A 55,217-nucleotide genomic window follows, 5' to 3' on the forward strand; every position below is an offset into this window, starting at 1 on the left:
CAACGACGTCACCAACCCGGCGGCCAAGACCGACCCGGCGAGCCCGATCTACGGCATGCCGATCCTCGACGTGGAGAAGGCCAAGACGGTGTTCTTCATCAAGCGGTCGATGGCGTCCGGCTATGCCGGCGTGGAGAACGAGCTGTTCTTCCGCCCCAACACCATGATGCTCTTCGGCGACGCCAAGAAGGTCACCGAGGAGGTCGTGAAGTCGATGGAGCACGCGTAAGAGCGGCGCGCCGCCTCGGACCCCCACCCAACCCTCCCCCACTGACGCGGGGGAGGGCTTATCTCCTCCCCCCGCGTCAGTGGGGGGAGGTCGGGAGGGGGGACCGGCGCGACCCTTCAGGAGACCCCCGACCATGCCGGCCTATCTCATCGCCGAAGCCGACGTCACCGATCCGGTGGCGTACGAATCGTACAAGGCCCTGTCGACCCGGGCGCTGCAGGCGCACGGCGCCGTGTTCCGGGTGCGCGGCGGCACCGTGGAGACCCTGGAGGGGGAGTGGCGTCCCCGCCGCGTCATCGTCGCCGAGTTCCCGTCCATGGAGGCGGCGCGGGCGTTCTACGACAGCCCGGAATACCGCGAGGCACGGGCGGCGCGGGCCGGTGCCGCGCGCCTCAACATCGTCATCGTCGAAGGGCTCTGACCCTCAGTCCGTTCCCTCGATCTCGCGCACCAGCGCGTCGCCGCGGTGGTGCAGCCAAGCGAACGCCGGCGCCATGGCCGTGCCGAGGCCGCAGCCGGCGGCGATGGTCGCGACGAGGACCGGCACGGCGACCGCCGTCTCCGTGGTCGTGGCGCTGGCGCCGGTGGCGATGATCGCCGCGCTGCCCGCCAGCACGGCGGCGCCGCCGGCGACCGCCCCGCCCACCATGCACAGGAAGCTCGAATACTCCTCCTTCGACATGGTCGGGATGGGGGACTCCTCGACCCGGCTCGGCGGCTGGTTCCAGTTGAAGAAGGCGTCGGCCCGCGCCGGACCGCAGGCGACGGCGGCGACCAGGACGAGGAGGGCGGCGCGGCGGGCGGACATCGGCGGACCCTGAGGGGACGGCGGGGAGGCGGACATCATAGCAGCATCCCCGCGGCGCCGCTCACGCCTTCTTGACGCCGAAGCAATGCTCCGGCCCGGGGAAGGCGCGCGAGCGCACCTCGGCGGCGTAGGCGGCGGCCGCCTCGGACACCGACCGGCCGAGCTGGGCGTACTTCTTGACGAACTTCGGCGTGAAGTCGCTGAACAGGCCGAGCAGGTCGTCGGTGACCAGCACCTGGCCGTCGCAGGCGGGCGAGCCGCCGATGCCGATGGTCGGCACCGCCACCTCCTCGGTGATGGCGCGCGCCAGCGGCTCCATGGTGCCCTCGACGACCATGGCGAAGGCGCCGGCCTCGGCGACGGCGCGGGCGTCGGCGCGCACGCGCTCCGCCACCGCCGGGTCGCGGCCGACCGCCTTGAAGCCGCCCAGCGTGTTCACCGACTGCGGCATCAGCCCGACATGGCCCAGCACCGGCACGCCGCGCACCGTGAGGTAGGCGACGGTCTCGGCCATCTCGGCACCGCCCTCGACCTTGACCGCCTGGGCGCCGGTCTCCGCCAGCACGCGGGCGGCGGAGCGGAACGCCTGCTGCGGCGATTCCTGGTAGGAGCCGAAGGGCAGGTCGACCACCACGCAGGCCCGGCGCGAGCCGCGCACCACGGCGGCGCCGTGGGCGATCATCATGTCCAGGGTCACCGGCAGGGTCGAGTCGAAGCCGTACACCACCATCCCCAGCGAGTCGCCGACCAGCATCAGGTCGACGTGGGGATCGAGGAGCTGCGCCATCGGCGCGGTGTAGGCCGTCAGCGAGACGATGGGCTCGCCGCCCTTGCGGGCGCGCAGCTCGGGCACGCCGATTCGGCGCACCTCCTTGGTGATGCTCACGTCTCAACCTCCCCGGAAACCACGTCGTTCTTGTGTTCTTGCGGCACAAACGCCAAAACCGCCCGCACGCGATGCGCGGGGGCGGTTGCTGACGTCTCGGTGCGAGGTCCCGGCGCGGAACCGCGCCGGGCGACTAGTAGCCCTCGCGCTCCATGCGCTTGCGCAGCAGCTTGCGGGTGCGGCGCACCGCCTCCGCCTTCTCGCGCGCGCGCTTCTCCGAGGGCTTCTCGTAGTTGCGACGCAGCTTCATTTCCCGGAAAATGCCCTCGCGCTGCATCTTCTTCTTCAGCGCGCGGAGGGCCTGATCGACGTTGTTGTCACGGACCAGAACTTGCACGGTTGACCGTCATCCCTTCTAGAGCCCTGAAGAGGGCCGCGTTTGGACAAAACGATGTCAAGGGATGCGCCGCCGGGCGCACCCCTTGGAGAGGACAGCGATATAGCACGCGGCACCCGCCTTGTGAAGCCTGCCCGTTGCCGCGACGACGCTTTCTCCCAGATAATGGGCCATGGCCTTGCTCAAGATCGCCCGCATGGGGCACCCGGTGCTGCGCACCCCGGCCGAGCCGGTGCGCGACCCGACCGATCCCGAGGTGCGGCGCCTTGCCGCCGACATGATCGAGACGATGCACGACGCCCCCGGCGTCGGCCTGGCGGCCCCGCAGGTCCATGTCGGGCTGCGCCTGGTGGTGTTCCGCGTGCCGGCCGACCGGTCCGGCGGCACGACGGTGGCGGACACGGTGCTGGTCAATCCGGTGATCGAGCCGCTGGGCGACGAGATGGCGCTGGGCTGGGAGGGATGCCTGTCGATCCCCGGGCTGCGCGGCGTGGTGCCGCGCCACACCCGCATCCGCATCAGCGGCCTGGACCTGGAGGGCAACCCCGTCGAGCAGGAGGCCGAGGGCTTCCACGCCCGGGTGCTGCAGCACGAGGTGGATCATCTCGACGGCATCCTCTACATCGACCGGATGCCCGACCTGCGCCTGCTGGCGTTCAACGAGGAATCGGAACACATCGCGGCCGCGCTGTCGGCCTGAACGGGAGGGAGCACCCATGGAGACCGCCGCGGAGATGGACCGGATCAGGGACGAGATCCTCGAGGCGACCTTGCCCAACGTCGTCTTCGACAGCTGGAGCGAGCTGGCGCTGCGCGACGGCGCCCGCATGGCCGGCCACGACGTCGGCATGGCGCACCGCGCCTTCCCCGGCGGCGTGCGCGACCTGGTCGAGCATTTCGCCGCCTGGACCGACCGCCGCATGCTGGAGGAGATGCGCCGCCACCCGCTGGCGGAGATGCGCACCGGCGACAAGATCCGCTTGGCGGTGCGCACCCATTTCGTCGTGCTCGAGCCGCACAAGGAGGCCGAGCGCCGTCTGCTGGCCTGGCTGGCGCTGCCGCAGAACGTGGCGCTCGGGGTGCGGCTGCTCTACCGCACGGTCGACGCCATGTGGTTCGCCGCCGGTGACCAAGCCACCGACTTCAACCACTACACCAAGCGGGCGACCCTGGCCGCCGTGCTCAGCGCCACCACCTTCTACTGGCTCGACGACTCCTCGGAGGGGCACCTGGACAGCTGGGACTTCCTCGACCGCCGGCTGGCCGACGCCATGGGCCTGGGCCGCGCGGCGTCGCGCCTGCGCAGCGCCGGCGGCCTGCTGTGGCGCCTGCCCAGCCCGTTGCGCTTCGCCCGTCAGATGCGCCAGCGCACCACGGCGGCCCAGGCCTCCAACGCCACCGTGCACATGGCGGAGAACATCTGACGCGGCTCGGGACGGTCGTCGGGTGGGGCCCCACCCGACAACCGCCCGTCTCACCACCGGATCGCCGGCAGCGAGGCGACCTTCAGCGGGCCGACGAACAGGGCGCGGTCCTGGATCGTCACCGGCGCCGCGACCACCGGCTCGCCGGTGTCGGCCGCCGGGCGCGACAGCATGCCGAGGATCAACTGGGCCATCCGCACCTGCGAGTCGCCGATCACGTCGCGCACCGCCGCCAGCACCTCCTGGGCGCCGCGCACCTCGGCGGTCATCGCCGCCTGGGGCTGCAGGTCGCGGTCGAGCGCCAGCGTGCCGTTGGCCGCCACCTTCAGCGGCCCCCAGTCGAGCGCCAGCCGGTCGAGCTCCACCGTGCCGCCGGCCCGGCTCCACGCCGTCAGGCTGGCCGGCTCGGGGCGCGGCAGCGGCCCCTGGACGCGCAGATCGGCCTGGGCGCGCTCGATCACCGGCCCCAGCGGATGGTCGGCGAGGGTCGGCGGCCGCAGCGCGTCGACCGCCACCGTGGCCGACAGGCCGGTTTCCGCGTGGCCGGCGGGCGGCACGGCGGGCTGCGCCAGGACGAGGTCGAGGCCGCCGATGCTGGCGGCGCGGCCGGCCCCCGCGGTGGCGGCCGTCAGCCCCTCGAAGCGCAGGCGGACTTCCAGCGGCTGGCCGGCGGGGCCGAGGAAGAGGGTGCCGCGCCCGCCGTCGGGCGCGGTGACGTCGACCGGCGGACCGCCGGTGCCGTCGAGGCGCAGCCGCTGGGCTCCCGGCAGGGTCAGGGCGATGCGCCGGTAGTCCCAGGGCGGCGCCTCGGCGACCAGGGCGTCGCCGTGCCACGTCAGCCCGCTGCCCGTCATCGACGGCGCCCGGGCGACGGCGCGGACGGCGAGGGGAAACCCCTCCACCGAGAGCCCCTCGTAGGCGACCGTCAGGCCGTGGGCGCGCTGCATCTGGGCCCAGGCGGCGACGCCGTCCTCGACGCTGCGGGCGATGAGCCACCACCAGCCGGCGTAGCCGGCGGCGGCGAGCAGGAGCAGGGCGAGGGCGCCGAACCCCAGGGAGCGTCCGAGACGCATGGGCGTGTGTTTCCGATTGTTGTCGGCCGGTTATAGCCCTCCATATAGGGAGCGTGCTACGATTCGCCGCGTCGGCCCGCAGGGTCGGCGCCTGCGAGACCGTCCGAGTCGCCGCTGCCCAGGACCATGCTGCTCTCTCCGCGTTCCGACGACCTTGCCCTTCCGCCCGATCCGGCCTGTCCGCCGGCCCCCGACTGGACCCTCGACATCGCCGTGGCACCGGGCCGCGACCTCTGGGTGTTCGGTTACGGGTCGCTGATGTGGAACCCGGGCTTCCCCTACGAGGAGCAGAAACTCGCGGTGCTGCGCGGCTACCACCGCCGCTTCTGCCTCGCCTCCCACCGCTACCGCGGCACGCCGGAGCGGCCGGGGCTGGTGCTCGGGCTCGACCGCGGCGGCTGCTGCCGCGGCATGGCGTTCCGCGTCGCGGCGGAGCGGGTGCCGGCCGTCCTCGACTATCTCTGGGACCGCGAGATGTTCACCCGCGCCTACCAGCCGAAGCTGCTGCCGGTGCGGCTCGGCTGCGGCGGCACGGCGACCGCCTGCACCTTCGTCGTCGACCGCGGCCATCAGCAGTACCGCGGCGGCCTGGCGGTCGAGACGGCGGCGGCGATCATCGCCGGGAGCGCCGGCGAGCGCGGCGCCAACATCGACTATCTCGCCAACACCGTCGAACACCTGGAGCGGCTGGGCATCCACGACGCCCGGCTGACGGCGGTGCTGGCGGCGGCGCGCCGCCAGACCGGCTGAAGCGCGGGCGGTGCTGTTCCGGCGGCGGCGGCGCCCCATATGGTGGCCATGCTGCGCCTTCTCCTCCTCCTCCTGCCGGTCCTGCTCGCCGCGCCCGTGCGGGCGGCGGACCTGCACCACGAGCTCGACGTCACCCTCGACCCGGCGGCCGGGCGGCTCGCCGTGCGCGACCGCATCGTTGCCCCGCCGGGCCGGCAGCTCTTCCTCCTCGCGGCCGATCTGCGCGTCAGCGAGGCGACCGCCGGCGGCGAGCCGGTGCCGTTCGAGCGCAGCGGCGAGGCGCTGGCGCTGGAGGTGCCCGACGACGGCCGGCCGGTGACCGTGCGCTACGAGGGCACGCTGCCCGGCTTCGCCGCCGAACGCGCCGGGGCGCTGCGGGCCGGCGAGGAGGGGGCCTTCCTGTCCGGCGGCTGGCTGCCCACGCTGCCCGGCCTGACGCCGACCTGGCGTCTGTCCGTCCGGGTGCCGGCGCCCTACGTCGCCGTGGCGACCGGCCGCCTGGTCGAGGAGGAGCGGGAGGGCGGCGCCTACCGCGCCGTGTTCGCCGAGGACCGCACGGTGGAGGAGCCGTCGCTGTTCGCCGGGCCCTGGCTGGTGGAGGAACGGATGCACGGGCCCTTGCGCCTGCGCACCTACTTCCATCCGGAGCAGGCGGAGCTGTCCGCCGCCTTCCTCGACCAGACCGCCGCCACCATCGACCGCTACGCCGAGCGGATCGGGCCCTATCCCTTCGCCGGCTTCGCCGTGCTGTCGGCGCCGATGCCGGTCGGCTACGGCTTTCCCGGCCTGACCTACATCGGCCGGCGCGTGCTGCCGCTGCCCTTCGTGCGCGGCCAGTCCCTCGACCACGAGATCCTGCACAACTGGTGGGGCAACGGCGTGCGCGTCGCCGGCGACGGCAACTGGGCGGAGGGGCTGACCACCTACATGGCCGACCACGCCGCCGCCGCGGCGAACGGCGCCGACGCCACGCTGCGGCTGGAATGGCTGCGCGACTACGCCGCCCTGCCGGAGGCGCGCGACGCGCCGCTCACGGCGTTCCGCGCCAAGGTGCACGACGCGTCGCAGGTGGTCGGCTACGGCAAGGCCGCCTTCCTCTTCCACATGCTGCGCCACGAGATCGGCGACGACGCCTTCACGACCGGTCTGCGCCGCTTCTGGGACGAGAACAGGTACACCGCCGCCGGCTGGGCGGACCTGCGCCGCGCCTTCGAGGCGGCGGCCGGCCGCGGCCTCGGCGGCTTCTTCGAGCAGTGGCTGGAGCGCACCGGAGCGCCCGCGCTGCAGCTGGTCGACGCCCAGGCCGGCGACGGCACCGTCACGGTGACGTTGCGCCAGCACACGCCGGTGTACGCCCTGTCGGTGCCGGTCCTCGTCGAGACCGACGCCGGGCCGGAACGCCACGCCGTGCGCCTCGACGGGCGGGAGACGACCGCCGTGTTGCCGGTGACCGGCACCCCGCGGGCGGTCGTCGTCGATCCCGCGGCGGACCTGTTCCGCCGCCTCGCCCCCGGCGAGACGCCGCCGATCCTGCGCGACGTCACCCTGGACCCGACCACGAACGTCGTCGTCGCCGCCTCGGGCGAGGCCGCGGAGGCGGCGCGGGCGCTCGCCGGCCTGCTGATGGACGGGCAGCCCCGCTTCGTGGCGCCCGGCCGGGTCGACCCGGCGCGGCCGCTGGCGGTGATCGGCACCACCGCCGAGGTGGAGCCGCTGCTGCAGGCGTTCCGGCTCGGTCCGGTTCCGGACGCGGTGGCCGGGCGCGGCACCGCGCGGGTGTGGTCGCTGCGCACGCCCGAAGGGCGCGAGGCGCTGGTGGTGGCGGGCGCCGACGCCGCGGCCCTGCGGGCCTTGCAGCGCCCGCTGCCCCACTACGGACGGCAGAGCTGGCTGGTGTTCGACGGCGCCAAGGCCGCCGGCCGCGGCGTCTGGCCGCCCGGCGCCAGCGCCTTGCGTCATACCTTCGACTGACGCGCAAGGGGTAGATCCAACGCCACCGCGGCTTTTCCGGGAGATGCGACGTGTCCGTGCGTTGATCCGTCGATGGCCCACTGTTGGGAGGAGGATCATGTCACGCATGTCGAACGCGGCGCTCGGCTGCGCTCTCGGTCTGGTGCTTCTGGCGGGCCCGGCCCTGGCCGCGCCCGGCGACGTCCACAGCGTCACCGCGGAACGGGTGAACCTGCGCTCCGGCCCGTCGGAGGACGCCTCGATCCGCTCCACCGTCGTCAGCGGCGACGAGGTGATCGAGCTGCGGCGGGAGGGCAACTGGACCGGGGTGCGCGTGGTCAAGACCGGCGAGGAGGGGTGGGTCTTCTCCGACCTGCTGCGCCAGCGCCAGGCGAGCACGCTCGGCGGCGGCGGCGGCTCCGGCGACAGCGGCACGGTGGCCCGCTCCGACGCCGGCTTCAACCGCCTGTCCCCCGGATTCGACCGCCTGGTCGCCCGCATCGGCGACGAGTTCGGCTACGGCTTCGCCGACAAGGTCGAGCAGAGCGGCAACGGCGGCCTGCGCGTCGTGCCGACCGAGGAGTGGATCTACAACACCAGCCGCGAAGCCAAGCTCTACGCCGCGCTGGCGGTCTACGCCATGTGGAAGAACTACAACAACGGCCGCCCGGTGGACATCGCCCTGGGGCCGGCCGGCGGCAACGCCATCACCATCGGCGACACGCCCGACGGCCCGGAACTGGGCATGCCGCTGGTGGGGGCGTCGCGGTAGGCGGGGAACCGGCGCGCGCCAACACGAAAAGGGCGCCCGCTGGCGGGCGCCCCTTCTCGCTCGGACCCGTGGTCGACCTTACTTCTTCAGGCCGAAGCTGGCGAAGCGCTTGTTGAACTTGGCGATCTGGCCGCCGGTGTCGAGCAGCTTCTGGACGCCGGTCCACGCCGGGTGCGACTTCGGATCGATGTCGAGGCGCAGCGTATCGCCGGCCTTGCCCATCGTCGAGCGGGTCGTGAACGTGGTGCCGTCGGTCATGACGACATTGATCTCGTGGTAGTCGGGGTGGATGTCTTTCTTCATGGCCGCGGTCCCTGAAAAGCGAGCGGGGTTTATAGCGAAGAGATCCCACGGACGCAACCGCTTCCTTGGCAATCGCGGTCTGCGCCTTGAGCGAGGAACGGGGCAGCGCTATATGGCCGGTGTTGGCCCGTTTCCGCCCGCCCGCCGTCCAAGGATTTCCGGTGCCCCGCGACGCCACCCCGACCGATCCCGCCGCCGCCCCGCCGAGCCGCAGCCTGAGGCCGCTGCGCCGGCTCCTCCCGTTCCTGCTTCCCTACCGCTGGCGGATCGCCGGCGCCGCGCTCGCCCTGACGGTGGCGGCGGCGACGGTGCTGGGCCTCGGGCAGGGCATGCGGGTGCTGGTCGACCAGGGCTTCGCCGAGGGCGACGCCGCACTCCTCGACCGGGCGCTCCTGGTCCTGCTCGGGGTGATCGCGCTGCTGGCCGGGTCGACCTACGGGCGCTTCTATCTCGTGTCGTGGATCGGCGAGCGGGTGGTCGCCGACCTGCGGCGCGCCGTCTACGACCACGTGCTCCGGCTCTCGCCCGGCTTCTTCGAGACGACGCGGACCGGCGAGATCCTGTCGCGCCTGACCACCGACACCTCGGTGCTGCAGGTGGTCGTCGGCTCGTCCGTCTCCATCGCCCTGCGCAACCTGCTGCTGTTCGTCGGCGGTACGGCGATGCTGCTGGTCACTTCGCCCAAGCTGACCGGGCTCGTCTTCCTGGTGGTGCCGCTGGTGGTCGCCCCCATCATCATCTTCGGCCGCCGGGTGCGGCGCCTGTCGCGGGCCAGCCAGGACCGCATCGCCGACGTCGGCGCCTTCGTCGACGAGACCCTGACCGGCGTGCGCACCGTCCAGGCCTACACCCACGAGGCCATCGAGCGGTCCCGCTTCGCCGAGCGCGTCGAGGGGGCGTTCGACGTGGCGATCCAGCGCGTGCGGATGCGCGCCGTCATGACCGTCATCGTCATCGTCCTGGTGTTCGGCGCCGTCGGCACGATCCTGTGGATCGGCGGCCACGACGTGCTGGCCGGGCGGATCACCCCCGGCGAGCTGTCCGCCTTCGTCATCTACGCCGTGGTCGTCGCCGGATCGGTCGGCGCCATCAGCGAGGTCATCGGCGACCTGCAGCGCGCGGCCGGCGCCACCGAACGCATGTTCGACCTGCTGGCGACCGAGCCCGACATCCGGCCGCCGGCCGAGCCGCAGCCGCTGCCGAGCCCGCCGCAGGGCGCGGTCGCCTTCGAGGAGGTCCGCTTCCACTACCCCTCGCGCCCCGACGAGGCGGCGCTGGAGGGCTTCTCGCTCGACGTGAAGCCCGGCGAGACGGTGGCGCTGGTCGGCCCCTCGGGGGCGGGCAAGACGACCGTCTTCCAACTGCTGCTGCGCTTCTACGACCCGCAGGCGGGGACCGTCCGGGTGGACGGCGTCGACGTGCGCGCCGCCGACCCGCAGGAGGTGCGCCGGCGCATCGGCCTGGTGGCCCAGGACCCGGTGATCTTCTCCGCCGACGCCTGGGAGAACATCCGCTACGGCCGCCCCGACGCCACGGACGAGGAGGTCCGCGCCGCCGCCGACGCCGCCCACGCGCTGGAGTTCCTGGAGGCGCTGCCGGACGGCCTGTCGACCTATCTCGGCGAGAAGGGCGTGCGGCTGTCGGGCGGCCAGCGCCAGCGCATCGCCATCGCCCGGGCCATCCTGCGCAACCCGCCGATCCTGCTGCTCGACGAGGCGACCTCGGCGCTCGACGCCGCCAGCGAGCGCATGGTGCAGGACGCGCTGGAAAAGCTGATGCGCCAGCGCACCACCCTGATCATCGCCCACCGCCTGGCGACGGTGCTGAACGCCGACCGCATCGCCGTGATGGAGCGCGGCCGGGTGGTCGCCAGCGGCCGCCACGCCGACCTGATCCGCGAGGGCGGCCTCTACGCCCGCCTGGCGGCGCTCCAGTTCGACCGCGCCGCGGAGTAGATGAACGCCTGTCCCCTGTGCGGCCGGCCGATGGTGCCGGGGCCGAGCGTCAACGAGCACCACACCGTCCCGCGCCGCTACGGCGGCCGCGCGACGGTGACCATGCACCGCGTCTGCCACGACAAGATCCATGCCGTGCTGGACGAGGCGGAGCTGCGCGACCACTACCACACCATGGAGCGCCTGCGCTGCCATCCGGAGATCGCCACCTTCCTGCGCTGGGTCGCCCGCAAGCCGCCGGAGTTCGTCGACGGGCATCATGGCGGGCGCGGGAAGCGGCGGCGGTGACGGAGGTCCCTCCTTGGCCCTCCCCTGCGCAGCGGGGGAGGGAAGGGACCGGCGGCGAAGCCGTGGGACGGGTGGCGGCCGGCCGCGTGCCTTCCGCTTCGCGTCCCGGGATCACTCGGGGACGAAGGAGCGGTTGATGACGCGTTCGGGGTCGAGCTTGTCCGACGCATAGCCCTGGGATTCGGCGATCATCTCCCAGGCCGCGCGCACCAGTTCGGGCGTCAGCTTGCCGTAGCCGTCGCGGGCCGTGATCTCGTTGTCGATCAGCGGCCGCATGGCGGCGATCTCGGCGGTGTTGATGTCGACCTTGGTGTCGGGCGCGGCCACCACCATGTCCTTGCCGGCCTGCTCGGGGTTGGCGATGAAGTACTTCATCGACTTCAGGAAGGCGCGGGTGAACTTGCTCACCACCTCGGGCTTCTCGGCGATGACCTTGTCGGAGGCGATCAGCGACCAGTTGTAGCCGGACAGCCCGAAGTCGGACCAGGGCAGGATCTTGATCTCCTTGCCCGCCTCCTTGAGCAGCTTGCCGTTGATCGGCCGGGTGGTCACCCAGCCGATGATCGCGTCGACCTTGCCGGTGGCGAGCATCGGGCCGAGGGCGTTGAAGTCCATCTTCTGCAGCTTGACGTCGTCGGCCGAGATGCCGTTGCGCTTGGCGATCACCGGCCAGGCGGCGTTCGAGCCCGAATAGGTGCCGGTGGCGAGCGTCTTGCCCTTGAGGTCGGCGATCGAGTTGATGCCGCTGCCCTCGTAGGTGATGATGGCGTCGGGCGCCTTGGTGTAGACCGACATGACGACCTTCGCCGGCACCTCGGAGCCGACGGCGGCGTTGAGGATCGAGCCCATGCTGGACGCCGTGAACTGGGCGTGTCCGGCGGCGACCCGGGCGAGGGCGTCGGCTCCGCCGCGGCCCAGCTCGATGGCGACGTCCAGCCCCTCCTCGGCGAAGAACCCCTTCTCCTTGCCGACATGGACGAACCCGATGTAGGCCGCGGGGAACCAGTCGAGGACGAAGGTCACCTTCTCCGCCGCCTGGGCCGCGGCCGCGCTCAGAGACATCGCCCCCGCCAGCAGCAGGGCCTTGCATCGCAGAATCTTCATCATGGCCTCCGAGGTTTGTCAGCATGGCGCCGGTCACGCCGCCGCTGCAGATCGCTCGAAGGCTAAGGGCGGACGGGGCACCCGCTAACAAGGATCCCCCGGTCCATTGGTTTGGTTTTTTTGATGCAGCGTGCAGACGCCGGCCCGTCCGCGGCCGCCGGCCGGCGTCGGAAAAACTGAATCAATCGCTCGGGAATCGTGATTGGTCGGTCCCGGCGGGCGCCGATACGATGAAGATCCCTCACGGCGGATGGCATTGGACGCGCGGATGCAGCAGCACAGCCACATCGAGCTCGTATCGCCGACCGGAACGACGGGGCAGCGGGTCGCCGACCCGGTCATCGAGATCGCGGCGCTGCGCAAGGACTTCACCACCACCGCCGGCAAGCGGACGACCGCCCTGGAGGGCGTCACCCTGACCGTCGGCCGCCACGAGTTCGTCGCCCTGATCGGGCCGTCGGGCTGCGGCAAGTCCACCCTCCTGCGCCTCGTCGCCGGGCTCATCCCGGCCAGCGACGGCCGCCTGTCGATCTTCGGCGTCCCGGTGACCCGCCCGCGCGAGGACATCGGCATCGTCTTCCAGAAACCGACCCTGCTGCCCTGGCTGACGGTTCTCGACAACGTCACCTTCCCGGTCAAGCACCGGCACGGCCGCGTCGACGACGCCAGCCGGCGCCGCGCCGCGGCCCTGCTGGAGACGGTCGGCCTCGCCGACTTCGCCCGCCACCTGCCCGGCGAGCTGTCCGGCGGCATGCAGCAGCGCGCGGCGATCGCCCGGTCGCTGCTGCACGATCCGGACATCCTGCTCATGGACGAGCCGTTCTCGGCGCTCGATTCCCTGACCCGCGACGAGATGTCCCTGGAACTCCTGAAGATCCTCGGTCAGCGGCCGAAGACGGTGGTGTTCGTCACCCACTCCATTCCCGAGGCGCTGCTGCTGGCCGACCGCATCGTCGTGATGTCGGCCCGGCCGGGCCGCGTCCAGCGGGTCATCGACGTGCCGTTCGGCCGGCCCCGCGGCCTCGAAACCCTGGAGACCCCGGCCTTCAACGAGCTCGCCAACCGCATCCGCCGCATGGTCTTCGCCCGCCCCGGGGAAGCGTGAGTCATGATGTCCAGCCTCGCCCACCGGCTCGCCCCCGTCGTCACGCTGATCGGCGCCGTCCTCGCCTGGGAGGCGGTCTGCCGGCTCCTGGCAATCCCCCATTTCATCCTGCCGCCGCCCAGCGCCATCGTCGAGGCGGGCGTCGCCATCAGCCTGGCCGACTGGGGGCTCAACATCGGCGCGACCCTGACCATCGTGCTGGCCGGGTTCTTCATCTCGCTGGCGATCAGCCTGCCGCTCGCCATCCTGCTGGTCGACTCGCCCCTGCTGTCGCGCTCCGTCGTCCCGCTGCTGGTGATCGTCCAGTCGACGCCGGTCGCCGCGGTGGCGCCGATCATCATCGTCGCGCTGGGCGCGGGGAACCTGTCGCGGCTGGTGATCACGGTGCTGATCACCTTCTTCCCGCTGGTCGTCGCCACCGCCGCCGGCCTGCGGGCGACGCCGCCGGAACTGCTGGAGCTGTCCAATTCCCTGAACGCCGGCAAGCGGCGGCAGTATCTGCAGATCCGCCTGCCCTATGCCGTTCCCTTCATCTTCAGCGCCATGCGGGTCTCGGTCACCCTGGCCATGGTGGGCGCCGTGATCGCCGAGTTCGTCGCCTCCGAGCACGGCCTCGGCTACCTGCTGATCAACGCCACCGCGCTGTTCAAGGTCTCCCAGGCGTTCGCCGCCCTGATCATGCTGGTGGCGATCTCGCTCGCCCTCTACTACGCGGTGACCCTGATCGAGCGGGTCCTGTTCCCGTGGAGCGTGTCCAAGCCGGGCGGCTGACCCCCCCCCCCCCCGTGCCCCGCCGCGCCACGCCCCTTCCCGAGGAGCCCCCATGCCCGTCATCCCCGCCCGTCTCACCGGCATCGACCACGTGGTCCTACGGGTCGCCGACGTGGACCGGACCGTCGCCTTCTACACCGACGTCCTCGGCCTGACCCTGGAGCGCATCTACGAGCGGATCGGCCTGCACCAGCTGCGCTGCGGGCGCAACCTCATCGACATCGTGCCGATGGGCGGGGACGGCCTGGCCGCACCGGAAGCGCGCGGGATCGACCACCTCTGCCTCAACCTCGACGGCGACCTGGACGCGGTGATCGCCGCTCTCAGGGAGGCCGGGATCGAGCCCAGCCTGGGGCCCATGGAGGTCTATGGCGCGCGCGGCTTTGGCACGTCGGTCTACATCCGCGATCCCGACGGCTACGAGATCGAGCTAAAGGCGGGCTACGCCCGCCGGCCCGTCCGCTTTCCCTGACCGGAGGTCGCCGCGATGACCGTTGCAAGGTCCCCCGCAAGGACCGGCGCCCCGTCCGCCGGTCCGGCCCACCGCGAAGGGTTCGTGGAGGGGCCGGTGCGCCTGCGCTGCGTGGAGTGGGGCGACGCCGCGGCGCCGGCCGTGGTGATGCTGCACGGGCTGCGCGCCTACGCCCACTGGTTCGACACCTGCGCCGCCGTCCTGGCGGCCGAACGGCGGGTCGTCGCCCTCGACCAGCGCGGCCGCGGCGGCTCCGGCTGGGCCGCCGACGGGCGCTACACCACCGACGCCTACGTGGAGGATCTGGAGCGCCTGGCCGACGCCCTCGGCCTTGAGCGCTTCGCCCTGGTCGGCCACTCCATGGGCGGCACCAACGCCGTGAACTTCGCGGCGCGCCACCCCGGCCGGGTGGAGCGGCTGGTCATCGTCGACAGCTCGCCCGTGCTCGCCGCGCCCGGCCTGGCGCGCATCCGCCGGGAGCTCGGCGCCACGCCGGCCGGATTCCCCGACCGGGCGGCCGCCCGCGACTTCCTGCGGCGCCTCCACCCCCGCGCCTCGGAGGACGCCATCGACACGCGCGTGGCCTGGATGATCATGGACGACGGGGCGGGCGGGGTGACCTGGCGCCTCGACGGCGCCATCTTCGATCCCCGTCTCACCCCCGACCCGCCGGAGCGGACGTGGGCGGCGTTGCGCCGCATCCCCTGTCCGACGCTGATGGTGCGGGGCGCGCTCTCCGACCTGGTGACGCCGGAGATGGTGGCGGAGATCCTGGCGGCGCTGCCGCGGGGTGCCGCCGTCGAGGTGCCGGGGGCCGGCCACATGGTGGTCGAGGACAACCCCGACGGCTTCAACGCGGCGGTCGTCCCCTTCCTGCTGGGATGACCGGCGCCGTCAGGCCGCCAGTTCGGGGATGACCGGGAAGATGCCGGGGATGACGATGAAGGCCGGCAGGTGGCGCATGCGCTCGATCCAGCGCCAGACCGCGGGGTAGTGCTCCAGGGCGAAGCCGGCGTCCGGGGCGAGGGCCGCGGTTCCGAAGGCGGCGATGTCGGCGATGGTCGGCTGGCCAGCGGCCAGCCAGCCCTCGCCGGCGATCTCCCGCTCGGCCAGGTGGTCGTCGAGGACGGCGAGGGCCTCGCCGGCGAGCGCCCGCGCCCGGCCGTGGTCGGTGGGCACCGTGTCGTCGCTGATCAGGGCGAGGCGCAGGGCGGACAGGGGGGCGAGGTCGTGGTGGGCGAAGGCCAGCCAGCGGGCGACCCGCGCCGCCGCCGCGGCATCCTCCGGCAGCCAGGTGCGGCCGGGGTCGTGGCGCAGCGCCAGGTAGGTGAGGATGGCGGGGATCTCCTCGAACCGCGCGTCGCCGTCGGTCAGCACCGGCAGGCGGCCGGTGGGATTGACCGCGGCCCTGAACTCCGCACCCTCGTTCTCGCGGCCGGGATGGACGTCCACCCGCGCCAGCGTGTACGGCACGCCGAGCATGTTGAGGAACAGCCGCACCTTGTAGCAGTCGTCCGACAGGACGTAGTCGTGGAGGATCATGGCGGCGGGCTCCCTCACGCGGCGCGGTGGACGCAGAAGCTCAGGCCGGAGCGGTCGACCCAGCGGCGGAACGCCACCGAGTTGGCGTCGGAGACCGTCGGCACCTCGGCGGCCGGCCCGACCGGCAGCGTCTTCGGCGTCTGGTGGATCATGATCGCCCGGTCCTGGGCGAAGATCTCGTGGTAGAAGTGCAGGATGTCGGTGTCGCGGTTGCTCTCGTCGTAGAGCAGGGCGAAGGAGTGGACCGTCGACAGCTCCTCCGTCTCCGGCTGGATGAACAGGCCGATCAGGTCCTTGCGGCCCGGCCGCACCAGGCTGTCCTTGTAGATGATGGCGATGAAGGCGCTCGGCACGCGGTAGTCGTAGTAGATCGGCCGCGCCCCGCCGACCGCCGCCGCCGACGCCTTGGGCTGGACGAAGCTGCAGCCGACCGCCCACAGCTCCCTGCCGTCGCGGCGGAACTCCACCTCGTACTTCGGCACCTCGGCGCTGGCGTAGCCGCCGAGCGTGCCGGTGTGGACGAAGGAGAAGTGGGACAGGTCGAAGAAGTTCTCGACGATCCGCGGCGCCGAGATGGGCACCCGGATGCGCCCGCGGTGGAGGAAGCGGCGGCCGTCGGGGGCCTCCAGCTCGGGCACGTCGACGACCGTTCCCGGCTGCGCGCCGAGGGAGGCCCAGACGAAGCCGTAGCGTTCGGCGAGGTGGGGGATCGGCGCCGGAGGGCCGTCTTCCGGGACCTCGTGGCCGACCAGGGCGCCGGCCGCGTCGCAAGCGACGACGATGGGCTGCCCCAGCAGGGTGGTGCGGCGCGGCGTCGCGGCGGTGATGTCGGCGGCGAACCCGACGGCGTACCAGTCGTTCAGGGCGACCGGATCGGTGGTCTTGGGCATGGAGCGGGCCTCTCGCGGGGTGAGCGGATCAGGCGATGGCGGCGTGTTCCGGCTGGCGGGCGCCGCGGTGGCGGGGCGGTGCCCCGCCGAGCCGGCGCCGCGCCGCCACCAGCCGGCGGGACAGGTCCAGCCGCGCCGCGGCGCCGAGGGTTGCGGGCGCCACCAGATGCGCCATGCAGGACGCCCCGTCCATCGGCTGCAGAAGCAGGGCGCCGTCGTCCGGCGCGGCCGACAGCGGAACGATCGGCAGTCCCGCGTCGGTGGTCGCGGCGACCGCCTCGCCCTCCCCGGCCAGGGCGGCGGGCAGCGCCGCCGCCGCCGCCGCCAGGGGCAGGGGGACGTGCATGGCCCGCAGCGGGACCATGGCGTTGGCGCCGGCAAAGGGCCAGGGCGGCGCCGCGGCGCCGGCCGGCTCCAGGCAGCCCCAGACGAGACCGTGGACCTCCACCGCGCCGAAGGCGCGGACCCGGGCAGCGCGCGCCGGCTTGAGGCCGGGGTGGGCCGGGATGTGGGAGCATTGCCCCGCACCGTCGAAGGTCCAGCCATGGTAGGGGCAGAGAAGGGTGTCCCGCTGGACCGCGCCGAAGGACAGGCGCATGCCGCGATGGGGACAGCGGTCGCTCCACACCCTGGCGGCTCCGTCCTCGCCGCGCCAGACCACCAGCCGCTCGCCGAGGAGGACCGTCGGCACGACGGCTCCGGGGTGCAGGGTGGCGCCGGCGGTCAGCGGATACCAGGTGGCGTCCGCGGTTTCGCGCCCGTCCATCGGCATCGGCTCGCTCCCACTGGTTTGCTCGCAACGGGCCGCGTCCGGCGACCGTACCGGCAGCCTAGCCAGCGCCCGGAACGCCTCACAACACGGAAAATACAGCCCTTGGATCAGCATTTCTGAACGAAACCGGGACGGGCCGCCCCGTACAGTCCCGCTGTCCGCCGGCCGGGCGGACGCGCGACGAACGGGACGCGGAGCGTGCGGGCATGATCGAGGTGATCGTCACGAGGCGGGTCGAGGAGGCGGACAACATCTGCGTGCTCGACCTGGAACGGGCGGACGGCGGGTCCCTTCCGCCGTTCGACGCCGGGGCGCACGTCGAGGTGCACCTGCCCGACGGCCGGATCCGCCAGTACTCGCTGTGCAACCATCCCGACGAACGCACCCGCTATCAGATCGGCGTCCTGCGCGCCGAGCCGTCGCGGGGCGGCTCGGCGCACATCCACGACCGCATCCAGGTCGGGGGACGGCTGACCATCGGCGAGCCGCGCAACCTCTTCCCTCTCGACCTCCACGCCGATCACAGCCTGCTGATCGCCGGCGGCATAGGCGCGACGCCGCTGATCTGCATGGCCGAGCGCCTCCACGCCCTCGGCCGTCCCTTCGCGATGCACTGCTGCGCGCGCACCCTGTCCCGGCAGCCCTTCCGCGACCGCATCGCCCGCAGCCCCTTTGCCGACCGGGTCCGCTTCCACCTGGACGACGGCCCGGAGGAGCAACGGCTGGCGTGCTCGGCGGTCATCGGCGCTCCCGCGCCGGGACGGCACCTCTACGTCTGCGGCCCCACCGGCTTCATGGAGCACGTGCTCGCCGCGGCCCGCGAGCTGGGCTGGCCGGACGGCGCCCTGCACCGCGAATACTTCGAGGCGGCGGAGCGCACGGCGGGCGGCGACCGCCCCTTCGAGGTGGAGATCGCCAGCACCGGCGAGGTCTTCCAGATCCCCGCCGACCGCAGCATCGCCGAGGTTCTCGAGGACGCCGGCATGGTCCTTCCCCTGTCCTGCGAGCAGGGCGTCTGCGGCTCCTGCCTGACCCGTGTCCTGGAGGGCGAGCCCGACCACCGCGACCTGATCCTCAGCGCGGCGGAGCACGCGGCCAACGACCGGATGACGCCGTGCGTCTCGCGCTGCCTCGGCAGGCGGCTCGTGCTCGACCTGTGAGGCGCCGGAGCGTCGGGGACGGGCGGGTGGGTCGGATTTCCTGAATTCCCCAGCGGGGTGATCTTTCTTTCCCGTCCGGCGGCCGCCGGTACTCTGGTCGCCGTGACGCCAGCCGTGGGACGACCATGAACGCACTTGCCGATCCAGCGACGACCGGGCCGTCGCCCGCCGCCGCCGGGGTGACGGAGCGGCTCGCCCGCTTCGCCGCGGACCTGGCCTACGAGGCGCTTCCGCCCGCCGTCGCCGAGCAGGCGCGGCGTTCGCTGCTCGACACCGTCGGCGTCGCCCTGGCCGGCGCCGCCGTCGGCGAAGGCTTCCGGGAGGCGGTCTCCTGGGCCCTGGCCGAGGGCGGCCGGCCGCGGGCCCGCCTGTGGGCGACCGGGCAGGCGCTGGGCACGACCCAGGCGGCGTTCTGCAACACCCTCCACGCCCGCGCCCTGGACTACGACGACATCACGGAGTTCCCCCAGGTCCACGTGTCGGTGTGCGTGGTTCCGGCGGCGCTCGCCGCCGCCGAGTCCCTGGGCCGGCCGGTCGACGGGCGCACCCTGCTGGCCGCCGTCGTCGCCGGCAGCGAGGTGCAGGCCCGGCTGACCGCGGCCATCGCCCCCGCCTTCGACGCGACGCGCTTTCCGGTCACGCTGGCCACCCAGATCTTCGGCTACTTCGCCGCGGCCGCGGCGGCGGGGCGGGTGCTCGGGCTGGACGCCGACGGGATGCGCAACGCGTTCGGCCTGGCGATGATGCAGGCGACCGGCACCGAGGAGATGGTGGTCCACGCCACGCGCAGCGCCGGCAAGTGCCTGTACGCCGGGTTCAGCAACCAGGGCGGCGTGCAGGCCGCCCTGATGGCCCGCCACGGCGTGCCGGCGCTGGGCGAGCCGCTGGCCGGGCAGGCCGGGCTGCTCGCCGCCTTCTACGGCGGCCGGGGCGACCGCGACGCTTTGACCGCCGGCCTGGGCGAGCGCTACCGCTGCGTGGAGCGCTGCGTCAAGGGCATGCCCGGCACCCTGGTGGCGCACGCCTTCGTCGAGGCCGCCCTGTCGATCCTGCGCGACCACGCGCTGTCGGCGGGCGACGTGGAGCGGGTCGTCCTGCGGGTCGGCGGCTGGGGCCGCGCCATGTGCGAGCCGGCCGGCGAACGCCGCGCGCCGCCCTCGGCCGCGGCCGCCATGAACAGCATCCCCTTCCTCGTCGCCAAGGCGCTGGTCAACGGCGCGGTCGCCCTCGAGGACATGTCCGCCGCCGGCCGCGGGCAGCCGGCGGCGCTCGCCATGGCGCGGCGGATCGACCACGAGCACGACCCGTCGCTGGACACGCCGCACGGGCTGGAGCCCGGCGTGGTGGAGATCCGGACCGGGGCGGGCGGCCGTTTCCGGGCGCGGGTCGACAAGCCCCGCGGCCATCCCGCGCGGCCCCTCTCCTTCGAGGAGGTGGCCGGCAAGTTCCACCGCAACGCGGCGCTGGCATCCCACGACGAGGCCACCGCCGGGCGGATCGTCGAACTCGTCGGCCGGCTCGACGGCGTGGCCGACGTCCGCACCCTGGTCGACGCCGTCATCCCGCCCGGCGCCGCGCGACAAGAGAGGCAGTCATGACGCCACCCATCGAGGACCTGATCCGGCCGGACGCGGTCCACCGCTCGGTCTACACCGATCCCGCCATCTTCGAGCTGGAGATGGAGCGGATCTTCGGCCGGACCTGGGTTTTCCTCGCCCACGAGAGCGAGATCAAGCAGCCCGGCGACTACAAGACGACGACCATCGGCCGGCATCCGGTCATCGTCACGCGCCTGGAGGACGGCGGCGTGACCGCCCTGATCAACCGCTGCCGCCACCGCGGCCCGGTGGTCTGCCGGCGCGAGACGGGCAACGCCAAGTTCTTCCGCTGCCCCTATCACGCCTGGACCTACAACAACGGTGGCGACCTCGTGGCCGTCCCCATGCCGCAGGGCTACGGGTCGGATTTCCGCAAGGAGGAGCTCGGCCTGCTGAAGGTGCCGCGGGTCGCCAGCTACCAGGGGTTCGTCTTCGGCTCGCTCGCCGCCCAGGGGCCCGATCTGGAGACCCATCTGGGCGGGGTCCGGCGGTTCCTCGACGCCTATGTCGAGGTCTCGCCGACCGGCCGGCTCGACGTCTTCGCCGGCTACCAGAAATGCGCCTACAACGGGAACTGGAAGTACCAGCTCGAGAACGGCGTGGACCCCTACCACGTGGGCGCCCTGCACGCCAGCGCCGCCACGCCCGAGGCCATGCGGATCTACCGCCAGGGCAAGGGCTGCGTCATCGCCATGGACGGCCACGGCGTCACCGATCACACCGACTGGGGGCCGATGCCGGTGGACGCCAGCCTGTCCGGCGGCTTCAACCTGGTGATCTTCCCCAACCTGATCGTCCTGCGCAGCCAGATCCGCACGGTGCGCCCCATCACCGTCGACCGCACCGAGATCGTGACCAGCGTGGTCCGCCTGGAGGGCGTCGACGAGGCGGTGAACCTGCAGCGGATGCGCGACCAGGAGTTCGAGTTCGGGTCCGCCGGCACCTTCTTCGCCGACGACCTCGACATCTTCGAGCGGACGCAGCAGGGCCTGCGCAGCAGCGCCGTGGAATGGCTGGTGTTCGCCCGCGGCCTGGAGCGCGAGGCGGTGCGCGGCGGCTACGTGACGGGCGGCATGTCCGACGAGACCCAGCACCGCGGCATGTACCAGAACTGGAAGCGGTGGATGACCGGCGAGGCCGGTCTCGCCCTGGCCGCGGAGTGAGCGCATGACCGACCTGCACCGGGAGATCGAGGCCTTCCTCTACGCCGAGGCGCGCCTGCTCGACGAGGGGCGCAACGAGGAGTGGCTCGCCCTGTTCACCGACGACGCGCTGTACTGGGTTCCCGCCGGGCGCGGCGAGATCGACCCGACCCGCCACGTGTCCATCATCCACGACGACCGGACGGCGCTGGCGCGGCGGGTAAAGCGCCTCGCCTCGGGGCAGGCCTACGCCCAGGACCCGGCGTCGCGCACCCACCGGCTGGTCTCCAACGTGGCAGTCGAACGCGTCGGCGCGGACGGCGCCGAGGTCGAGGTCACCTGCGTCATGCTGCTGGCCGAACTCGCCCGGCACCGCCAGACCCTCTATCCCGCCCGCTGCGACTTCACCCTGCGGCGGCGCGACGGCGGCTGGGCGATCGCCCGCAAGCGGGTCAACCTGCTGGCCAGCGACGAACCCCTGGAAGCCCTCGGCTTCCTCGTGTAGCGGCGATGGCGGGACGATCGGACGCGGGCGGCTCCCGGGAGGATTCCTGGGTCATCGCCAACGAATTCGCCGGCGTGCGGATCCGGGTGGACCGGACGGGGCACGACCCCCGGCTCGTGGTGGAGGACCTGTCGGGCGAGGCACGCATCCTGCTCGACGCCCTGACCTTGGCCTCCCTGGCCCGGGAGCGGCCGGACCGGCTCGCCTGTCACCTGTTTCCCGGCGACCCGGACGGCGAGGGGAGCGACTGACGGACGGCCGCTGGCGTGGAACTTGCTTGACCCTGGGGCCGGTGTCTCGGTTCCGGGTGCCCGTGGAAGGGGAGTCAAGCAAGCCATGGCATCGTCTCTCGCGAATCTCGATGCAACGTCCAAGTTGACGGACGCTGCGAAGAGCATCATTCCGAGAATAACCCTTCGCCAAATGGTCTATTTTGCTTCGGCGGCCAAGCACGAGAGTGCGATTCGTGCCGCCGAGGAACTGAACGTCTCCCCGCCTGCCATTTCCGGCGCCATCTCCTGCCTGGAAAGTGTCCTCGGCGAACAGCTCTTCATCAGGCGGCACGCCCGCGGCCTCGTGCTGACGAAGGAGGGCCGCCAGCTGCTGCTGGAGGTGCGGGAGATCGTCGACCGTGTCCACGAGATCGAATCCGCCCGCAAGCGCGCCCAGCCCCATCAGAAGCGCCCCATCTTCCTGGGCTGCCTCGGCGACATCGCGCCGGCCATCCTGCCACCCCTGGTGCGCGGCTTCGCCGACCGCCATGCGGACGTCGAGATCAAGTGGTCGACGGGCGAGTACGGTCCGCTGATGCAGCGGCTGAAGGAGGGGAACCTCGACCTCGTCATCGCGCTCGACTTCGAGAGCACGCCCACCCTGCGCAACAGCGTCCTCCACCGGACGCCGGCGCTGTGCGTGCTGCCGGAGGGGCACCGCCTGGCGGGCGGCGCCATCGACCTCGCGGCGCTGGCCGGAGAGCCCTTCATCCTCCTGGACATCCCGCGCACCCGCGACTACTTCCTCTCGGTCTTCGGCACCCGCGGCCTGCAGCCCAGCATCGCCCACCGCGTCGCCTCGGCCGACATGGTGCGCAGCTTGGTGGCGAACGGCTTCGGCTATTCCCTGCTGAACTTCATGACGCCGAGCTCGCACCGCGCCGTCTACTGTCCCATCGTCGGCGAGGACGATCCGTCCAGCCTGGTGGCAATCCACCATTTCAAGCGCCGGATCTCCTCCGCCCTGGAGGACCTGATCGATCTGACCCGGGAGACGGTGGCGCAGAGCCGGATCTGCGGCTGACGCGGCCTCCCGTCAGCCCCTGGCGCGGCCCTTCAGGTAGGTGCCCACCTCGCCGTCGCAGCTTTGGCTGACCCGCTCGTATTCGTCGACGGTGTCGATGCGCGCCTGGCGCTTCTCGCGCTCGCGGGCGAAGTCCCTGAGGATCTTCTTCATCTCCGCTTCGACGGGGCGGCGCAGCGCCGACATCACCTGGTTCTGGCTGCGGCCCCGCTTGGTGCCGACGCGGCCGACGACGCTGTCGAGCCGCCGCTTCACGATCGGCCGGTATTCCTCGACCAAGGCCTCGTCGACCGCCACGTGCCGCATCTCGTGCGTCAGAACCTCGTCGTGGATGCAGCTGCCGCGTGGCAGCTCGCGGGCGACGTAGACGGTCCGCTCCTGGGCGCCGAAGGTGATGTCGACAGTCGACAGGGCGCCGCAGAAGGAGCCGTCGCCCAGACGCTGGAAGCCGACGGCGATTTCCGAGCGTTCGCCGAATTCGACCTGGGTCAGGCCGAGGACGTGGCCGCGCCCGGCTCCGGCCGGGCCGGGCGCGCGCCCGGGCAGCGCCGCGAGCTGGTCGACCGATCGGCCGAAATCATGGGACAGCGGCGCCATCCGCAGATCCACCGTCACTGTCGGGGGCTCGAAGCTCGGGCATCCCGGGCTCTCGGCCGCCGCGGCGGCCGGCGGCCAGAGCGCGGCGGCGGAGACGGCGAGTGCGGCGAGGAGGGCGCGGGGCGGGATCATGGCCCCAATGTCGGGCCGTTCCCGCCCCGGGACAAGCCTCAGCCGGCGCGGCCGGGGAAGAGGAAGCGCGTCTTCAGCGTGCCGTCGATGGCGCGCAGGTCGTTCAGCACGTCCTGCTCGTCGGCCTCGCCGTCGACGTCGATCACGACGTAGCCCAGCTCCGGGTCCGTCTGCAGGTACTGGGCGGCGATGTTGAGGTTGCGCGACGAGAACACGTCGGTGATCTTGCGCAGCACGCCCGGCACGTTGCGGTGGATGTGCAGGAAGCGGGTGGCGCCGTCGTGGGTCGGCAGGGTGACCTGCGGGAAGTTGACCGAACCGACGGTGGAGCCGTTGTCGGAGTACTCGATCAGCTTCTGCGCCACCTCGGTGCCGATGTTCTCCTGCGCCTCGACGGTGGAGCCGCCGATGTGCGGCGTCAGGATCACGTTGAGGCGGCCGCGCAGCGGGCTCTCGAACGCCTCGCCGTCGCCCGACGGCTCCTTGGGGAAGACGTCCAGCGCGGCGCCGAGGATGTGGCCCTCGTCGAGGAAGCCGGTCAGGGCGTCGATGTCGACCACCTTGCCGCGGGCGAGATTGATCAGGTAGCTGCCGCGCTTCATGGCGCGCATCTGCGCCGCGCCGAACATGTTGCGGGTCTGCGGGGTGTCGGGGACGTGCAGGGTCACCACGTCGGACTCCGCCAGCAGCTCGTCCAGCGTGTTGCTGGGCTGGGCGTTGCCGAGCGCCAGCTTGCGGGCGATGTCGTAATAGCGGACCTTCATGCCCATCGCCTCGGCCAGGACCGACACCTGGCTGCCGATGTGCCCGTAGCCGACGATGCCCAGGGTCTTGCCGCGGATCTCGTAGGAATTCTTGGCGCTCTTCATCCAGCCGCCGCGATGGACGTCGGTCGACTTCTCGAAGATGCCGCGCATCAGCATGATCACGTCGCCGATCACCAGCTCCGCCACCGACCGGGTGTTGGAGTAGGGGGCGTTGAACACCGGGATGCCGTGGCGCCGCGCCGCCTTCAGGTCGACCTGGTTGGTGCCGATGCAGAAGCAGCCGACGCAGAACAGGCGCTGCGCGGCGTCCAGCACGCGCGCGGTGAGGTTGGTGCGCGAGCGGATGCCGATCATGTGGACCGAGCCGATGCGGCGCAGCAGCTCCTCCTCGTCGAGCGCGTGGGGCAGGCGCTCCACCGTGGCGTAGCCGCGCACCGCCAGCTCGGCGATGGCGTTGTCGTGCACCCCCTCGAGCAGGAGGATGTTGATCTTGTCCTTGGAAAGCGAAAGCTTGGTCACGGCGGCAATCCTCGTGTCGCGGTCCCACACGAACGAAACGGGCGGTGACCGGGGCACATCGTCGCACCGCCTGACGGGAGCGGCGGGACAGTAGCGGCTGGCGCCCGCCTTGTCACGGGCTTCGGCGCCGTCGCAAGGCCGCTTGGCGCCCGACGCAGGGCGCGCTATCAGTCCGGGGCAGGCAAGGAGGGACGAGGATGCGTGGAACGACGATGGGGCTGCTGGTGCTGGCGGCGACGGTGGCGGCGGGCGCGCCGGCGGACGCCGCGAGCTTCCGCTGTTCCGAGGCGAAGCGGCCGGTGGAGGAGCTGATCTGCTCCATGCCCGAACTGTCGCGGGCCGACGAGCTGATGGGAGAGGCCTACGCCGCCCTGCTCAAGGCCGCCGGCGAGCGCAACCTGGACCCCGCCCTGCTGGAGCGCCTGCGCAAGGGACAGCGCGACTGGCTCGCGCTGCGCAACCGCACCTGCACGGTGCCGGCCGGCACCGCCACCCCGGGCGAGCTGACCGGCGCCGGCGACTGCCTGTTCGCCCTGACCAGCGAACGGACCGAGGACCTGCGCAGCCTGCTCGAAGGGCTGCCGATCAGCGCCATGATCGATCCGCAGCCGGTCCAGGAGAGCAACGACGCCAAGCGCTACGAGCTCGACGTCACCTATCCGGCGCTGGCGTCCGAGGTGGCCGGCGCGGACGGCTTCAACGCCCTGGTGGAGAAGCGCGTGCAGGCGCGCGTCGAGGCCTTCCGGGCCGAGGCGGAGAAGGCCGAGCCGGTGGAGGATTTCCGTTCCACCCTGACGATCGGCTACGACATCGTCTACGCCTCGCCGCAGCTCATCTCGGTCTCCTTCGCGATCGCCGAGTTTCCCGCCGGCGCCGCCCACGGCCTCACCGTGCAGACCAGCCTGCACTACGACCTGGCGGGGCAGCGGGCGCTGGCGGCCGACGACGTGTTCCGCCCCGACAGCGGCTGGCAGGCGGCGGTGGCCGGCCATGCCCTGGCGGAGCTGCGGCGTCAGGGCCGCGAGGACGATTTCGAGCTGTTCGACGGCGCCGCCGACGCGGTGGCCGGCACGGTCGCCGACCTGTCCCACTGGCGGCTGGGCGAGGACATGGCGACCGTCGTCTTCGACCCCTACGCCGTCGCCGCCTACGCCGTCGGTCCGCGCGAGGTCAGCATCGGCTACTCCCTGCTGGCCCCCTTCCTGCGGCCCGACGGGCCGCTGCCGCCCAAGCCCTGACCGGAGGATGCCATGAGCGAGCCCGTGACCATCTACCACAACCCGCGCTGCACCAAGTCGCGGCAGACCTTGGAGCTGCTGCGCTCCAGGGGCATCGAGCCGACGGTGGTGGACTATCTGAAGACCCCGCCGACGGCGGCCGAGCTGGCCCGCATCCTCGCGGCGCTCGGCAAGCGGCCGGCGGAGCTGCTGCGCGCCAAGGAGGCGGCGGAGGCGGCGATCGGCCGCGACCTCGACGACGAGGCGCTGATCGCCGCCATGGTGGCCAACCCCGCGGTCATCGAACGGCCGATCGTCGTCAGGGGCGACAAGGCCCGCGTCGGCCGGCCGCCGGAGAGCGTCCTCGACATCCTCTGACGGACGGACAGGGGAAACGAACCCCCGCTGCGACGGTTGGAGGCGGCAAGCCGGCACGACCCGCCGGCCCCTGCCACCCGCCGTCGGAGGACCCATGCACGGACGTCCCGCAGGCCTGCTGCTGGCCGCCACCGCCCTTGCCGCCGCCCCGGCGCTTGCCCAATCGGAAAAACCCGGATCGGGCAAGTCCGATACGGTCGAGATCGTCGGCCACATCCTGGAGCCGCAGCCGCTCGATCCCACGCCCGACCGCACGGCCGGGCTGACCGTGCCCGACGGCTTCCGGATCGAGCGGTTCGCCGACGGCCTGGCGAACCCCCGCATGCTGGCGGTGGCCGGCGACGGCACGGTCTACGTGACCCGCCGCGAGGTCGGCGACGTGGTGATGCTGAGGGACGAGGACGGCGACGGGCGGGCCGACCGCCGGGAGACGGTGGCGAGCCGGCCCGGCATGCACGGCATCGCCGTCGACGGCGACCGCATGTACCTGGCGACGGTCAAGGACGTCTACGCCGCCGACATCCATGAGGACGGCCGGCTCGGCGAGCTGGAGCACCTGATCGACGACCTGCCGGACGGCGGCCAGCACCCCAACCGCACCCTGGCCGTCGGTCCCGACGGGATGCTCTACGTTTCGGTCGGCAGCACCTGCAACGCCTGCGCCGAGACCAACCCCGAGAACGCGACGATCCTGCGCGTCGAGCCCGACGGCAGCCGGCGCACCATCGTCGCCTCGGGCCTGCGCAACACCATCGGCTTCGGCTGGCAGCCGGAGACCGGGCAGATGTGGGGCATGGACCACGGCATCGACTGGCTCGGCGACGACGAGCAGCCGGAGGAGCTCAACCGCATCGTCGAGGGCGCGAAGTACGGCTGGCCCTACGTCTACGCCGACGGCACGCTCAACCCGGCCGACGAGCCGCCGGGCGGCATCCCGCCCGAACAGTGGGCGGCGCAGAGCGAAGGCCCGGTCCTCACCTACACGGCGCACGCCGCACCCATGCAGATGGCCTTTCACACCGGCGACGGCTTTCCCGCGGCGTACCGCGGCGACGCCTTCGTCGCCATGCGCGGCTCGTGGAACCGCACGCCGCCGTCCGGCTACGAGGTCGTCCGCATCGACTTCGAGAACGGCGAACCCAGGCGCATCGAGCCCTTCGTCGGCGGCTTCCTGGTCGAACAGGGCGACGGCTACGGCCAGCTCGGCCGCCTTGCCGGCGTCGCCGTGGCGCCGGACGGATCCCTGCTGTTCAGCGACGACCGCGGCGGCGTGATCTACCGCGTGCGCTACGACGGTCCGCTGCAGGCGCAGGCCGGGCGCGGCGGGGCGGCGGAGTCCAGCGGCGCGTCGGCGTCCCCGTCCGACGGGTCGGGGTCGTCCGGTCGGGAGGGCCCGGAGGAGATGGCGATCGCCATGCTCGACGCCGGCGCCGGCTCGCTGGAGGTCGAGTCCAAGCGCTTCCGTGACGGCGCGCGCATCCCCAACGCCTTCTCCGAGTACGGCCAGGGTATATCGCCCCCGCTGTCATGGTCGGAGGTGCCGGCGGGAACCGTGAGCTTCGCCATCGTCGTGGAAGACCCCGACGCCGGACCCAAGCCGTTCGTCCATTGGCTGGCCTACAACATCCCGGCCGACGTGCGCTCGTTGCGCGAGGGCATGCCGACCGAGCCGCGGCTTACCATGCCCGACGGCGTGCTGCAGGGCGTCAACTCCCACGGCTCGACCGGCTATTTCGGCATGAAGCCGCCCGACGGCGATCCTCCGCACACCTACCATTTCCAGGTCTTCGCGCTGGACACCACGCTCGACCTGCCGCCGGGCGCGGACCGCGCGGAACTCGTCGCGGCCATGAAGGGCCATGTGCTGGCCCAGGGGCAGTTCACCGGCACCTTCCGCAAGCCGGGAGCGTGATCGCCCGGCTCTGGGGACGGCGCGGCTTCGGCGCTCCGCCCCGGCGGAGCGTCAACGGGGTGGGGTGCGAAGGCGCTCCACCGCCCATCGGGCCGCGTCGCGCACCACCTCGTCCGGGTCGTCCAACCGCTCGGCCGCCACCTCGGCCATCGCCGGGTCGCCGCTGTTGCCGAGCGCCACCAGCACGTTGCGCACGAAGCGGTCGCGGCCCAGGCGCTTGATCGGCGACGCGGTGAACAGCGCCCGGAAGCCGGCGTCGTCGAGGCGCGCCAGCTCCGCCAGCTTCGGCGCGGTCAGCGCCTCGCGCGGCAGGAAGGCCGCTTCACGGCTCGCCCGGGCGAAGCGGTTCCAGGGGCAGACGGCGAGGCAGTCGTCGCAGCCGTAGATGCGGTTGCCGATGGCCTCGCGGAACTCCTCGGGGATCGGCCCCTTGTGCTCGTTGGTGAGGTAGGCGATGCAGCGCCGGGCGTCGAGCTTGTAGGGCTCGGGGAAGGCGTCGGTGGGGCAGATGTCCTGGCAGCGCCGGCAGGTGCCGCAGCGGTCGCGCTCCGCCGGGTCGGGCGGCAGGTCCAGGGTCGTGTAGATCTCGCCGAGGAACAGCCAGCTGCCGTGGCGGCGCGACACCAGGACCGTGTGCTTGCCCTGCCAGCCGATGCCGCTGCGCGCCGCCAGCGGCTTTTCCATCACCGGGGCGGTGTCGACGAACACCTTCACGCCGGCGTCGAAGCGCTGGTGCATCCACTGGGCGATCTGCTTGAGCCGGCCCTTGATCAGGTCGTGGTAGTCGCGGTTGCGGGCGTAGGCCGAGATCAGGCCGCGGTCCTTGTGCTCCAGCAACGCCAGCGGGTCCTCGGCGGGGGCGTAGGAGAGGCCCAGCACGACGACGCTGCGCACCTCGTCCCAGAGTGCCCGCGGGTCGCCGCGGCGCTCCGCCGTCTCGGCCATCCAGTCCATGGTGCCGTGCCAGCCCCGCTCCAGGGCGTGGGCGAGGCGGTCGCGGTCGGTGTCGCTCAGCTCGGCGCGGGCGAAGCCGACGGCGTCGAAGCCGAGCGCGCGGGCCTGGGCGGCGATGGCGTCCTTGCGGTGCTGCGGGGTCGCCTCAGCCGCGGCCACGGTAGGGGGCCACGTCCTGCGTCGGGATCCACACGCCCTCGGGCGGCGGCCCGGACTGGTAGAACACGTCGATGGGGATGCCGCCGCGCGGGTACCAGTAGCCGCCGATGCGCAGCCACAGCGGCGACAGCTCCGTCTCCAGGCGCTTGGCGATGGAGACGGTGCAGGCTTCGTGGAAGGCGCCGTGGTTGCGGAAGCTGAAGAGGTAGAGCTTCAGCGACTTGCTCTCCACCAGCCAGTCGCCGGGGACGTAGTCGATCACCAGGTGGGCGAAGTCGGGCTGGCCGGTGATCGGGCACAGCGAGGTGAACTCCGGGGCGGTGAAGCGCACGAGGTAGCGCTCGCCCGGGTGCGGGTTCGGCACGCGCTCCAGCACCGCCGCCTCGGGCGAGGCCGGCTGGTCCGTCCGGGTGCCGAGCTGGGTCAGGTTGCGGTAGATGGTCTCGTCGCTCATCAGCGTCCTCCCGAGCCGGTCTTCGGCAGGGACAGCGGGTCGGGCAGGGCGGGCAGGTCGCCCTGCGCTAGCTCCTCCTCCCAGGCCCGCGCCGTCTCCTCGAAGCGGCCCTCGGCGATGGCGGCGCGCAAGCCGGCCATCAGGTCCTGGTAGAAATGCAGGTTGTGCCAGGTCAACAGCATCGGCCCCAACATCTCACCGGCGCGGAACAGATGGTGCAGGTAGCCGCGGCTGTAGTGGCGGCAGGCCGGGCAGCCGCAGCGCTCGTCCATCGGCCGCTCGTCGTGGGCGTGGCGGGCGTTGCGCAGGTTGAGCGTGCCGCGCCGCACGAAGGCCTGGCCGGTGCGCCCCGAGCGGGTCGGCATCACGCAGTCGAACATGTCGACGCCGCGCCGCACCGCGCCGATCAGGTCGCTGGGGCGGCCGACGCCCATGAGGTAGCGCGGCCGGTCGGCGGGCAGGGCGGGCGCGGTGAAGTCGAGCACCCGGAACATCTCGTTCTGGCCCTCGCCGACGGCGAGCCCGCCGATGGCGTAGCCGTCGAAGCCGATCCCGGCCAGCGCCGCGACCGATTCCATCCGCAGGTCCTCGTAGACGCCGCCCTGGACGATGCCGAACAGGCCGTATCCCGGCCGCTCGACGAAGGCGGCGCGGCTGCGCCCGGCCCAGCGCATCGACAGGCGCATGGAGGCCGCGGCCTGCTCGTGGGTCGCCGGGAAGGGCGTGCACTCGTCGAAGCACATGGTGATGTTGGAATCCAGCAGATGCTGGATCTCCATGGAGCGCTCCGGCGTCAGGTGGTGGCGCGAGCCGTCGAGGTGCGACTTGAAGGTCACCCCCTGCTCGTCGATGGTCCGCAGGTCGGCCAGCGACATCACCTGGAAGCCGCCGCTGTCGGTGAGGATCGGCCCCGGCCAGTTCATGAAGCGGTGCAGCCCGCCGAGTTGCGCCACCCGCTCGGCGGTGGGGCGCAGCATCAGGTGGTAGGTGTTGCCGAGGATGATCTGCGCGCCCGTGGCGGCGACCTGGTCGGGGTGCATGCCCTTGACCGTGGCCGCCGTCCCCACCGGCATGAAGGCGGGCGTGTCGACGGTGCCGTGGGCGGTGGCGAGGCGGCCGCGCCGGGCCTGCCCGTCGGTCGCCAGCAGCTCGAAGGTCAGGCCGGTCACGAGGTCCTCCGCAAGAGCGTGGCGTCGCCGTAGGAATAGAAGCGGTATTCGGCGGCGATGGCGTGGGCGTACGCCGCGCGCATGCGCTCCATGCCGGCGAAGGCGCAGACGAGCATGAACAGGGTCGAGCGGGGCAGGTGGAAGTTCGTCAGCAACAGGTCGACGATGCGGAAGCGGTAGCCGGGATAGATGAAGATGTCGGTCTCGTCGGCGAAGGGGGCCAGCGTGCCGTCCGCCGCGGCCGCCGATTCCAGGACGCGCAGCGAGGTGGTGCCCACCGACAGGACCCGGCCGCCGGCGGCGCGGGCCGCGTTGATGGCGTCGGCCGTCTCGGCCGGGATGACGCCGTACTCCGCGTGCATCCGGTGCTCGCGGACGTCGTCGACCTTCACCGGCAGGAAGGTGCCGGCGCCGACGTGCAGGGTGACCGGCACGCGGCGCACCCCGCGCGCCTCCAGCCGTTCCAGCAGGTCGGGCGTGAAGTGCAGGCCCGCCGTCGGGGCGGCGACGGCGCCCTCGTGACGGGCGAAGACGGTCTGGTAATCCTCGCGGTCGCCCGCCTCCGCGCCTTCGGGCCGGCGGATGTAGGGCGGCAGGGGCACCGCGCCGTGGGCGTGCAGGCGCTCGAACAGGGCGGCGCCGCCGACGTTGAAGCGCAGGCGCACCTCGCCGCCCTCGCGCTTCTCCTCCACCGTGGCGGTGAAGTCCTCGGCGAAGGCGATGGCGTCGCCCACCCGCAGGCGCTTGCCCGGCCGGGCGAAGGCGGCCCAGGCGTCGTCGCCCTCGCGCTTGTGGAGCAGCGCCTCGACGCGCACCGCGCCGCGCTGCCCGTGCAGGCGGGCGGGGATGACGCGGGTGTCGTTGTAGACCATGACGTCGCCCGGGCGCAGCAGGTCGGGCAGGTCGCGCACGATGCGGTCGTGCAGCGCCTCGCCCACGTCGAGCAGGCGCGCGGCGTCGCGAGGCCGCACCGGATGGTCGGCGATCCGTTCGGGCGGCAGATGGAAGTCGAAATCGGCGGTTTTCATGGAAGGCGCTGATATAGGGCATCGCCGGCGCCAAGGGAAGCGGCCTGCGCGCCGCTGCCCGATACATCGCGTCACGCAGCGGGTGGGCATGCCGCACCGCCGAACACGCCACCCGCACGGAATCACCCGTTCCCGCCTTTAATCTCTGATTAACCTTCTTCTTAAGGATCGTTTAACATCGAAAGAGGGACCCGCTGCGTGACCCTGTGTATCGACCTAAGCAGGTTTGCCCAGATCGGGCCACAGACGGCCCGGCCTGGGCAAACCTGCGGACTCTATGGTTTGCAGGTTTTCCGAGCCCGCCCAAAGGTGGGCGGAGTTCGGAAAACCTGCTTAGTCGGCGACGACCGCCGGTTTCCTGAGGAGCGCCAGCAGATCGTCGACCGGCATCGGCCGGGCGAGGTGATAGCCCTGGACGAAGTCGCAGCCGGCCTGGCGCAGCAGGGCCAACTCCTCGGCCCGCTCCACGCCCTCGGCGGTGACGGTGAGGCCGAGATGCCGCGCCATCGCCGTCACGGCATTGACCAGGCCGCACAGGGTCGGGTCGCCGTCCATGCCGGTGACGAAGGAGCGGTCGATCTTGAGCTTGGCGAAGGGGTACTTGCGCAGATAGGCGAGCGACGAGTAGCCGGTGCCGAAATCGTCGATGGCGATGGGGATGCCCATGCCGTGCAGGATGCGCAGCGCCTTGCCCGCCCGCAATTCGCCGGACAGGAAGACGCCCTCGGTGACCTCGATCTCCAGCGCGTCGGGCGGCAACTGGTGGAGGTCGAGCGCGCGGGCCACGTGGTCGACCAGGGCGACGTCGACGAGGTCCTTGGGACTGACGTTGACGGCGACGGGGAAACGCCGGCCGAGCTCCTTCGCCAGCCGGGCCGCCGCGGCGGCTGCGGCGTCCACCACCCATCGGTCGATGTCGCGCACCAGCCCGGCCGTCTCGGCGATCGGGATGAACACGCCGGGCGGCACGTAGCCTTCCCCGTCGCGGTTCCAGCGCACCAGGGCCTCGGCGCCGGCGAAGCGGCCGGTCGCGGTCTCCGCATAGGGCTGGAGGTGCAGCTCCAGCCCGCCGTCCTCCAGCGCGTCGCGCAGGCCGGATTCGAGGTCGACGCGGCGGCGCGCCTCGGCGTCCATCGACCGGAGGAAGTGGCGCACGGTGTTGCCGCCGGCCTCGCGGGCGCGGATGGCGGCGCTGTAGGCGGCCTTCTCCAGGTCGATGGCGGTTCGCCCGTCGCCCGGAGCCGCGGCGATGCCGATGCGGACCGTCATCCGCACCGTCGTGCGGCCCACGGTGATGGGGGCGGCCGCCGCGGCGAGGAGCGCGGCGGCGAGGGCGTCGGCCTGCCGGCGGTCGCCGGGGTGGAGCACCAGGAACTCGTCGCCGGTGACGCGGGCGAGCGTGTCGGCGTCACCGACGAGCGCGCAGAACCGGCGGGCCAGCTCGCGGATGATCGCATCGCCGCCGGCCTGCCCGAGCGATTCGTTGATGCGGGCGACGTTGTCGGTGGCGACGTGCAGCACCGTCACCGCGTTGGTCTCGACGAGGTGGCGCTTCAGGCGGCCGTGCGCCAGGGCGCGGTTGGGCAGCCCGGTCAGCGCGTCGTAGTTGGCGGCCCGCTCCAGCGCGTCTTCGTAGCCGCGCTGGAGCGTGATGTCGTGCTTCACCGCGAGATAGTTGATGATGCGGCCGTCGGGATCGAGGACGGGGGAGATGGTCGCCCGCTCCCAGAACAGCGTGCCGTCCTTCTTGCGGTTGCAGAGATCGCCGCTCCACACCTGGCCGGCGCCAAGCCGCTCCCACATCTCGCGGTAGACGCTGGCCGGCGTCAGGCCGGAGGCGAGGATGCCGACGCTCCGGCCGATCACCTCGCCGCGGGCATGGCCGGTGATGCGGCAGAAGGTGTCGTTGACGTAGAGGATACGGCGCTCGGTGTCGGTGATGACCAGGGACGACGGACTCTGCTCCACCGCCGCGTTGAGGATGAGCAGCGAGCGCTCCGCCTCGGTCCGGCGCTCCATCTCGGCCCGCAGCCGGCGCCGCGAATGGGCGATGCGCAGGACCGCGCCGGACAGCAGCACGATGACCAGGACGGCGGCCGCGGCCAGCCCCGGCGCGTAGCGGGCGAGCACGTCGCCGAACGCGAAGCGGACGTCGGCGTAGGGGCCGACGCGGAGCTCGCGGAACAGCTCGTCGACCGGGCGGTAGGAGCGCGGCGCGACCCAGCCGAGGATGCCCGCGGCCCGCGCCGCCTCGCTGTCGGCCGGCAGGTGCAGGGCCGCCAGCGTGACCTCGCGGGCGAGGGCGTCGGGCGTCCCGGCGACCACCGCCAGCGGCCATTCCGGATAGAGCCGGGTGCTGAGCCGGTAGGGAAAGCCCGCTTCCTCGCGGGGGTTGACGATGCGGATCTGCTCCAGCCGGAGCTTGCCCTCGGCCGCCAGGCGCTCCACCAGGTCGGCGCGCACGAAGCCCGCGTCGGCGCGGCCGGCCAGCACGCCGCGCACCACCTCCTCGTGATTGCCGGTTTGCGGCAGCAGGACGGCCTTGCGCAGCAGATCGATGCCCTGGGCGCGCGCCTCCCCCTCGTGCACCTGCCAGCCGCCCAGGCTGGCGCGGTCGGGGTAGAGGATCGACCGGTGGCGCAGATCGGCGTAGGTCCGCAGGTCGCTCCGCTCGGCCCGCGCGATGACGACGCCGCCCATGCGGTCCAGCGGCTGGCCGTCCGGTCCGGCCTTCAGCCGCGTGGCGACGCGGGCCGCGTCGTCGGCCAGTTCCATCTCCGTGTACTGGCCGGTGTTGGTGATGACGAACTGCACGGTCCGCTGGCGCACGGCCGCGGCCAGATCCGCGTAGGCCAGGGGCTCGACGACGAACCGCATGCCCGGAACCTGTTCCGCGAAGTAGGCGGCATGAGGCCCCCACTCCGCGCGGGCCGCGTCGGCGCCGCGGTAGGCGAGCACGCCGATGCGGACCGTCGGCGTGTCCGCCCCGTCCGCCCATGCCCGCGGGGCCCATGCCCGTGAGACAAGGAACGCGATGAGCAGCAGCGCCGTCAGCGCCTGGACCAGGTTCCTTCGTATCATCGCCGCCCGTTTGAGCCGACCGCGGGAATGACCCTACGGATCTGCGGTTTCTATGAAGCTAAACGGGGCGCGGCGGCCGATCAACGATGGATATAGGCCGATAGGCCAGTCGCCGTCAGCGGGGCAGCGCCGGGCGGAACGCGGACGCCGGCACCGCGAGGTTGGGCCGGTCGGCTGCCGTCGACACGGCGACGCTGACGCCCACCACCGCCCAGCCCGTGCCGTCGGCGCGTAGCAGCGGCCCGCCGCTGGCGCCGCGCGAGGCGGAGCAGTCGTGCCGCAGGAGGACGTCCGGCGAGGGCAGCGCCCGGCACCGGCGGTCGGCCATCAGCCGGTGGGCGCGGTCCTGGCTGAATCCGGCGAGCGCCAGCGCTGTCCCCGCGGCCGGCGGCTCGTCGGCGACGGGCAGCGGGGTGGCCCCCGTCGGCGGGCCGGGCGCCAGGGTCAGCACGGCCCAGTCCGCCGCGAGGGTCGCCATCGGCTGGCTGCCGTCGTAGGCGGGGCCGACGTCGTACCGCTCCACGGTGCGGTGGACGCGGTAGGCGCCGCGGTCGTAGCCGAACAGCACGTGCAGCGACGACGCCTCGAACAGGCGGCGGGTGCGCGGGTTGAAGAGGCAGTGGGCGGCGGTCAGCACGCGGTCCGGCGCCACCAGGGCGCCGCTGCAGCGCCCGCCGAGGTTGGTCTGCACCCGCGCCACCGCCGACCAGGGCGGGGCGCCGACGTCCACCGGCACGCGATGGTCGTCGGCGGCGACGCCCGGCAGCAGCGGGTCGGCGGTGGCGGCGCCGGCCGGCGCCGCGGCGAGGCCGGCCAGCAGCGCCAGCGCCGCGCCGGCGCTACGCCACGGCGAACAGGTCGTCATCGCCGGGCGGCTCGCGCTCGGGGGCGGCGGGATCGCCCGGCGCGGTTTCCCAGCCGAGGCCGGGCAGGGCGACGATGCGGCCGCCGCCGTGCTGGGTGCGCAGGACGATGACGCCGCGCTGCTCCAGGTAGTCGAGCAGGCGCCGCGCCCGGCCCGGCGAGCGGCTGCCGCACGCCCGCGCCACGGCGGCGTCCGACGGGCAGGGGGCCGCCTCGAGGGCGGCGCGGGCGAGCAGCAGGTACAGGCCGTGCAGGTCCTCCGGCAGGTCGGCGGCGACGGCCAGCGCCCTGTCCCACTCCGGCGCCTCGGCCGTGCCGCCGGCCACCCCGGCGCGCGCCGCGGCGAGGCGGCGGCGGAAGGCCGGCAGGTCCGGCGGCTTGCCGGCGACGGCGCGGATGCGGCAGCGCACCAGGAAGTCCTGGTAGAGCACGGCGACCGAGCGGTAGGCGGCCTCGGGCTCCGCCATCACCTCGCGCAGGATCGTGTCGAGGACCGCCTCCCGCTCGGCCAGCTCCGCCTCGCTGGGCTCCTCCTCCGGCGGCGGCGCCGCCGCCGGGCGCGCCTGGGCGAGCTGGGCGAGGATGTCGGCGGTCGAGGGCGGCGGCGCCGGAGGCGGCCGGCGCACCGGGGGCGGGAAGGCGGACGGCTCGGGCTCGGCGGCGGCGAAGATCAGCCCGTGGGCGTCCTCGGGCGGGGTGTCCGGCAGCGGCATCAGGCGCGGGCTGCCGGTGCGCCCGGCGGTCTCCACCGCACCGATGCGGATCGGCAGGGGGCGGCGCGACAGGGCCGGGCCGAGGGCCACGAAGTGGCCGCGCTCCAGGTCGCGGAACATCTCGGCTTGGCGGCGCTCCATGCCCAGCAGGTCGGCGGCGCGGGCCATGTCGATGTCGAGGAAGGTGCGCCCCATCAGGAAGTTGGAGGCCTCGGCGGCGACGTTCTTGGCGAGCTTCGCCAGGCGCTGGGTGGCGATGATGCCGGCCAGCCCGCGCTTGCGGCCGCGGCACATCAGGTTGGTCATGGCGCCGAGCGACAGCTTGCGCGCCTCGTCCGACACCTCGCCGGCCGCCGCCGGGGCGAACAGCTGCGCCTCGTCGACGACGACCAGCATCGGGTACCAGACGTCGCGGTCGGCGTCGAACAGCCCGCCCAGGAAGGCGGCGGCGTGGCGCATCTGCGCCTCGACGTCGAGCCCCTCCAGGTTCAGCACCACCGACACCCGGTGCTGGCGCACCCGGGCGGCGATGCGCTGCAGCGCCGCCTCGCTGTGGTCGGCGGCGTCCACCACCACGTGGCCGAAGCGCTCGGCCAGGGTGACGAAGTCGCCCTCGGGATCGAGGATCGCCTGCTGCACCCAGGGTGCGCTCTGCTCCACCAGCCGGCGCAGCAGGTGCGACTTGCCCGAGCCGGAGTTGCCCTGCACCAGCAGGCGGGTCGCCAGCAGCTCCTCCAGGTCGAGCGCTGCCGGAGCGCCCGCCCCGGTCGTCCCCATGTCGATGCCGACCTTCATCCACGGCTCCCGTTGCCCCGTACGCTCCCCCCTATAACGCAGGAGAGGCGGGAGGGGGAGTCGGATGGCTGGGGCAAGTGGTCGGGTTGTACCCCCCTCCCGGCCTCCCCCCACTTCGCGGGGGGAGGAGAAAGCCCTCCCCCGCGTCAGTGGGGGAGGGTTTGGGTGGGGGTACGATGCGGCAACCTCACGCCGGCGCCCGCAGCCGCTCCGCCCCCTTCAGCACCAGGTCGTGCAGGCCGTGGCCGCCGGCCTCGATGTGCTCCAGCAGGTGGCGGCGCATGCGTGGTTCCCAGAAGTCGCGGATGTGGGCGACGGTCTCGGCCACCGCGTGCTCGTGGGGGTAGGAGGCGAAATAGCCGGCGATCTGGTTCGCCATGCGGATCAGGTCCTTGTCGTGCATCGCGAGGCTCCGTCAGGGTCGGGTCAGAAGAGGATCACGCCGTCGCCGGGGGCGCGGGCGGCCAGGGTCATGCCGGCCGCGTGCGCCAGCTCGAGCGCCAGCGCGGTGGGCGCTGACAGGGTGGCGAGCAGCGGCACGCCGAGCGTCGCCGCCTTCTGCACCAGCTCGAAGCTGCAGCGGCTGGACATGACGACGAAGCCGGCGGACGGGTCGATCCCGGCACCGGCCAGGGCGCCGGCCAGCTTGTCGAGCGCGTTGTGGCGGCCGACGTCCTCGCGGGCGAGGCGGATGCCGCCGTCGGGGTCGCACCAGGCGGCGGCGTGGACCGACCGGTTGGCCCGCGTCATCGGCTGGTGGTCCTTGAGGGCGGCGAAGGCGGCGGCCACCGCCGGCGGCGAGGGCGCGACGCCGGGCGGCACCCGGCGCGGCGTCCGCACCGCGTTGGCGAGGCTCTCGACGCCGCACAGGCCGCAGCCGCTGCGGCCCTCCATCGAGCGCTTGCGCAGGGACCCGCTCATCAGCCGCATGGCGTCGGCGCGGATGTCGAGGACGATGCCGCCGTGGGTGCGGCGCACCGTCACCCGCTCGATGTCCCCGGGGGCGGCGACGATGCCCTCGCACAGCGAGAACCCCAGCGCGAAGTCCTCGAGGTCGGCCGGGGTGGCCATCATCACCGCGTGGGAGCGCCCGTTGTACTCGAACGCCACCGGGGTCTCCTCGGCGATCATCCAGGTCACCGCTCCGGCGTGGCCGGTGCCGGTGACGGCGACCGAGCCGGTCGCCGCGGCGCTCCCGCAGGGCATCACGTCCTCCTACTCCGCGGCGACGCCGACCTTGACGATCGGCGCGTGGCGCTGCGCCCAGTCGGTCGGCTGGTTGCTGAGGCGGATCTGCACCGCGGTCACCTTGTATTCCGGGCAGTTGGTCGCCCAGTCCGAGGCGTCCGTGGTCACCACGTTGGCGCCGGTCACCGGATGGTGGAAGGTGGTGTAGACGACCCCCGGCGGCATGCGGTCGGAGATCTGCGCCCGCAGGGTGGTGGCGCCGACGCGGCTCCCCACCGACACCAGGTCGCCGTCGCGGATGCCCCGCTGCTCGGCGTCGTGGGCGTTGATCTCCAGGATGTCCTCGGGGTGCCAGGCGACGTTGGCGGTGCGCCGGGTCTGGGCGCCGACGTTGTAGTGGCTGAGGATGCGGCCCGTGGTGAGGATCAGCGGGTAGTCGCGCGACGGCCGCTCCTCGGTGGCGATGTACTCGGTGATCATGAAGCGGCCCTTGCCGCGCACGAAGCCGTTGGCGTGCATGATCGGCGTGCCGTGCGGGGCGGCGTCGGTCACCGGCCATTGCAGGCTGCCTTCCTCGTCCAGCCGCTTGAAGCTGACGCCGGCGAAGGTGGGCGTGAGGCGGGCGATCTCGTCCATGATCTCCGACGCCGTGTCGTAGTGCATGGGATATCCCAGCGCCGACGCCAGCTCGGCGACCACCCGCCATTCCGCCTTGCCGGTCTTCTCCGGCATCACCGGCCGCACGCGGTTGATGCGCCGCTCGGCGTTGGTGAAGGTGCCGTCCTTCTCCAGGAACGAGGTGCCGGGGAAGAAGACGTGGGCGAAGGCCGCCGTCTCGTTGAGGAAGAGGTCTTGGACGACCAGGCATTCCAGCGACGACAGCGCCGCCGAGACGTGCTGGGTGTTGGGGTCGGACTGGGCGATGTCCTCGCCCTGGACGAACATGCCCTTGAAGGTGCCGCCGATGGCGGCGTCGAACATGTTGGGGATGCGCAGGCCCGGCTCGGGATCGATGGGGGCGCCCCAGGCCGCCTCGAACTGCGCCCGCACGGCGCTGTCGGAGACGTGGCGGTAGCCCGGCAGCTCGTGCGGGAAGGAGCCCATGTCGCACGAGCCCTGCACGTTGTTCTGCCCGCGCAGCGGGTTCACGCCGACACCCTCGCGGCCGATGTTGCCGGTCGCCATGGCGAGGTTCGCCATGGCCATGACGGTGGTCGAGCCCTGGGTGTGCTCGGTGACGCCGAGGCCGTAATAGATGGCGGCGTTGCCGCCGGTGGCGTAGAGGCGGGCGGCGGCGCGGATCTCGGCGGCCGGCACGCCGGTCGACGCCTCGGCGATCTCCGGGCTGTTGCGCGGTTCGGCGATGAAGGACTCCCACCGGGCGAACTCGTCCGCCTCGCAACGCTCGGCGACGAACGGGCGGTTCACCAGCCCTTCGGTGACGATCACGTGGGCCATGGCGTTGAGCAGCGCCACGTTGCTGCCGGGGCGGAGCTGCAGGTGGTGGGCGGCCTGGACGTGCGGGCTGCGCACCAGGTCGATGCGCCGGGGGTCGGCGACGATCAGCTTGGCGCCGGCGCGGATGCGCTTCTTCATGCGCGAGCCGAACACCGGGTGCCCGTCGGTCGGGTTGGCGCCGATCACCAGGATGACGTCGGTCTTGTCGATCGAGCGGAAGTCCTGGGTGCCGGCCGAGGTGCCGAAGGTCTGCTTGAGGCCGTAGCCGGTCGGGGAGTGGCAGACGCGCGCGCACGTGTCGACGTTGTTGGTGCCGAAGGCGGCGCGGATCATCTTCTGGACGACGTACACCTCCTCGTTCGTGCAACGCGACGAGGTGATGCCGCCGATGGCGTGCCGGCCGTACGTCTCCTGCACCGCCTTGAGGCGCCGCGCCGCGGTGGCGATCGCCTCCTCCCACGACACGACCCGCCACGGGTCGCTGGTGCTCTCGCGCACCATCGGGTGCATGACGCGGTCCTTGTGGGTGGCGTAGCCCCAGGCGAAGCGGCCCTTGACGCAGGAATGGCCCTCGTTGGCGCCGCCGTCCTTGTGGGGGGTCATGCGCACCACGGTGGTGCCCTGCATCTCCGCCTTGAAGGAGCAGCCGACGCCGCAATAGGCGCAGGTGGTGATGACGCTGTGCTCGGGCTGGCCGTGCTGGACGACCGACTTCTCGATCAGCGTCGCGGTCGGGCAGGACTGGACGCAGGCGCCGCAGGACACGCATTCGGAGCCCATGAAGGACTCGCGGGCACCCGGCGACACCATGGAGGCGAAGCCGCGGCCGTCGATGGTCAGCGCGAAGGTCCCCTGCACCTCGGAGCAGGCGCGCACGCAGCGCGAGCAGACGATGCACTTCGACGGGTCGAAGGTGAAGTAGGGGTTGCTCTCGTCCTTCTGCTTCTTCAGGTGGTTGGCGCCGTCGTAGCCGTAGCGCACCTCGCGCAGCCCCACCGCACCGGCCATGTCCTGCAGCTCGCAGTCGCCGTTGGCGGCGCAGGTCAGGCAGTCCAGCGGGTGGTCGGAGATGTAGAGCTCCATCACCCCCTTGCGCAGGCGGGCGAGGCGCTCGTTCTGGGTCGCCACCTTCATCCCCGGCGCCACCGGGGTGGTGCAGGACGCCGGGGTGCCGCGGCGGCCCTCGATCTCGACCATGCACAGGCGGCACGAGCCGAAGGCCTCGAGATGGTCGGTGGCGCACAGCTTGGGCACGGTGATCCCGGCCTCCGCCGCCGCGCGCATCACCGAGGTGCCTTCCGGGACGGTGACGCTGCGGCCGTCGATCTCCAGCGTGACCATGGTTTCGGACGTGCGGGCGGGGGTGCCGTAGTCGATCTCGTGGATCATCGTCATGATCGGGTCCTCTCCGGTCACTCGGCCGCCATGGCGGCGGGGCCGCGGGCGAAGTCCTCGGGGAAATGCTTGAGCGCGCTGCGCACGGGGATCGGCGTCATGCCGCCCATGGCGCACAGCGAGCCGTCGGTCATGACCTCGCAGAGGTCGTTCAGGATGGCGAGGTTCCGCTCGACCTGCTGGCCGGCGATGATGCGGTCGATGGTCTCGACGCCGCGGATCGAGCCGACGCGGCAGGGGGTGCACTTGCCGCAGCTCTCGGCGACGCAGAACTCCATGGCGAAGCGGGCCTGCCGGGCCATGTCGACGGTGTCGTCGAAGACGACGATGCCGCCGTGGCCGACCATCGCCTCGACCGCGGCGAACGCCTCGTAGTCCTTGGGCAGGTCGAACAGGTGGGACGGCAGGTAGGCGCCGAGCGGGCCGCCGGCCTGCACCGCGCGGATCGGCCGGCCGCTGATGGTGCCGCCGCCGAACTCCTCCAGCAGCGTGCGCAGGGAGACGCCGAACGCCTTCTCGACGATGCCGCCGCGGCGGATGTTGCCGGCGAGCTGGAAGGCCAGCGTGCCGCGCGAGCGCCCCACCCCGAAGTCGCGGTAGTAGGCGGCCCCCTTGTCGAGGATCACCGGCACCGAGGTCAGCGACAGCACGTTGTTGACCACGGTCGGCTTGCCGAACAGGCCCTCCAGCGCCGGCAGCGGCGGCTTGGCGCGGACCACGCCGCGCTTGCCCTCCAGGCTTTCCAGCATGGAGGTCTCCTCGCCGCAGATGTAGGCGCCGGCACCCGTCCGGGTCTCCAGGTGGAAGGTGTGGGTCGTGCCGTGGATGTTCTCGCCGAGCCAGCCCTGCTCGTAGGCGTGGGCGATCGCCTCGTTCATGGTGGCGACGGCGTGGGGGTATTCGGAGCGGATGTAGATCATGCCGTGGGTGGCCTCCACGGCGAGTGCGGCGATCGTCATGCCCTCGATCAGGCAGAACGGGTCGCCTTCCATGATCATGCGGTCGGCGAAGGTGCCGCTGTCGCCCTCGTCGGCGTTGCAGCAGACGTATTTCTGGTCCGCCTTGGCGTTCAGCACCGTGTTCCACTTGATGCCGGTGGGGAAGCCGGCGCCGCCGCGGCCGCGCAGGCCGGACTCGGTGACCGCGGCGACGATCTCCGCCGGCGTCATGGCCAGCGCCTTCTCCAGCCCGGCGAAGCCGCCGTGGGCGCGGTAGTCCTCGACCGACACGGGGTCGATGATGCCGCAGCGCGCGAAGGTCAGGCGCTCCTGGTTCTTGAAGTAGGGGATCTCCTCGGTCGGGCCGTGGCCGAGCGGATGGTCGCCGCCCATGAGGAAGCCGGCGTCGAACAGGGCAGGGACGTCCTCCGGCGCGACGGGTCCGTAGGCGACGCGGCCCTGCGCGAGAGCCACCTCGACCAGCGGCTCCAGCCACAGCATGCCGCGCGAGCCGTTGCGGACGATGCGCACGTCGGCGCCCCGGCGGTGCGCCTCGGCGGCGACGGCGGCGGCCACCTCGTCGGCGCCGACCGACAGGGCCGCGGCGTCGCGCGGGACGTACACGGTGACGGGGGCGCTCATTGCACGCACTCCGTCTGGCGCAGGGCGCCGGTCAGCGCGTCGAAGCGGCGGGCGTCGACGCGGCCGTAGAGCCTGTCGTCGATCATCACCGCCGGCGACAGGGCGCAGTTGCCGAGGCAGAACACCGGCTCCAGGGTAAAGGCGTCGTCGTCGGTGGTGCCGTGGAAGTCGACCTTCAGCTTCGCCTTGATGTGGTCGATCAGGCCGTCGCAGCCCATCGACTGGCAGGCCTCGGCGCGGCACACCTTGATGGTGTGGCGGCCGGGCCGGGTGCGGCGGAACTCGTGATAGAAGGACACCACCCCGTGCACGTCGGCGCGCGACAGGTTCAGCGCGCCGGCGAGCAGCGGAACGGCCTCCTCGTCGATGCAGCCGAACTCCTCCTGCAGCGCGTGCAGGATCGGCAGCAGGGCGCCCCGCAGGCTCTTGTGGTTCTCGACGATGGTGCGGGCGCGCTCCGCGTCCCAGGGTGCTCGACCGTTCACGATCCCTCCCCCGGCCGCCTGCGTGGTGCGGCCGATGTCCTTGGCTGAAGCCCGGCGGGCGCCGGGTCGTCATGGGTGATGACGGTCAGCCTGCGGGATGATCGGCAGGTCCGCAAATTTCATTTTCGGATGGCGTCATAGGGTTTCGCTATCGTGCCGCGTCCCAGGCCGCCAGCGTCTCCGCCAGGGTGGCGCTCAGGCGCTGGCCCACCGTGCTGTCCGCCGCCACGTTGGCGAGCGCCTTGGCGAGCGGTGCCGGCGGATCGCGGTCGGCGTAGACGAGGCCGACGGCGTAGGTCAGGTCCGGCTCGGTGAGCGGGAGCGCCACCAGCTCGCGGTGCCTGGGCATCTGGGTCAGCAGCTGGCTCGGTACGACGCTGGCGCCGACCCCCGTCAGGGCCAGCGTGTAGAGGGTGCTGATGGAGTTGGTCTCGACCGTCGGCTTGACCGTCCTGTCGGCCATGCGGAAGGCGGCGTCGGCGATGCGCCGGTTCTGCATGTCGGGGGTGAGCAGGCACAGCCGCCGCTGCGCCGTCTCGCCCCAGGTGATGGTGCGGGTCTCGGGAGCGACGTCCTCGCGCCGGGTCAGCAGCAGGTAGCGCTCGGAATAGAGCGGTACGGTGCGCACGTGCTTCAGCGGCTCGTTGTCGAGATAGGTGACGGCGGCGTCCAGTTCGAAGGCGTCGAGGTCGCGCTGGATCTCGCGCGAGCTGGTGGAACGGATGGCGGCGCGGGTCGCCGGGTAGCGCTCGGCGAAGCTGGCCAGCAGGTGCGGCACGGCCGGCAGCGCGGTCGGGATGGCGGCGATGCGCAGGTTGCCCGACACGCCCTCGGCCATGGCGACGAGCTCCTGGCGCAGCCCGTCGCGCTCGGCGACGATGCGCCGGGCGTACTCCAGCACCTTGCGGCCCTCCGGGGTGAAGCCGGCGAACTTTTGCCCGCGCTCGACGATGGGGACCTGCAGGTCCTCCTCGAGCTGGCGGATGGCGTTGGAGAGCGTCGGCTGCGAGACGTGGCACGCCTCGGCCGCCCGTCCGAAATGCCCTTCGCGGGCCAGCGCCAGGAGGTAGACGAACTTGCGGAACAACGGGGGATTCCTCCCGACGGGCTGCGTGCGGGAGGACAGGATACGGAATCCCTGCATGCTTGTGCAGGAAAACGACGGGACGGGATCACGGAACGGACCGCGTCGCTCCGCCACGCGTTTCCCGAAGCCGGGGCGGGCGGGCTCCACCGGACGCGCCAGGTTTGGCAGCGCGTCGGCCCCGTGCCATAGTCATGGTCCGAAGGAGCCAAAGGCATGCCGACATCCAGAGCTTCCGATCTGAGCGAAGCGGAGCAATGCGCGCTGGCGGCGTTCGCCAAGCGGATGCGCCACCGCTATGTCGACCGCTTGCGTGGGCTGGCGGTGTACGGCAGTCGGGCGCGGCGCGATCATCGGCGGGACAACGATCTCGACGTGGCGGTGATCCTGGCGTCACCCATCGAGGACGTGGTCGGCGAGGCGCTGGCGATGGCCGACGACGCATACGACGTCCTGCTCGACCACGGCCTTCTGATTCAGCCGCTTTCCATCGAAGAGGGCAGCCTCGAAGAACCCGATGCCCATCCGATGCCCCACCTGACGCGGCGCATAGCCGCCGAAGGTCTGCGGCTGTGACGTCGGCGGAGCTCCTTGCCAAAGCGGTCCGGGCACTCGAGTCCGCAGAACTGTTTCTGGCCCATGGCGATCTCGACGGTGCCGTGAACCGGGCCTACTACGGCGGCTTCAACGCCGCACGGGCCGCTCTGGTCCATGAAGGGGCACTGCACGAGCTGGCGAAGACGCACGCCACGGTCATCGGCCTTTTCGGGCGCCACTTGGTCCAGTCCGGCCGCATGCCGGCCGATCACGGGCGCTTGCTGAACCGCTGTCACCAGCTTCGCAATCTTGCTGACTACGACGTGGCTGCTCCCGACGGGGACCGGGTGGCCGCCGTCGTGACCGGCGCCGGGGACCTGCTTGCCGCCGTGCAAATGCGGCTGGGCGGCGATCCTCGGGGGGCTGCGCACGGCCCCTGACGTACCGGCGTTCGTGGACCGACCCCATGAATTGACAGCGCCGCCGCCGCCCCCCTATCGTCCGGAACAACCAACCAGAACGCTTCCACGGCATCGATCCGGGAGGATGGAGTCCCCATGAAGAAACTTTTGTTCGCGGCGGCCCTCGCCGCGCTGTCGCTGTCGGCCGCCGGTCCCGCCGCCGCCCAGGAGCGAGTGACCCTGAAGTCGGCGACCTCGTCGTCCTCCTACTACGTCATGGTCGTGCAGATCGGCGAGGCGCTGAAGGCCGCCACCGACGGCAAGATCCAGGCGACGGTCGAGGAGAGCCAGGGCTCCGTCCAGAACGTCAAGGAAGCGGCCAAGCGGCCGGGCAACTTCATCTTCACCACGCCGCCCAACCTGCTGGCCAACGCCCGCGCCGGCAAGAAGCCGTTCGAGGGGGAGAGCGGCTACGACCGCATCCGCTCCCTGTTCGTCATGCCGCCGGTCACCGTGCACTTCGTGGTGCGCGCGGACTCCGGGATCACCGACATCACCCAGCTCGAAGGCAAGGACTTCATCGGCGGCGGCAAGGGCACCTTCTGCGAGGGGCGGACCACCGCCATCCTCAAGGCGCTGGGCATGGAGGGCAAGGTCAACATCGTCGACGTCGAGCTCGCCTCCGCCGACAACGCGGTGCGCAACCGCAAGGTGGTGGGCTACACCACCTGCTCCTCGCACCCGACGCCCGGCGTGACGGAGCTGGCGACCAACACGCCGATCCGCATCCTCTCCCTCACGCCGGCGCAGCTCGACACGGTGCTGACGCTCGATTCCGCGTCCGGCCCGGTGACCATCGCGCAGGACACCTACAAGGGGCTGGAAGGCGACGTGCAGACCGTCGGCGTGCCGGTCGGCGGCTTCACCACCACCGCCATGGACGACGACACCGCCTACCAGATCACCAAGATCTTCTGGACCAAGCGCGACGCCATGGCCGGGAAGAACCCGTGGTGGAAGGCGGTCTCGCCGGACCAGGTGAACCTGATGGCCACCAAGCTCCACCCCGGGGCGCTGCGCTACTACAAGGAAGCGGGCGTCGCCATCGACCCGGCGCTGCAGTAGGCCGGCCCGGACGCGTCGCTTCGGCCCCCTCCTGACCTCCCCCCGCGCAGTGGGGGAGGTCAGGAGGGGGGACCGGCACAACCGATCTCCATTCAGAAAAAAGCATCCCGTCATGAGCGAAACCACCGCAGCACCCGCGGCGCTGCCGCGGCGCGCCTCCCTCGAAAAGCTGCTGCTGGTGGCGGCCGCGGCCGGCACCGTGGGGGTGCACGTCTGGCTGATCGTCTCCGGCCTCGTGCCCAACCTGGTCAGCCGGCCGCTGCACCTCCTGGCCGCGCTGCCCTGGATCTTCGTGTTCGCCGCCGCGCGCGGGCGGGTGTCGCGGCTGGCGGGCTACGCCGCCTGCGCCTGCGGCGTGCTGGGCTGCCTCTTCATCATCGTCAACCGTGAAGCCATCGTCGAACAGTACGGCTCGCTCGACGGCAGCCTGTTCCAGTACGCGCTGGCGGTGGTGCTGATCCTGGTGGTTCTGGAGATGGCGCGCCGCGCCGTGCAGCCGGTGCTGCCGGCGGTGGCGCTGGTGGTGCTGGCCTACGGATTCTTCGGCGAGCTCCTGCCGGGCACCCTGGGGCACGGCGGCATCCCGCTCGACTACTTCCTCGGCAACCTGGTGGTTGCCGAAGGCGGGCTGTGGGGGCTGATGACGGGCACCTCGATCGACCTGATCGTGCCGTTCCTGATCCTCGGCGCCTTCGTCTCGGCGGGCGAGGCGGGAACCGGCTTCATGGCGCTGGCGACCCAGCTCGCCGGGCGGTTCAAGGCGGGCGCCGCCAAGGTGGCGGTCCTGGGCTCGGCGCTCTACGGCACCATCTCCGGCTCGGCCTCGGCCAACGTCGCCTCGGTCGGCACCATCACCATCCCGGCGATGAAGCGCATGGGCTATCCGCCGGCCTTCGCCGCGGCGACCGAGGCCGTGGCCTCCACCGGCGGACAGATCATGCCGCCGGTGATGGGGGCCGGCGCCTTCATCATGGCCGAGCTGCTGCGCATCCGCTACACCGAGGTCGCCGTCGCCGCGGTGCTGCCGGCGATCCTGTTCTTCGCCGCCTCGTGGATCGGCATCCACTTCTTCGCCATCCGCTACAAGCTCTCCGGCGTGCCGAAGGAGGACCTGCCGGGCTGGGCCAAGGTCGGCCTGGCGGCGCCCTTCTTCCTGCTGCCGCTGGCGATCCTCGTCGTCATGATGATGGTGCTGGACTATTCGCCGGCCTACTCGGCGCTGGCCGCGGCCGCGATCACCGCGGCCCTGCTGGGGTTCGACGGCCGCCTGCGCTTCAGCGCCGCGCTGTGGTGGGAGCGCGTCCAGGTCGCCCTGGTGGACGCGGCGCGGCAGATCGCCTTCATCGCCGCCATCCTGATCTGCGCCGGGGTGATCGTCGGCGTGTTCAACGCCACCGGCCTGGGGGTCAAGGTCACCTCGCTGATCGTCAGCCTCTCCGGCGACCGGCTGTGGGTGGCGCTGCTGCTGACGGCGGCGGCCTGCATGGTGCTCGGCATGGAGCTGCCGACCACCGCCGCCTACCTCATCTGCATCGCCGTCGCCGGTCCGGCCCTGGTGGAGCTCGGCCTGCCGGAGCTGCACGGGCACATGTTCGTGTTCTGGTACGCGCTGCTGTGCACCATCACGCCGCCGGTGTGCGGCACCGTGTTCGTCGCCGCCGGCATCGCCGACGCCCCCTGGCTGTCGGTGGCGGTGCAGGCGATGCGCATCGGCATCGGCCTCTACATCATTCCCCTCGCCATGGTCGCCAACCCGTCGCTCCTGCTGCTGGCGGCCGCGCCGGCGGCGGCGGTGGCGGCGGGGATCAAGGTGCTGGCGGGCACCGTGCTGGTCAGCTACGCCGCCATCGGCGGCGCCCGCCATCCCGTCGCCGGCGTCGCGGCCTTCGCCGGCGGGCTGGCGATCCTGTTCCTGTTCGGAATCTGAGGCGCGGCTAGAGCAAGATCGCTTTTGGCCGGACCGGCCAAAAGCGATCTTGCTCTAAACATTTGAATTTGGAGCGGGATCACTCCAGGTGATGCCACCTGGAGTGATCCCGCTTTAGGCCAGCGCGCGTCGCAGCTCGGCTTCCGTGTAGGGTTTGCGCAGCACCGTGGCGCCGGACAGCGGTTCCTCCAGCGCCAGGTCGTGGCCGGTGGCGAAGACGACGCGCAGGTGGGCGTCGTGGCGCAGGGCCTCGGCCGCCAGGTCGGTGCCGGACCGGCGGGGCAGGTTGACGTCGGTCAGCAGGACGTCCACCGCCTCGCGGGTCAGCACGGCCAGGGCCGCTTCGGCGTCGGCCGCCTCGGCCACGCTGTGCCCCATGGCCGACAGCATGGCGCCGGTCGTCATGCGGATCAGCGCGTCGTCCTCGACCAGCAGGACGCGCAGCGGCCGGGCCTTGGCGGGCAGGGCGGCGGGCAGGGCGGCGGGCAGGGCGGCGGGTGGGTCGGCGGGGAGCGGGCGGGCGTTCTTCGCCCGGGCGGCGTCCAGCACCTGCCGGATCTTCCGCGCCAGCGCTTCGCGGGTGTAGGGCTTGCCCAGCAAGGTGATCCCCTCGTCCAGGCGTCCGCCATGGACGATGGCGTTCTCGGTGTAGCCGGAGGTGAAGAGCACGGCGAGGTCGGGCAGGATCGCCTGGGCGCGCCGGGCCATCTCGGTGCTGCGCACCGGTCCGGGCATCACCACGTCGGTGAACAGCAGGTCGACGGCGGTGCCCTCCTCGATGACCGCCAGCCCCTTCTGCCCGTCGCCGGCCTGGAGGACGCGATAGCCGAGATCGCCGAGCAGGGCGACCACGGTGGCGCGGACCTGTTCGTCGTCCTCCACCACCAGGATGGTCTCGTGGCCGCCGCTCGGCGGTGCGAGCGGCGCTTCGGCGGCGACGGTCTCGTCCTGGCGCGTGCGGGGCAGGTAGATCTTGATGGTGGTGCCGTGGCCGGGCTCGCTGTAGACGGCGACGTGGCCGCCGGACTGCTTGACGAACCCGTAGACCATGCTGAGGCCGAGGCCGGTACCCTTGCCTTCGGGTTTGGTGGTGAAGAACGGGTCGAACACCCGCTCCACCACGTCGGGCGGCATGCCCGTGCCGGTGTCGGTGACCGCCAGCACGACGTACTGACCGGGTTCCACGTCGCTGTGGGCCGCGGCGTAATGGTCGTCGAGGAACGCGTTGCCGATCTCGACGGTCAGCCGGCCGCCATCCGGCATGGCGTCGCGGGCGTTGATCGCCAAGTTAAGGACGGCGTTCTGCACCTGTGCCGGGTCCACCAGGGTGTTCCACAGGCCGCCGCCGATCACCGTCTCCAATTCGACCTCCTCCCCCAGCGCGCGGCGCAGCAGCTCGTCCATGCCGCGCACGAAGCGGCCGAGGTTGACGACGCCGGGCTGCAGCGGCTGGCGCCGGGCGAAGGCGAGGAGCTGGGCGGTCAGCTTCGCCCCGCGCATCACCGCGTCGCAGGCGCCGGCCAGCCGTTCGGTCGCCACGCCGTCGCCGGCAAGGGCCGGGCGCAGCAGCTCGAGGCTGCCGCCGATCACCTGCAGCAGGTTGTTGAAGTCGTGCGCCACCCCGCCCGTCAGCTGGCCGATCGCCTCCATCTTCTGGCTCTGGCGCAGCGCGTCCTCGGCCTTGCGGCGTTCGCCCGATTCCGTGCGCAGCCGTTCATAGGCCTCCGCCAGGGCGGCAGCCTTGCCTTGCAGTTCCAGGTTGGCGCGCGACAGGGCGGCATGGGCGGCGCCGAGGACGACGACGACCAGCGAGGCCATCGTCACCAGCAGGCCGATGCCGACGTAGCGGTGCAGGCGGCTGACGAAGGGTTCCCTGACGGCGCGCAGAAGCACGCTGCCGAGGGGGAGGTCGCCCTGGATGATCGGCGCGGTCACGTCGAGGACCTCGTCCGCTGCGGGGAGTGGCCGGGCGGTTCCCACCGCGGCACGGGCGGGCGGCCGCCGGTAGGAGACGAAGAGGGCGCCCTGGGTCGTGTACACCGCCGTCTCCAGCACCTCCGGGTTGACGGCCAGGGCGTCGACGTACTCCTGGGCGGCGGCGCGGTCGTCGAAGGCGAGGGCCGCCGTCAGGGTCGCCGCCAGGATGCGCGCCTGCACCCGCAATTCCTCTTGCTTCTGGGCCTCGTAGGTGCGCTCGTTGACGACCGCCATGGCGACGCCGGCGAGCAGCAGGCACAGGGCGACGGCCAGCGTCCCCAACGGAACAGGCCCCCACAGGCGCGGCGTGTCGGTGCCTCGTGCCATCCCGGTCCCCTCACTCCCCATCCTGTCCGGGCACCGCGAGGCTCAGGAGCTTCGAGCTGATCGCGATGCCGTTCTCGGCCGCCGTCCGGCCGTCGATCTCGAAGCGGACGCGGCCGTCGACGATCACGAAGTTGACGATCCCCTTGGCCTCCCGCGCGCCCTGCCGGTCGGTGACGGTCAGCACCGGCCGGCCGCGCAGGCCCCGCAGGGCGGCGGCGACCGCTCCCGGGTCGCGGTGCCCGACGAAGGCGACGTGGCAGCCGTCGGCGGCGGCGGCCGACGCCGGCCGTCGGACGACGAACGGCCGCTCTCCCAGCCGCTGTCCGGCGACCGCCCGGTCGATCACCGAACCGAACGGGTCGGGGCCGACGATGCACACGGCGATCGGGGCGTCCGGCCCTCCCAGCGCCGCCTCCGGCCATGCGACGAAGGGCGCGAACTTGTAAAGATAGGTCGCCTTGACCGCCAGCTCGAGCGAGTCCGCATCCGCCATGGTGGCGCCGGCAAGCGCCGGCGCCAGGCCGAGCAGGATGCACAGACGCGTACGAAGCCTCCGGCGGCGGGGCATCGTTCAGAATTCCGCACGAATGCGCGCGTAGATGGAACGGCCGATGTCGCGTGGCGGGCTGGTGCCGGGGTCGATCACCTCCAGATGGCCCTCGTCGAGAAGGTTCCAGCCGTGCAGCGAGACGGTGAGGGACGGCGTCAGCTGCCACAGCAGGTGGGCGTCGAGCGCGGTGTAGCTCGGCACCTCCGACGGCGACACCTGGCCGACGTGGCGCAGCCCGACGTCGAACAGCACGCCGGCGCCGAGATCCAGCTCGGAGCGCAACTGCACCTGGTAGTCCGGGTCCTGGCCGGCCGCCTGCGCCTCGGACAGGTCGACCGCGCCGCCCGTCACGTGCAGGTCCTTGCGCAGCCAGTTGCCGCCGGCGCGCAGGCGCCAGGCCGACGTCACGTCGACGCTGCCCCAGGCCTCCACGCCCCAGGTTTCCCCTTCCAGGTCGTTCTGCCACCGCAACTGCCCCGAGGGGGCGACTCCCAGCGACCGCAGATCGTCGTAAAGGTTGTAGAAGGCGGACACCGAGAGGGACGTCGCGGCGGTGGGCCGGCCGCGGTAGCCGATCTCGAAGGCGGTCAGCTTCTCGGTGCGGAACTCGGACGAGGGCACCAGGAAACCGCCGCCTTCCAGCTCGCGGTCGATGCGCGACGGCGTGCGCACGGCGCGCGACACCGCCGCCCACAGCACGTGATCCTTCTCGACCTGCCAAGCCAGGCGCAGGTTCGGCATGGCGTCGAGGCCGGTGTAGCTGTTGCTCTCCGCCTTGAGACCCGCGGTGAGGTGGAGGTCCGGCGCCAGCGCGACGGTGTCCTGGACGAAGACGTTGCTGACCGACAGGGTGGCGGTCGGGTCGGCGAATCCGAGCGCCACCCGCGAGGAGAAGCGCGAGTGCCAGCGCCGGTATTCGGCCCCGAGCACGAGCTCGTGCCGCTCCCCCAGCGTGCGGTTGTGCTGCACCTGGACCTCGTAGGTCTCGAGATCGTCGGTGGCGATGACGTAGTCCCGCACCTTGCGGTCGTAGTAGGTCTGGACCTCCAGGGTCGATCCCTTGCCGAAGCTGCGTGTCCAGCGGCCGAGCAGATTGCCGCCGTGCAGGACCGTATCGAGATAGTCGGTGTGGCGCCGGTAGACGTCGCCCTGCAGCGTGTAGGCGTCGCCGTCGTCGGCGAGATCCATGCGGAAGCCGGCCTGGGTCCCGTCGAATGCGTCGGTCAGCGTGTCGCCGGCGGTCGCCGGGTCGGTGTCGTCGTGGCGGAAGCCGCTGGCGTAGACCCGGTAGGCGCCGAGGTCGCCGATCCGTCCGCCGAAGCGGGCGGTGCCGGCACGCTCCACGTTGCCCGCCGCGGCGTCGAAGAGGACGCCCTGGGTCTCGGCGGCCGGCTTGGTGATGATGTTGACGACGCCGTTCACCGCGTTGGCGCCCCACAGGGTGCCGCCCGGGCCGCTGATCACCTCGATGCGGTCGATGTCGGCGACGGGGACGTCGACCGATTCCCAGAACACGGTGGCGGCGAACGGGGAATAGACGCTGCGCCCGTCGACCAGGACCAGCAGCTTGTTGGAGGATTCCGGGGAGTTGAAGCCACGCGCCGCCACCGCGTGGTTGTAGGCGTTGAGCTGCGCCACCTCCAGATTGGGAGCCAGGCGCAGGGCCTGCGGCACGCTGAGCGCACCGGCGCGGCGGATGTCCTCCGCGGTGATGACGTAGACCGCGGCCGGCGCGGTGCTGATCGACTCCGCGCGTTTCGACACGGAGGTGACCTGAAGGGTCGACAACTCTTCGATGGAGAGCCGCGAGAGATCTTCGACCGACTGGGCGCGTGCGTCAATGGTTCCGAAGATCAAAAGGAACGGGACGAGCCGCCAGACCCGTCGCCGCTCGTCCCACGCCAATGCACGGCCCGTCCCGGCGCCTCCGCTGCACATCCATGCCCCCAACCCACCTGCGCCTTGAGCGGCGCTTGTTCGTGGTTATAGCAGCAATGACGGCAGCGATCCGTTAGGCGCAACGTCAGACGATTTACCCCTTTCGTCTTGAGACTGCCCCGGCGCCCCGAGGGCGCAGGGGGCGTCGGTGTTGAGGGGGACGGGTGCGGGCGGGTCAGGCCGGTTCCAGCGCGCCGCACCGGGGCGGCGCATCGGCCTCGCCGGCCAGTCGCAGGAGATAGCGGCCGTAGCCGCTCTTTCCCAGTTCGTGGCCGAGAGCGGCCAGTTCGGCGCTGGTGATCCAGCCGTTGTGAAAGGCGATCTCCTCCGGGACGACGATCCGTTGGCCCTGCCGCCGTTCGATCGTCTGGACGAAGCTCGTCGCCTCGGCGAGGCTTTCGTGCGTGCCCGTGTCGAACCAGGCGAAGCCGCGGCCCAGGCGTTCGACGTGCAGGGCGCCGCGCTCCAGATAGCGGGCGTTGACGTCGGTGATCTCCAGTTCGCCGCGTGCGCTCGGCGTGATCTCGGCGGCGATCGACACGACGTCGTTGTCATAGAAGTAGAGGCCCGTCACCGCCCAGTTCGAGCCGGGCCGCCGCGGCTTTTCCACGATGGATATCGCCCGGCCATCGGCATCGAAGGCGACGATGCCGTAGCGCTCGGGGTCGGCGACCTGGTGGGCGAACACCGTTGCGCCGCCGCGCCGCTGCACGGCGCAGCCGGTGGGCCAGGCCGTCGCCGAAGAGAACGTTGTCGCCCAGGGCCAGAGCGCAGGGGCCATTGCCGATGAAGGCGCGGCCGATCAGGAACGCCTGGGCCAACCCGTCGGGATGCGGCTGCACGGCGTAACGGATCGACACGCCCCAGCGGCCGCCGTCACCGAGCAGGCGCTGAAAGCCCGGGGCGTCGTCCGGCGTGGTGATGACGAGAAGGTCGCGGATGCCGGCCAGCATCAGCGTGCTCAGCGGGTAATAGACCAACGGTTTGTCGTAGACCGGCAGCAACTGCTTGGACACCGCGCGGGTGACCGGGTGCAGGCGGGTGCCCGCGCCGCCGGCGAGAACGATGCCTCTCATGCCATCCCCCCATTTTCACGCGCTGATCGGTTCGACCGGCGTGCTTCCGGGAGCGGTGCCGGACACCGCGCGCAGCTCCGCCGCCCGGGCGGCGCGCAGGAACGTGGTCTCAACGTCGCCCGGTGCGTCGCCGTCGCCGCACAGGAAGTCGATATGGGAGAAGCCGATGGTTACGTGGCCCGTCCGCTCCGGCAGCAGACTGTCGATGCGAATTTCGCATCGGTTGACGTGGCCGGGTGTCACCACGCCGCCGTCGACGAAGACATAGCCGTCGCCTTCGAAGATGAACGCGCGGCAC

54 protein-coding genes and 1 pseudogene (1 of these 55 running past the window's edge) are annotated in these 55,217 nt (G+C 72.1%); 26 read left to right on the forward strand and 29 right to left on the reverse strand.

The features are described 5' to 3' along the window. Both ACSBPG_RS27725 and ACSBPG_RS27730 read left to right on the forward strand, forming a co-directional pair. Positions 1–229, forward strand: a 229-nt coding sequence (locus tag ACSBPG_RS27725; RefSeq protein WP_435540483.1) for an NAD(P)(+) transhydrogenase (Re/Si-specific) subunit beta, incomplete at its 5' end; no start/stop codon positions are given. A 133-nt stretch (positions 230–362) separates the two neighbouring features. Then, entirely contained in the window at positions 363–650 is a 288-nt protein-coding gene (locus ACSBPG_RS27730; RefSeq protein ID WP_435540484.1) for a DUF1330 domain-containing protein, read from the forward strand. Between the two features lie 3 nt (positions 651–653). On the opposite strand, the gene ACSBPG_RS27735 is transcribed toward ACSBPG_RS27730, so the two are convergent. The 3 genes from ACSBPG_RS27735 to rpsU all read right to left on the reverse strand — a co-directional run bounded on the left by ACSBPG_RS27735 (position 654) and on the right by rpsU (position 2,260). Beyond that, entirely contained in the window at positions 654–1,037 is a 384-nt protein-coding gene (locus ACSBPG_RS27735; protein WP_435540485.1) for a hypothetical protein, read from the reverse strand. Between the two features lie 61 nt (positions 1,038–1,098). Beyond that, positions 1,099–1,923 (reverse strand): 3-methyl-2-oxobutanoate hydroxymethyltransferase, encoded by an 825-nt coding sequence (gene panB, locus ACSBPG_RS27740; protein WP_435540486.1) that lies wholly within the window; start codon positions 1,921–1,923, stop codon positions 1,099–1,101. A gap of 133 nt (positions 1,924–2,056) precedes the next feature. Further along, positions 2,057–2,260: a 30S ribosomal protein S21 gene (gene rpsU, locus ACSBPG_RS27745; RefSeq protein WP_012974546.1), complete on the reverse strand. Its 204-nt coding sequence runs from the start codon at positions 2,258–2,260 to the stop codon at positions 2,057–2,059. A 172-nt stretch (positions 2,261–2,432) separates the two neighbouring features. Between rpsU and def the strand changes: the two genes are divergently transcribed. Beyond that, positions 2,433–2,960: a peptide deformylase gene (def, locus tag ACSBPG_RS27750; protein ID WP_435540487.1), complete on the forward strand. Its 528-nt coding sequence runs from the start codon at positions 2,433–2,435 to the stop codon at positions 2,958–2,960. A gap of 16 nt (positions 2,961–2,976) precedes the next feature. Continuing rightward, a complete protein-coding gene (locus tag ACSBPG_RS27755; protein WP_435540488.1) occupies positions 2,977–3,684 on the forward strand; it encodes a COQ9 family protein in 708 nt (235 codons plus the stop codon). A gap of 50 nt (positions 3,685–3,734) precedes the next feature. Here the strand turns inward: ACSBPG_RS27755 and ACSBPG_RS27760 are convergent, their stop codons facing one another. Further along, positions 3,735–4,757, reverse strand: coding sequence for a DUF2125 domain-containing protein (locus tag ACSBPG_RS27760; RefSeq protein ID WP_435540489.1), 1,023 nt, complete (start codon positions 4,755–4,757; stop codon positions 3,735–3,737). A 126-nt stretch (positions 4,758–4,883) separates the two neighbouring features. On the opposite strand from ACSBPG_RS27760, the gene ACSBPG_RS27765 reads away from it, so the two are divergent. The 3 genes from ACSBPG_RS27765 (at position 4,884) to ACSBPG_RS27775 (ending at position 8,229) form a co-directional block, all read left to right on the forward strand. Continuing rightward, positions 4,884–5,507, forward strand: a complete 624-nt coding sequence (locus ACSBPG_RS27765) for a gamma-glutamylcyclotransferase (RefSeq protein WP_435540490.1) — start codon at positions 4,884–4,886, stop codon at positions 5,505–5,507. Between the two features lie 48 nt (positions 5,508–5,555). After that, positions 5,556–7,478, forward strand: a complete 1,923-nt coding sequence (locus ACSBPG_RS27770) for a M1 family metallopeptidase (protein WP_435540491.1) — start codon at positions 5,556–5,558, stop codon at positions 7,476–7,478. Positions 7,479–7,575: 97 nt separating this feature from the next. After that, a complete protein-coding gene (locus tag ACSBPG_RS27775; protein ID WP_435540492.1) occupies positions 7,576–8,229 on the forward strand; it encodes an SH3 domain-containing protein in 654 nt (217 codons plus the stop codon). A gap of 78 nt (positions 8,230–8,307) precedes the next feature. On the opposite strand, the gene rpmE is transcribed toward ACSBPG_RS27775, so the two are convergent. Beyond that, a complete protein-coding gene (rpmE, locus tag ACSBPG_RS27780; RefSeq protein ID WP_435540493.1) occupies positions 8,308–8,532 on the reverse strand; it encodes a 50S ribosomal protein L31 in 225 nt (74 codons plus the stop codon). A gap of 161 nt (positions 8,533–8,693) precedes the next feature. Between rpmE and ACSBPG_RS27785 the strand changes: the two genes are divergently transcribed. Together ACSBPG_RS27785 and ACSBPG_RS27790 are read left to right on the forward strand one after the other, a co-directional pair. Next, the gene (locus tag ACSBPG_RS27785) at positions 8,694–10,487 is read left to right on the forward strand and encodes an ABC transporter transmembrane domain-containing protein (protein ID WP_435540494.1); all 1,794 of its coding nucleotides are present in this window, start codon (positions 8,694–8,696) and stop codon (positions 10,485–10,487) included. Beyond that, on the forward strand, positions 10,488–10,775 hold the full coding sequence (locus tag ACSBPG_RS27790; RefSeq protein ID WP_435540495.1) for an HNH endonuclease: 288 nt from the start codon (positions 10,488–10,490) through the stop codon (positions 10,773–10,775). It begins immediately after the preceding gene. Positions 10,776–10,886: 111 nt separating this feature from the next. Here ACSBPG_RS27790 and ACSBPG_RS27795 read toward each other — a convergent pair whose 3' ends face one another. Next, the gene (locus tag ACSBPG_RS27795) at positions 10,887–11,879 is read right to left on the reverse strand and encodes an ABC transporter substrate-binding protein (protein WP_435540496.1); all 993 of its coding nucleotides are present in this window, start codon (positions 11,877–11,879) and stop codon (positions 10,887–10,889) included. Positions 11,880–12,147: 268 nt separating this feature from the next. Here ACSBPG_RS27795 and ACSBPG_RS27800 point away from each other — a divergent pair, with 268 nt between their 5' ends. The 4 genes from ACSBPG_RS27800 to ACSBPG_RS27815 are packed head-to-tail and all read left to right on the forward strand — an operon-like array spanning position 12,148 to position 15,112. Then, positions 12,148–12,984 carry an ABC transporter ATP-binding protein gene (locus ACSBPG_RS27800; protein ID WP_435540497.1) on the forward strand — a complete coding sequence of 279 codons (837 nt, stop codon included), beginning with the start codon at positions 12,148–12,150 and terminating at the stop codon, positions 12,982–12,984. A 3-nt stretch (positions 12,985–12,987) separates the two neighbouring features. Then, positions 12,988–13,755 carry an ABC transporter permease gene (locus tag ACSBPG_RS27805; protein ID WP_435540498.1) on the forward strand — a complete coding sequence of 256 codons (768 nt, stop codon included), beginning with the start codon at positions 12,988–12,990 and terminating at the stop codon, positions 13,753–13,755. A 52-nt stretch (positions 13,756–13,807) separates the two neighbouring features. Further along, positions 13,808–14,227, forward strand: coding sequence for a VOC family protein (locus ACSBPG_RS27810; protein ID WP_435540499.1), 420 nt, complete (start codon positions 13,808–13,810; stop codon positions 14,225–14,227). 15 nt (positions 14,228–14,242) lie between these two features. Next, on the forward strand, positions 14,243–15,112 hold the full coding sequence (locus ACSBPG_RS27815; protein ID WP_435540500.1) for an alpha/beta fold hydrolase: 870 nt from the start codon (positions 14,243–14,245) through the stop codon (positions 15,110–15,112). A gap of 9 nt (positions 15,113–15,121) precedes the next feature. Here the strand turns inward: ACSBPG_RS27815 and ACSBPG_RS27820 are convergent, their stop codons facing one another. From ACSBPG_RS27820 to ACSBPG_RS27830, 3 genes are read right to left on the reverse strand one after another with little or no spacing between them, the layout of a single operon-like run. Then, a complete protein-coding gene (locus ACSBPG_RS27820; protein WP_435540501.1) occupies positions 15,122–15,769 on the reverse strand; it encodes a glutathione S-transferase family protein in 648 nt (215 codons plus the stop codon). A 14-nt stretch (positions 15,770–15,783) separates the two neighbouring features. Continuing rightward, the gene (locus tag ACSBPG_RS27825) at positions 15,784–16,659 is read right to left on the reverse strand and encodes a hypothetical protein (protein ID WP_435540502.1); all 876 of its coding nucleotides are present in this window, start codon (positions 16,657–16,659) and stop codon (positions 15,784–15,786) included. A 28-nt stretch (positions 16,660–16,687) separates the two neighbouring features. After that, complete coding sequence (locus tag ACSBPG_RS27830; RefSeq protein WP_435540503.1) at positions 16,688–17,425, reverse strand: Rieske 2Fe-2S domain-containing protein; 738 nt, start codon at positions 17,423–17,425, stop codon at positions 16,688–16,690. A 212-nt stretch (positions 17,426–17,637) separates the two neighbouring features. Between ACSBPG_RS27830 and ACSBPG_RS27835 the strand changes: the two genes are divergently transcribed. The 6 genes from ACSBPG_RS27835 to ACSBPG_RS27860 all read left to right on the forward strand — a co-directional run bounded on the left by ACSBPG_RS27835 (position 17,638) and on the right by ACSBPG_RS27860 (position 23,132). After that, positions 17,638–18,591, forward strand: coding sequence for a PDR/VanB family oxidoreductase (locus tag ACSBPG_RS27835; protein ID WP_435540504.1), 954 nt, complete (start codon positions 17,638–17,640; stop codon positions 18,589–18,591). Between the two features lie 125 nt (positions 18,592–18,716). Continuing rightward, the gene (locus tag ACSBPG_RS27840; protein WP_435540505.1) at positions 18,717–20,189 is read left to right on the forward strand and encodes an MmgE/PrpD family protein; all 1,473 of its coding nucleotides are present in this window, start codon (positions 18,717–18,719) and stop codon (positions 20,187–20,189) included. After that, entirely contained in the window at positions 20,186–21,352 is a 1,167-nt protein-coding gene (locus tag ACSBPG_RS27845) for an aromatic ring-hydroxylating oxygenase subunit alpha (RefSeq protein ID WP_435540506.1), read from the forward strand. Before ACSBPG_RS27840 ends, ACSBPG_RS27845 begins: the two co-directional genes overlap by 4 nt. A gap of 4 nt (positions 21,353–21,356) precedes the next feature. Beyond that, positions 21,357–21,836 carry an aromatic-ring-hydroxylating dioxygenase subunit beta gene (locus ACSBPG_RS27850; RefSeq protein ID WP_435540507.1) on the forward strand — a complete coding sequence of 160 codons (480 nt, stop codon included), beginning with the start codon at positions 21,357–21,359 and terminating at the stop codon, positions 21,834–21,836. Between the two features lie 5 nt (positions 21,837–21,841). After that, on the forward strand, positions 21,842–22,087 hold the full coding sequence (locus ACSBPG_RS27855) for a hypothetical protein (protein ID WP_435540508.1): 246 nt from the start codon (positions 21,842–21,844) through the stop codon (positions 22,085–22,087). A 172-nt stretch (positions 22,088–22,259) separates the two neighbouring features. After that, positions 22,260–23,132: a LysR substrate-binding domain-containing protein gene (locus tag ACSBPG_RS27860; protein WP_435540509.1), complete on the forward strand. Its 873-nt coding sequence runs from the start codon at positions 22,260–22,262 to the stop codon at positions 23,130–23,132. Positions 23,133–23,144: 12 nt separating this feature from the next. Here the strand turns inward: ACSBPG_RS27860 and ACSBPG_RS27865 are convergent, their stop codons facing one another. Together ACSBPG_RS27865 and serA are read right to left on the reverse strand one after the other, a co-directional pair. Beyond that, a complete protein-coding gene (locus ACSBPG_RS27865; RefSeq protein WP_435540510.1) occupies positions 23,145–23,861 on the reverse strand; it encodes a hypothetical protein in 717 nt (238 codons plus the stop codon). A gap of 38 nt (positions 23,862–23,899) precedes the next feature. After that, complete coding sequence (gene serA / locus ACSBPG_RS27870) at positions 23,900–25,147, reverse strand: phosphoglycerate dehydrogenase (RefSeq protein WP_435540511.1); 1,248 nt, start codon at positions 25,145–25,147, stop codon at positions 23,900–23,902. 197 nt (positions 25,148–25,344) lie between these two features. Here serA and ACSBPG_RS27875 point away from each other — a divergent pair, with 197 nt between their 5' ends. The 3 genes from ACSBPG_RS27875 (at position 25,345) to ACSBPG_RS27885 (ending at position 28,654) form a co-directional block, all read left to right on the forward strand. Then, positions 25,345–26,385, forward strand: a complete 1,041-nt coding sequence (locus ACSBPG_RS27875; protein WP_435540512.1) for a DUF3298 domain-containing protein — start codon at positions 25,345–25,347, stop codon at positions 26,383–26,385. Between the two features lie 12 nt (positions 26,386–26,397). Beyond that, complete coding sequence (gene arsC / locus ACSBPG_RS27880) at positions 26,398–26,742, forward strand: arsenate reductase (glutaredoxin) (RefSeq protein WP_435540513.1); 345 nt, start codon at positions 26,398–26,400, stop codon at positions 26,740–26,742. Positions 26,743–26,836: 94 nt separating this feature from the next. Continuing rightward, positions 26,837–28,654, forward strand: coding sequence for a YbhB/YbcL family Raf kinase inhibitor-like protein (locus ACSBPG_RS27885; protein WP_435540514.1), 1,818 nt, complete (start codon positions 26,837–26,839; stop codon positions 28,652–28,654). Between the two features lie 51 nt (positions 28,655–28,705). Here ACSBPG_RS27885 and queG read toward each other — a convergent pair whose 3' ends face one another. The 13 genes from queG to ACSBPG_RS27950 form a co-directional block, all read right to left on the reverse strand. Then, positions 28,706–29,767: a tRNA epoxyqueuosine(34) reductase QueG gene (gene queG / locus ACSBPG_RS27890; RefSeq protein ID WP_435540515.1), complete on the reverse strand. Its 1,062-nt coding sequence runs from the start codon at positions 29,765–29,767 to the stop codon at positions 28,706–28,708. Then, a complete protein-coding gene (queF, locus tag ACSBPG_RS27895) occupies positions 29,754–30,221 on the reverse strand; it encodes a preQ(1) synthase (protein ID WP_435540516.1) in 468 nt (155 codons plus the stop codon). Before queF ends, queG begins: the two co-directional genes overlap by 14 nt. Beyond that, positions 30,221–31,390 carry a tRNA guanosine(34) transglycosylase Tgt gene (gene tgt / locus ACSBPG_RS27900; protein WP_435540517.1) on the reverse strand — a complete coding sequence of 390 codons (1,170 nt, stop codon included), beginning with the start codon at positions 31,388–31,390 and terminating at the stop codon, positions 30,221–30,223. Before tgt ends, queF begins: the two co-directional genes overlap by 1 nt. Next, entirely contained in the window at positions 31,387–32,418 is a 1,032-nt protein-coding gene (gene queA, locus ACSBPG_RS27905) for a tRNA preQ1(34) S-adenosylmethionine ribosyltransferase-isomerase QueA (RefSeq protein WP_435540518.1), read from the reverse strand. Before queA ends, tgt begins: the two co-directional genes overlap by 4 nt. 333 nt (positions 32,419–32,751) lie before the next feature. Next, positions 32,752–35,499, reverse strand: coding sequence for an EAL domain-containing protein (locus ACSBPG_RS27910; protein ID WP_435540519.1), 2,748 nt, complete (start codon positions 35,497–35,499; stop codon positions 32,752–32,754). 115 nt (positions 35,500–35,614) lie between these two features. After that, positions 35,615–36,364, reverse strand: a complete 750-nt coding sequence (locus ACSBPG_RS27915; RefSeq protein ID WP_435540520.1) for a trypsin-like serine peptidase — start codon at positions 36,362–36,364, stop codon at positions 35,615–35,617. Beyond that, positions 36,339–37,871, reverse strand: a complete 1,533-nt coding sequence (locus ACSBPG_RS27920; protein ID WP_435540521.1) for a helicase HerA domain-containing protein — start codon at positions 37,869–37,871, stop codon at positions 36,339–36,341. Before ACSBPG_RS27920 ends, ACSBPG_RS27915 begins: the two co-directional genes overlap by 26 nt. A 187-nt stretch (positions 37,872–38,058) precedes the next feature. Next, a complete protein-coding gene (locus ACSBPG_RS27925; protein WP_435540522.1) occupies positions 38,059–38,274 on the reverse strand; it encodes a formate dehydrogenase subunit delta in 216 nt (71 codons plus the stop codon). Positions 38,275–38,297: 23 nt separating this feature from the next. Continuing rightward, the gene (fdhD, locus tag ACSBPG_RS27930) at positions 38,298–39,077 is read right to left on the reverse strand and encodes a formate dehydrogenase accessory sulfurtransferase FdhD (RefSeq protein ID WP_435540523.1); all 780 of its coding nucleotides are present in this window, start codon (positions 39,075–39,077) and stop codon (positions 38,298–38,300) included. A 9-nt stretch (positions 39,078–39,086) separates the two neighbouring features. Further along, a complete protein-coding gene (gene fdhF / locus ACSBPG_RS27935) occupies positions 39,087–41,912 on the reverse strand; it encodes a formate dehydrogenase subunit alpha (RefSeq protein WP_435540524.1) in 2,826 nt (941 codons plus the stop codon). A 17-nt stretch (positions 41,913–41,929) separates the two neighbouring features. Further along, a complete protein-coding gene (locus ACSBPG_RS27940) occupies positions 41,930–43,492 on the reverse strand; it encodes a formate dehydrogenase beta subunit (RefSeq protein ID WP_435540525.1) in 1,563 nt (520 codons plus the stop codon). Then, entirely contained in the window at positions 43,489–43,977 is a 489-nt protein-coding gene (locus tag ACSBPG_RS27945; protein ID WP_435540526.1) for a formate dehydrogenase subunit gamma, read from the reverse strand. The genes ACSBPG_RS27940 and ACSBPG_RS27945 overlap by 4 nt, the downstream gene beginning before the upstream one ends. Before the next feature lie 148 nt (positions 43,978–44,125). Then, positions 44,126–45,064 (reverse strand): LysR family transcriptional regulator, encoded by a 939-nt coding sequence (locus ACSBPG_RS27950; protein ID WP_435540527.1) that lies wholly within the window; start codon positions 45,062–45,064, stop codon positions 44,126–44,128. Positions 45,065–45,277: 213 nt separating this feature from the next. Here ACSBPG_RS27950 and ACSBPG_RS27955 point away from each other — a divergent pair, with 213 nt between their 5' ends. The 4 genes from ACSBPG_RS27955 to ACSBPG_RS27970 all read left to right on the forward strand — a co-directional run bounded on the left by ACSBPG_RS27955 (position 45,278) and on the right by ACSBPG_RS27970 (position 49,051). Then, complete coding sequence (locus ACSBPG_RS27955) at positions 45,278–45,637, forward strand: nucleotidyltransferase domain-containing protein (protein ID WP_435540528.1); 360 nt, start codon at positions 45,278–45,280, stop codon at positions 45,635–45,637. Further along, on the forward strand, positions 45,634–46,038 hold the full coding sequence (locus ACSBPG_RS27960; protein WP_435540529.1) for a HEPN domain-containing protein: 405 nt from the start codon (positions 45,634–45,636) through the stop codon (positions 46,036–46,038). The genes ACSBPG_RS27955 and ACSBPG_RS27960 overlap by 4 nt, the downstream gene beginning before the upstream one ends. Positions 46,039–46,155: 117 nt before the next feature. Beyond that, positions 46,156–47,124, forward strand: coding sequence for a TAXI family TRAP transporter solute-binding subunit (locus ACSBPG_RS27965; protein WP_435540530.1), 969 nt, complete (start codon positions 46,156–46,158; stop codon positions 47,122–47,124). Between the two features lie 112 nt (positions 47,125–47,236). Beyond that, entirely contained in the window at positions 47,237–49,051 is a 1,815-nt protein-coding gene (locus ACSBPG_RS27970) for a TRAP transporter permease (protein WP_435540531.1), read from the forward strand. A 114-nt stretch (positions 49,052–49,165) separates the two neighbouring features. Here ACSBPG_RS27970 and ACSBPG_RS27975 read toward each other — a convergent pair whose 3' ends face one another. The 5 genes and pseudogenes from ACSBPG_RS27975 to ACSBPG_RS27995 form a co-directional block, all read right to left on the reverse strand. Beyond that, the gene (locus tag ACSBPG_RS27975) at positions 49,166–51,355 is read right to left on the reverse strand and encodes a response regulator (protein ID WP_435540532.1); all 2,190 of its coding nucleotides are present in this window, start codon (positions 51,353–51,355) and stop codon (positions 49,166–49,168) included. A gap of 10 nt (positions 51,356–51,365) precedes the next feature. Continuing rightward, complete coding sequence (locus ACSBPG_RS27980; protein ID WP_435540533.1) at positions 51,366–51,923, reverse strand: YfiR family protein; 558 nt, start codon at positions 51,921–51,923, stop codon at positions 51,366–51,368. 3 nt (positions 51,924–51,926) lie between these two features. Beyond that, entirely contained in the window at positions 51,927–53,669 is a 1,743-nt protein-coding gene (locus ACSBPG_RS27985) for a TonB-dependent receptor plug domain-containing protein (RefSeq protein ID WP_435540534.1), read from the reverse strand. A gap of 349 nt (positions 53,670–54,018) precedes the next feature. Next, a pseudogene (gene rfbA, locus ACSBPG_RS27990) lies at positions 54,019–54,919 on the reverse strand (glucose-1-phosphate thymidylyltransferase RfbA). Positions 54,920–54,934: 15 nt separating this feature from the next. Then, positions 54,935–55,217: the end of a hypothetical protein gene (locus tag ACSBPG_RS27995; RefSeq protein WP_435540535.1), read on the reverse strand. It continues 1,058 nt past the right edge of the window; the window shows 283 of its 1,341 coding nt (coding positions 1,059–1,341); its start codon lies off the right edge, out of view — the gene reads right to left on this strand; its stop codon occupies positions 54,935–54,937.

The organism is Azospirillum sp. ST 5-10 (genome assembly GCF_051225715.1).
Lineage (GTDB): Bacteria > Pseudomonadota > Alphaproteobacteria > Azospirillales > Azospirillaceae > Azospirillum.

Coding starts and splice junctions, on each gene's coding strand:
- ACSBPG_RS27840 (WP_435540505.1), top strand. CDS start 18,717: ATGAACGCACTTGCCGATCCAGCGACGACCGGGCCGTCGCCCGCCGCC.
- ACSBPG_RS27795 (WP_435540496.1), bottom strand. CDS start 11,879: ATGAAGATTCTGCGATGCAAGGCCCTGCTGCTGGCGGGGGCGATGTCT.
- ACSBPG_RS27920 (WP_435540521.1), bottom strand. CDS start 37,871: ATGAAGGTCGGCATCGACATGGGGACGACCGGGGCGGGCGCTCCGGCA.
- ACSBPG_RS27860 (WP_435540509.1), top strand. CDS start 22,260: ATGGTCTATTTTGCTTCGGCGGCCAAGCACGAGAGTGCGATTCGTGCC.
- ACSBPG_RS27800 (WP_435540497.1), top strand. CDS start 12,148: ATGCAGCAGCACAGCCACATCGAGCTCGTATCGCCGACCGGAACGACG.
- fdhD (WP_435540523.1), bottom strand. CDS start 39,077: ATGCCCTGCGGGAGCGCCGCGGCGACCGGCTCGGTCGCCGTCACCGGC.
- ACSBPG_RS27830 (WP_435540503.1), bottom strand. CDS start 17,425: ATGGACGGGCGCGAAACCGCGGACGCCACCTGGTATCCGCTGACCGCC.
- ACSBPG_RS27915 (WP_435540520.1), bottom strand. CDS start 36,364: ATGACGACCTGTTCGCCGTGGCGTAGCGCCGGCGCGGCGCTGGCGCTG.
- arsC (WP_435540513.1), top strand. CDS start 26,398: ATGAGCGAGCCCGTGACCATCTACCACAACCCGCGCTGCACCAAGTCG.
- ACSBPG_RS27730 (WP_435540484.1), top strand. CDS start 363: ATGCCGGCCTATCTCATCGCCGAAGCCGACGTCACCGATCCGGTGGCG.
- ACSBPG_RS27845 (WP_435540506.1), top strand. CDS start 20,186: ATGACGCCACCCATCGAGGACCTGATCCGGCCGGACGCGGTCCACCGC.
- ACSBPG_RS27910 (WP_435540519.1), bottom strand. CDS start 35,499: ATGATACGAAGGAACCTGGTCCAGGCGCTGACGGCGCTGCTGCTCATC.
- ACSBPG_RS27735 (WP_435540485.1), bottom strand. CDS start 1,037: ATGTCCGCCCGCCGCGCCGCCCTCCTCGTCCTGGTCGCCGCCGTCGCC.
- ACSBPG_RS27875 (WP_435540512.1), top strand. CDS start 25,345: ATGCGTGGAACGACGATGGGGCTGCTGGTGCTGGCGGCGACGGTGGCG.
- ACSBPG_RS27850 (WP_435540507.1), top strand. CDS start 21,357: ATGACCGACCTGCACCGGGAGATCGAGGCCTTCCTCTACGCCGAGGCG.
- ACSBPG_RS27925 (WP_435540522.1), bottom strand. CDS start 38,274: ATGCACGACAAGGACCTGATCCGCATGGCGAACCAGATCGCCGGCTAT.
- ACSBPG_RS27760 (WP_435540489.1), bottom strand. CDS start 4,757: ATGCGTCTCGGACGCTCCCTGGGGTTCGGCGCCCTCGCCCTGCTCCTG.
- ACSBPG_RS27805 (WP_435540498.1), top strand. CDS start 12,988: ATGATGTCCAGCCTCGCCCACCGGCTCGCCCCCGTCGTCACGCTGATC.
- def (WP_435540487.1), top strand. CDS start 2,433: ATGGCCTTGCTCAAGATCGCCCGCATGGGGCACCCGGTGCTGCGCACC.
- ACSBPG_RS27940 (WP_435540525.1), bottom strand. CDS start 43,492: ATGAGCGCCCCCGTCACCGTGTACGTCCCGCGCGACGCCGCGGCCCTG.
- ACSBPG_RS27975 (WP_435540532.1), bottom strand. CDS start 51,355: ATGGCACGAGGCACCGACACGCCGCGCCTGTGGGGGCCTGTTCCGTTG.
- ACSBPG_RS27965 (WP_435540530.1), top strand. CDS start 46,156: ATGAAGAAACTTTTGTTCGCGGCGGCCCTCGCCGCGCTGTCGCTGTCG.
- ACSBPG_RS27820 (WP_435540501.1), bottom strand. CDS start 15,769: ATGATCCTCCACGACTACGTCCTGTCGGACGACTGCTACAAGGTGCGG.
- ACSBPG_RS27885 (WP_435540514.1), top strand. CDS start 26,837: ATGCACGGACGTCCCGCAGGCCTGCTGCTGGCCGCCACCGCCCTTGCC.
- ACSBPG_RS27835 (WP_435540504.1), top strand. CDS start 17,638: ATGATCGAGGTGATCGTCACGAGGCGGGTCGAGGAGGCGGACAACATC.
- ACSBPG_RS27775 (WP_435540492.1), top strand. CDS start 7,576: ATGTCACGCATGTCGAACGCGGCGCTCGGCTGCGCTCTCGGTCTGGTG.
- ACSBPG_RS27825 (WP_435540502.1), bottom strand. CDS start 16,659: ATGCCCAAGACCACCGATCCGGTCGCCCTGAACGACTGGTACGCCGTC.
- ACSBPG_RS27955 (WP_435540528.1), top strand. CDS start 45,278: ATGCCGACATCCAGAGCTTCCGATCTGAGCGAAGCGGAGCAATGCGCG.
- fdhF (WP_435540524.1), bottom strand. CDS start 41,912: ATGACGATGATCCACGAGATCGACTACGGCACCCCCGCCCGCACGTCC.
- queA (WP_435540518.1), bottom strand. CDS start 32,418: ATGAAAACCGCCGATTTCGACTTCCATCTGCCGCCCGAACGGATCGCC.
- ACSBPG_RS27765 (WP_435540490.1), top strand. CDS start 4,884: ATGCTGCTCTCTCCGCGTTCCGACGACCTTGCCCTTCCGCCCGATCCG.
- rpmE (WP_435540493.1), bottom strand. CDS start 8,532: ATGAAGAAAGACATCCACCCCGACTACCACGAGATCAATGTCGTCATG.
- ACSBPG_RS27855 (WP_435540508.1), top strand. CDS start 21,842: ATGGCGGGACGATCGGACGCGGGCGGCTCCCGGGAGGATTCCTGGGTC.
- ACSBPG_RS27980 (WP_435540533.1), bottom strand. CDS start 51,923: ATGCCCCGCCGCCGGAGGCTTCGTACGCGTCTGTGCATCCTGCTCGGC.
- ACSBPG_RS27755 (WP_435540488.1), top strand. CDS start 2,977: ATGGAGACCGCCGCGGAGATGGACCGGATCAGGGACGAGATCCTCGAG.
- ACSBPG_RS27790 (WP_435540495.1), top strand. CDS start 10,488: ATGAACGCCTGTCCCCTGTGCGGCCGGCCGATGGTGCCGGGGCCGAGC.
- ACSBPG_RS27815 (WP_435540500.1), top strand. CDS start 14,243: ATGACCGTTGCAAGGTCCCCCGCAAGGACCGGCGCCCCGTCCGCCGGT.
- ACSBPG_RS27865 (WP_435540510.1), bottom strand. CDS start 23,861: ATGATCCCGCCCCGCGCCCTCCTCGCCGCACTCGCCGTCTCCGCCGCC.
- queF (WP_435540516.1), bottom strand. CDS start 30,221: ATGAGCGACGAGACCATCTACCGCAACCTGACCCAGCTCGGCACCCGG.
- ACSBPG_RS27810 (WP_435540499.1), top strand. CDS start 13,808: ATGCCCGTCATCCCCGCCCGTCTCACCGGCATCGACCACGTGGTCCTA.
- ACSBPG_RS27770 (WP_435540491.1), top strand. CDS start 5,556: ATGCTGCGCCTTCTCCTCCTCCTCCTGCCGGTCCTGCTCGCCGCGCCC.
- ACSBPG_RS27970 (WP_435540531.1), top strand. CDS start 47,237: ATGAGCGAAACCACCGCAGCACCCGCGGCGCTGCCGCGGCGCGCCTCC.